We start from the raw sequence: 57,671 nt of genomic DNA on the forward strand, positions 1-57,671 counted from the left end.
CGATATATCCAATTTTTCCAGCGAAAGGTCAGGCGTAAAACGCCCGAGCATTTCATACACATCCTCCAACTCGCCTGCGGCAGGTTTCTTTTTATCCTTATCCGGAACATTCCCCGGCTTATAAGAAAAAAAAGGATCTGCCAATGAAATATCGCCGACAGCAAAATGCAGACTGTCCCATTTAATTTTACTGATACCTATATCTTTCAGTCCGGCTTTAAAGAAAGCCCCATCCTTATTGACGACCTCCAGATACGGCGACTTCAGATGAACGACTCCTGTTTCCAGGCTTTGGGCAAGTTTATCCGGTAAGCGGTTCATTCCGGAAACCGAAACTAAAGGGGCCTCAAACCTTATATGCGACTTCGAAGCCTTTTCCCATAACGAGTCCTGCGGGATCAACTTTACATCCTGTAAACGAAACAGGCCTTTCTGAGTGGAGAAATCACCTTTACCCACATACAAACGGTATTCTTTTCCCGGCAGGTAATTATCAAAGTCCTTTAGACTGAATCCAAAATTATCGCACTGGAAAAACAATCCGTTGCTCCGGTTCGTGCTGTCGTCTATCAGGAAATCGGTTGCATAGAAATTGAAATCTTTCAGTTTATAAACGACAGGATCAGGAACACTCCTATCGTTCAACGTGACAAAAGCATGATTCAGACGAATCTGTTTAATAGATAAATATTGGAGTAACGGATTCAATATACCTTCAATATCCGCCCGGGTATCGACCGGCATTTTCTGTTCTTTATTCACCTTATTATAAGAAGGTGCCTTATTGTACCGGAGGTTCGGACGGTCTATCTTAAACAGACCGGCACTGATCCCTTTATCATACAGTAAACCTTTTATAGCGATCGTATCGATACTGCCCGACATATAATCGTTGCGCGATCTAACGGAGATAGGTTTCAACCGGATATTCTCAATACTGAAATCGCCGGTCTCCGTGTTCAGTGCCATACGTTCCACATCCAGGCGATGGTTACGGGCCGTCATCATCCCGCTGATCCCTGTTGCTTCAAAAGCAAAACTGCGCGAATACCATAAACCATGCTTCACTTCGGAAACCGAATCTACCAGGAATTCATTCGCCTGAAAATTAAAATTATCCAATTTATAGACCTCGACAGAATCTTTCACTGCCTGCGAATAGGCTACTTTGGCCTCCCGGATACCGATGGACTGAATAGCAACACTATGTAATACCGGTGATATAATATCATAAAGAGACAAGGTCTGTACCAATGAATCGGCATTCATGGTTGCAGGTTTATCGACCGTTTTGTCTTTAGGAGCCGTATTAGTCGCCAGGTTAAACACCCGGATATCCGACGATGAGATATCAAAAGAACGGGCTGTCAAATAATTCAGAGCCTCTTCCCGTTTAAACTGTATGCCGTTTACTTCAATCGTCCGGACCAATGCATCCACATAGCTATCCGGTTTCTGGTTTTTCTCTACCCACAATTTCTCCTGTGGGATCAGGTTGATTTTCTCTATATAAATGATCGAATCCTGCGTACTCAGCTTGATACTGTCTGTTTTCAACACGAAATCGTTATTGGCGAGAAGTGTCTGAGGTTGGTTGGTTACAAACTCAAAATTATCGCAATAGAGCAACTTGCCGCTTCGGGAAGAATTTTCATCCAGCCTGAAATCGTATGCACGGAAACTGACATCGGTCAATGCATACAGGATCGGTGTCACCGGATTCTCAACTGTATAAGAGACACTCGCATCTTCCAGGTTCAGCGTCCGCACACTCAACACATTTATATACGGCGAAATAACCTCGTACAATGATTTGGAACTGACATTCCGGGCTTTCTTCTCCATGCGCCCGGAGTTATACGAATCGAATATTTCTATCTCCGGATCCTTAATCTCAAAAGAGTTAAAGTGTAGTTTCTTATAACTCCAACGCCATGTCAGGTTCACCCCTTTAAAATCGATCACGCCGATCTCCGCCTTCACATAAGTCTGCGGAAGACTGTCGATAGCCGCCCATTGCCGGAAAACTGTCGTATCGGGCATAAGCCTGACGCCTTTTATCTTCAACTCCCCTTTTATGAAACCGATAGACAGATCATCAAACGAAAGATTATAAAAGCCATCCGTAGCCTCTGCCGTCCGGCGGCTCAGTTCCTTCTTCAGATACCGTTCAAGCCGATGGTTCAGATACAGGTTCAGGGCAGTAAGCAACACAACCAGCAATCCGATTGCCGGGAAAATATATTTTGCTATTTTCTTTTTCTGCCCCATATCTTATTATAAACGTTATCCGGTAAAGCAAAGACTCTATAAATTAAAACAAGATAACTGTTATTATGTTTAGGGTTCTAAGGCAGCTGAATGTTTTGCCATACGGTTGGCAAGACTCTGCCACCCTATTGGCAGAACTCTGCCATCGTATTGGCAAGGCTCTGCCATCAGCATGGCAAAACATTGCGTTTTAAATGGCAAAACACTGCCAAGGGAATGAAAGACCCGGTCTTATTTATATAGAGAGACTATATACCAGTATGAAGGCGGGATATACTTCATAGTTCAAAGTATAGGACTTGGCATCCGGCGTCCGGGTTTCGTAGGCACGGATTTGTCCGGAGTTTGCATAAGTGAAAGGTTCGATATGCAAATGTTCGATAAAGTCGACATCCTGCTGCCGGATCATTTTAAATAAGGCTTCTTTAGCACACCAATAGATAAGTAAATGATTGACTTCATTAAAAGAAGAGACGGAGGCATCCTCTTCGGGAGACATAAAGCGGCTGCGTATCTTCAATATCCGCAGAGAATAATATTCGATATCTATACCGGCAGCGGGCTGTTGCTGCAATAGAACGGCGGCATAACCATTCGTATGGGAAATACTCAGATGATAAGCAGAGTCGGACAAATAGGGTGCACCGTCTTCATGATAGCGGATGATAAGTTCCGAACCGGCCAGTTCTTTCAGGAGGACACGGCTGGCCAACCATTCCTGGCGACGTTTCTCCGTTTTTATATGTTGAAGAAATGGTAAATAGTCCGGTTGGAGATCCAACATGGAGAGTAATTCATCCGAAGTCTCTTCAATCTTCCAGACACCCAGCAAAGGTGATGTATGTTTCAGGATGACAGGCATTATTTCTTCCAGCTAAAAGATTGTATCAACTCAATAATATCCTTCCGCAAATAATCAGTCAGGGGCGCCAGAGAGTCAGCGTTCGGCACACAATCGTAATACAAAGCCCCACGAAAGAAGTTTGAAGAACTGTCTGTCAGCATGAACTGCACAGGAGAAGCAGACTCGCCGTCGAGCAAGAACAAGGAGCCGTATACTTTTTCGTCCGGATTACTGTAAGCTTGTTCCTTCACGGCATTGGCTTGTTTGGCCTGCCGGGAAACCAACGAACGGGATTCCGTCTCAGCTGTCTGCAACGTTTTTCGTGTAACAGGCAGGTAACTGCAATACACCTTTACTCCCAAAGATGGATAAGACAGGTTGATCCATCCCTCCGGACTTCCCACCGGGGGGAGTTCTACGGTTACCAACTGGGATACATTAAACGCGTAAGGTAAACTGTCGAGAGGTAAAGGCTGATAACGGGCCTGTGGCGGTTCGATCCGAAAATAACCACGCGGTTTCGGCGTATATTCCGTACAGGAGATACACAACAGAAAAAACAGGAAAAACATACCCGACAGAATAGACTTCATCACTCCTCTCCTTTCTCTCCTGCCGGAATACGATTAAATTTCACCTTTAGTATCCGACGGTTATCCATTTCGAGAACCTGGAAACGATACTTGTCATAATCGAGAATCTCCCGGCGACGAGGGAAATCTCCTTTTATCTCCAACAAAAGACCGGCCAGTGTTTCCACATCTTCCGTCAACTTTCCGAACTCAGGCGGGTCGGCATTGATCACACGGAAAAAGTCTGTCAACAGTATCTTGGCTTCGAAGATCAGGCTACCGTCTGCCAGACGGATGAATTGTTTTTCATCTTCATCATATTCATCGGAAATCTCTCCGACTATTTCTTCCAGGATATCTTCCATCGTAACGATACCGGAAGTACCGCCGAACTCGTCTACCACAATCGCCATATGTATCTTGTTGGTCCGGAATTCTTCCAGCAGGTCGTCGATCTTCTTCGTCTCAGGAACAAAGTAAGCCGGACGGATCAGGCTCTGCCAACGGAATGTATCCGGTTTTTCGATATAGGGCAGCAAGTCCTTGATATAGAGAATGCCTTTGATATTATCCTCCGAGTCTGCATACACGGGGATACGCGAATAACCGGACTTAATAATGAAATCGATCACATTACGAAAGTTGGTCTTTATCTCGATATCTTCCATATCCAGGCGGGGAGTCATGATCTCATCTGCCGTCTTGTTATAGAACTTGATGATCTCGGCCAACATTTCTTTTTCTTCAGGAATTTCGGTAGAGGTCAGTTCGAGCGCTTTAGAGAGTTCATCGACAGAAAGGTCGTACTTCTTTTTAACGAGCGCCTTGTTAATTACAGAAGTAGAAGTCACCAACACCTTCGATAGCGGGCGACAGACACGTTCGACCATATTCAAAACAGAGGCTGAACGGCGAACAAAGCGAAGAGAGTTCTTCTGTGCGTAGATCTTGGGCATGATCTCGCCAAAAAGTAAAAGAAGAAAAGTAAGTATGATCGTTTCGAGCACAAAACCTAAAACAGGCACAGCCGAAAAATTGACCAAGGCATTGATACCATAGGTACAAAGCATAACGACAGCCACATTCACAAAGTTATTTGCAATCAGAATAGCTGCAAGCAAATATTCGGAACGGTCCAGAAGTTTTCTGATAAGTGGATCTGAAGGAGAATTCTCTTCCCGGATGTCGTTGATGTCACCCGGGGTAAGAGAAAAGAATGCCACTTCTGATGCCGACACGAAGCCGGACACTAACAGCAGTATACAAGCGAGGCTTAATGCTATAACAGGACCTGCTGTTAGCGCCTGCATAGTAACCTGATCGAATAAGCCCGATAAATAATAGTCTGAGTCCAAGGGGAACCGTATTAGTTAAACAATATCAGAACGGAAGATCATCCGCACTGTTTGAATCCGAAGAAATATCCGGTTGCTGTTGTGAAACCGGTTGCTGATAAGACGTTGCCTGCGGCTGTCCTCCCTGCTGTAAACCAGCTCCGGCAGTAGACGTTCCGTCAGCCGGCCTTGTACCTGTGTTATAAAATTCGATACGGTCTGCATGAATCTCCGTAACATAACGCTTCACACCACTTTGATCGTCATAACTACGGGTACGGATCTTTCCTTCCACATAAACCCCCGAACCTTTCTTCACCCATTTTTCAACAAAGGCTACCTGGTCGCGACGCACTACAATATTGTGCCATTCTGTCCTTTCGGGCACAACCGTACCATTTGCAAGTGTGTAACCTCTTTCCGAAGTTGCCAATGGGAAATTTGCAACAGCTGCACCGCTGTCGAAATAACGAACGTCGGGATCTTTGCCCACGTTACCGATCAAAATGACTTTATTCAATGACATAGTAATAATTCTTTTAATATCTTACAAAGAAACATAAATTCGATCATTCCGGCAAGTTTCCATTTAATTTCTCTAAATAAATATGTATAAGACGTGGAACGGCATAACGTTCGATATCTTCATACGGAACAGCCAGATACGAATTCAAAGCCTCGCTGATTTTTTCTATTTCTATCCGGTAAAAAGCCGTATGCAAGACCTGATGTGACAAGACATGTTTTATTTCCGGTATATCTACCGAGACATTCAGTCGGCCGGCTCCTTCGAACAACTGCTTGAAGGCTTCCGTTTTTTGTAAACCGGCAAAATCCACGGGCTGCTCCGTCTCGATAAGGGGAAATTCATAAAGCCCTTCCCATATATCCTTTTTACCCCGGCGCAAAAGCCAGGTCTGCCCTTTATATATAATGTATAGATAATGGAAATAACGGGGACGTGTTTTCGTTTTATTCTGCTTTACCGGAAAACTTTGTACACGGTTGGAAGCATATGCCATACAACGTTCTTTTAACGGGCAAACGTCGCAATCCGGATTTTGTGGCACACATTGTAAGGCGCCGAACTCCATGATTGCCTGATTGTGAAGTCCGGCCTTTTCCGGATTCATCACGATCCCCGCCAACTCGGTAAACTGTTTTTTTCCGCTTGTCGTATCGATAGGCGTATCGACCGCATATAAACGTGATAACACCCGGAAGACATTCCCATCGACAACCGGATAAGGTTTATTCCACACAAAAGACACGATGGCTGCCGCTGTATATTCCCCGATTCCTTTCAAAGACAATACATTTTTATATTCACTTGGAAAAACGCCCCCAAAGGTATCCATGATACTTTTGGCTGCCGCATGCAGATTCCGGGCACGGCTGTAATAGCCCAATCCCTGCCAATATTTCAATACCTCATCTTCTTCGGCAGAGGCCAGGGAAGCCACATCCGGGAAACGTCCGGTGAAACGATAAAAATAATCCATCCCCTGAGCGACACGGGTTTGTTGAAGAATTATTTCTGATATCCAGATTATATAGGGATCGGACGATTCCCTCCACGGTAAAGCCCTTTTATTCGTTTTGTACCAGTTTAGCAACATATTGCTGGTTTCCAGTTCATTTTTCAATTGCGGCATATTTGTCCTGTTTTCGTACTTTTAAAACTCTCAACTCGTTGATTAATGCAAACATACACAGATATAATGAATTGTAAGGAATCTTTTTTATTAAAAAATGGCAGGCAATTCTTTTTCCACTTAAATAAAAAGCTATATATTTGCATTCCAAAAAATTAATAGGTCCAAATCATTAATTAATTTATAGACATGACTAAAGCAGATATTGTTAGCGAAATTGCTAAAAGTACCGGTATCGATAAGCAGACGGTATTGAGTAGCGTAGAATCTTTTATGGATATTGTAAAAAGTTCATTATCTGAAGGAGAAAACGTTTACCTGAGGGGATTCGGAAGTTTCGTTATTAAGAAGAGAGCTCAGAAAACAGCTCGTAATATTTCCAAGAATACTACGATCATCATTCCGGAGCATAACATCCCTTCATTCAAGCCGGCTAAAACCTTCCTGAACGAAGTTAAGTAATTAGTAATTATAGTTTAATTTAAAATTTAGAAACAATGCCTAGCGGAAAGAAAAGAAAAAGACATAAAATGTCTACGCACAAGCGCAAAAAGAGACTGAAAAAGAATAGACATAAAAAGAAATAAGTCTATCTAACAAGAAAACTCTAAAGAACAAACTTAATAAGTGACCTTTTAAGTTTGTTCTTTGCGTATTTAGAAAGGTCTGAATTAAAACCCACTTTCAAGTGATAAGTGAATTAGTAGTTGATGTACAACCCAAAGAGGTATCTATTGCCGTATTGGAAGACAAAAACCTTGTGGAGCTACAAAAAGAGGCCCGCAATGTTTCGTTTGCCGTCGGCGATATCTATCTTGGCAAAGTAAAAAAACTGATGCCGGGGTTGAATGCTGCTTTCATTGATGTAGGGTATAAAAAGGACGCATTTCTTCACTATCTGGACTTAGGTCCGAACTTCAACACCCAACAGAAGTTCCTCAAACAGGCACTCAGCGATCAGAAAAAGATCCCTGCTATTTCAAAGGTTCAGATACTTCCCGAAATTGAAAAAGACGGAAGTATCAGTAATGTGCTTAAAGTCGGACAAGAGGTGTTGGTACAAATTGCCAAAGAGCCGATTTCAACAAAAGGTCCGCGATTGACTTCCGAACTCTCTTTTGCCGGAAGATATATCGTATTGATACCATTTGCCGATAAGGTATCAGTCTCCACAAAAATCAAGTCGAGTGAGGAACGTGCCCGTTTGCGGCAGTTAATCCAGAGCATCAAACCGAAAAACTTCAGTGTTATAGTACGTACTTCTTCAGAAGGTAAACGTGTTGCTGAACTCGACCATGAATTAAAGACATTAGTGAAACGGTGGGAAGAAAACATCGTCAAGGTTCCAAAGTTAAAAGTACCGTCGATCGTATACGAAGAAACGGCACGTACCGTGGCCTTGCTCCGTGATATATTCAACCCGTCTTTCCAGAATATTTACGTAAACGATGCGGATGTTTACCATAACATACGCGATTATGTCAGCCTGATCGCTCCCGGAAGGGAGGAGATCGTACAACGATATACCGGTGAACTGCCGATCTTCGACAATTTCAGTATCACCAAGCAAATCAAATCGTTGTTCGGACGTACGGTTACGTATAAAAGTGGAGCTTACCTGATCATCGAGCACACCGAAGCCATGCACGTGATAGACGTTAACAGCGGCAATCGTTCCAAAGGAAGCGACGCCCAGGAAAAAACAGCTATCGACGTAAACACAGCTGCCGCCGACGAAATAGCACGCCAGCTTCGTCTTCGCGATATGGGCGGTATTATTGTGGTCGACTTCATCGACATGGCTGAAGCAGCCAACCGACAGAAGCTGTTCGAACACATGTCTAAAGCGATGGTAAACGACCGGGCCAAACACAACATCCTGCCTTTAAGTAAGTTTGGTCTGATGCAGATTACCCGCCAAAGGGTTCGCCCGGCAATGGATGTAGATACAACGGAATCTTGCCCCACCTGTTTCGGCACAGGAACAATCAAACCTTCGATCTTATTCACCGATAATCTGGAGGGAAAGATCGACTGTTTGGTAAACAAACACAATGTGAAGAAATTCGCCCTGCACGTACATCCTTACGTAGCAGCATTCGTAAACAAGGGGCTTTATCCCCTTAGCATGAAATGGAAACTGAAATACTCCATGAGTATGAAAGTCATTCCTAACCAAAGTCTGGGTTTTCTGGAATACAAGTTTATTGATTCCGACAAGAACGAACTCGACATGATGGAGGAAAAGGAAATGAAATAAAAAAGAGGCCCCGAAGCGATAAACTCCGGGGCTTTTTTATTGCTTTCTTACGATCACCCTGGGAGGGTAAGCATAATCATTCCAAAGACGATTTGCTTCAGCTACCGTCATTTCTCCATCATAGGTACAGATACGATAACGAAGAGTATAGTCTTTGCCTGGCATTAGCTGCCAGTCTTTATATTTTGTTGGTGCGAAATTCACAAAAACATCCCCTCGGCCATCGTTTGCTTTTTCATCCCAAATCCGAAGGGGTTCTGGTGCATTATAATTATCCGGATGCCCTAAAAGCAGAAAACCGGACTGTTTATCACCGCCACAAGTCCCGGTAACATAAATCCAACGTGCTGTCGTGCCATCTATTTCGGAACGGCTCTTACCTTCAGAAGTAAGCATTATACAGTTATCCTTTGTCCACTCCTGTGTGCCACGCCACACGAAACCGCCATATCTGTAAGCTTTTATATTTATAGGTAAAGAAGTTACATCCTGCAATGTTGATTCAAAATCCCATAAAAATCGTTCCGGGATATTCCAGCTCTTTACCGTCCAGGATTCATTCATTACTATTTTCTCACCGGATGCCGAAAATATATAGTGATCCAAATTTGCAGAATAACCGGCACAAACACTACCTTGAAAAGTTTTTTCCACATTCCGGGCACGCACCGTTCCTTGCTTATCTCCTAAATTCCACAAATCATAGACGTTTCCTTCATATTCAACACGTGTCCAGGGATTCCAAACCCCAAAATGATGATAATGATCTTTGGGCTGTATGGTAGTCAGGATATTACCGGATGGAGCATATGCCGGATGAATAAAACCGCTACGTTGATAAACCGTATCCACACCCGAGGGAGGATTGGTGACAACATAATTATACTGAAGAATCTCACTCTCATTCTTTTTTAAAACTAAGGCTTTCCCTGTATCTTCTATTTTCATTACCGCAACCTCGTTGTTCCCCGTTATAGGCTCCACGACAAACTCACGCATTGTCCCGGCAGGAGTTTTCCCCGTTAGTACCCAATACAAATAAGGTTTACCGTCTTTTCCCTCCAGTAACTGACAGGCAACTTCTCTCCTTTCCTCCCCGACAGTTTCATACAAGGATACTCCCGGTCCCTTACTTAATTGATCGATAGATGAAATATCGGCAGCAACAATACAATTTATCCGGTCGTATAAACCAGCCTCCACCGTAATATGAACTTTATCTGTACCCCACAACGAAGAGAAAGCTCCCAAACAACATAAAATGATAAAGACCGATTGTCTTATATGAACTCCTGGCACACGCATGATATTTAGATGTTTTCTATTTACTTTTACTCTTTGCTATCTCTAACGCATGTGTTGTCACGTAATATTTGGCAATCATGTTCGGCACCTCCCAGTCCGGTAACTTTCCGTCCTGCAAATATTGAAGATAATTTTCCGTAACCTGGCCGAAATGAGCCTCATGTCCTACCCGGTATTTTTCTGGGATCTGAACCTGCCATATATTGTCTGCGATCTTGTTTAAGGCAACACCGGGATATTTATCCGCAACAGCTGGAATAGCCGTTTCCAGTTCTTTTTCATAAGCAGCCAGGTCGATATCGGGCAATGCCTCTATATATAACTCTGGTTTATAGCCCTGCTCTTTCCCCTGACGGATCACCAGATCGGCTTTACTACCTTTCATAACCGAGAAATGGGTGTCGCCACCACCTTTCGGGAAAGTATAATTCCAGATAACAGAGACTTTGGCCGTCACATCCTTTATCTTATATACGATATCACCATTACAATATACTTTCAACGTATCGTTTACGACATCCTTTTTCAAGAAATCAGGATAAGCATCAGTACCAGTCACTTGTTTAAACTCTTCCGGACTGATTGAAGTCGTCCAACGGTTTGCATCGACTAATTCAATATCTTTTTTATAGTCGATGATCTGTCCGGGAAAAGCCTCCCACTGAACGAGATCCACCAGATGAGTCGTTACATCAACAATACCTTCCCCCTGCTGAGTTACGTCAAAATACCACACCGGACGGGTCAATGGTTTATTATCCACCAGTTTAAATAAATGATGCACGCTTTCCTTGACAATAGCCGGCTCCTCCGGAGATCCTTTCAATTGTTCTCCATATACAGCCGGGATCATTGAAAGTTCACGTTGCAGTAGGGTTGTGATCTCATTCCTTTCCGTCATAATGTCATATAGCAGAATATTCTTTTGCCTGGCAATATCGAAACACTCTTCCAACAATTTAAAATTCTGACTATTGATCGCCATAGGCTTGTCTGAAAGCACATTAATACCGGCTTCAAGCGTCTTCTTTATATACTCGGTCTTCTTTCCGTTGTTACCGGCCTGGATCATTACATTCCCTTTCTTTTCAGAGAGCATCTTTTCCAGGTAATCGGAACCTGTATAAGCAACTTCATTCCATCCGGTCGGATTCTCTGCACGTGTATTGAATCCTTCAATACGTTTCAGGTGTTCATCCACATCAAAGCCACCGGGTGCGTACACATAAACATCTTTACAAACTTGTGGATAAGATACTTTCTGTACCAGGGCTGCATGAAAATGACCGGGATCGAGTGTTATGAGCTTGACTTCGCCCGGAGCACCGGTAAAACCTTCAGCCTGCTCTTTTTTAGAGGAGCAGGAAGTTCCCAATAAAAGTGTAGCCATGGTAAAAACTAGATAGTTTTTCATTTTATAAACGATTTAATTGATAATAGTCTTTTCTTTACATATAAATTATGCCATATTCCTTCTTATGCCACAAAGATAAAAATATATCGTTTTAACAACTGCCGTATTGTCATTATTTCTGACAGCAAAAACAATTCAGAAGCATTCATTGTTACTTTGGCATACGTTTTGTATAATAATTGGTGCAACTCGACAAGAGAAAAAGCAAAGACGAAAAATAATAACAATTAAAATATTATCGAATTATGGGAAAAATTATTGGAATCGACTTAGGAACAACCAACTCATGTGTTGCCGTATTGGAAGGTAACGAACCGGTTGTTATTGCTAACAGCGAAGGTAAAAGAACAACTCCTTCAATCGTTGCTTTTGTAGAAGGTGGCGAACGTAAGGTAGGTGATCCCGCAAAACGTCAGGCTATCACCAATCCTGAAAAAACAATATTCTCTATCAAACGTTTCATGGGTGAAACATACGACCAGGTTCAGAAAGAAATCAATCGCGTACCTTATAAAGTAGTACGCGGCGACAATAACACTCCGCGTGTGGATATCGAAGGTCGCCTGTACACTCCTCAGGAAATTTCAGCCATGGTTCTTCAGAAAATGAAGAAAACAGCTGAAGATTATTTAGGACAGGAAGTAACAGATGCTGTTATCACTGTTCCGGCTTACTTTAGCGATGCTCAGCGTCAGGCAACAAAAGAAGCCGGTGAAATTGCCGGTCTGAATGTTCGCCGTATCGTAAATGAACCTACTGCTGCATCATTAGCTTATGGTCTTGACAAGACAAACAAAGATATGAAGATCGCTGTATTCGACCTTGGTGGCGGTACATTCGATATCTCAATCCTTGAATTAGGTGACGGTGTATTCGAAGTAAAATCAACAAACGGTGATACTCATCTGGGTGGTGATGACTTCGACCACGTAATCATCGACTGGTTGGCAGAAGAATTCCTGCGTGAAGAAGGTGTCGACCTGCGTAAAGACCCGATGGCATTGCAACGTCTGAAAGAAGCTGCTGAAAAAGCGAAGATCGAATTGTCAAGTACTACAAGTACAGAAATCAATCTGCCGTATATTATGCCGGTGAACGGTATTCCAAAGCACCTCGTTAAAACATTGACACGTGCTAAATTCGAACAATTGGCAGACAGCCTGATCCAGGCTTGTATCGAACCTTGCCGTCAGTCATTGAAAGATGCAGGTTTGAGTACTTCCGATATCGACGAAGTAATCCTGGTAGGTGGTTCTACACGTATCCCTGCCGTACAGGCTATCGTTGAGAAATTCTTCGGCAAAGCTCCTTCTAAAGGTGTTAACCCGGACGAAGTCGTAGCTGTAGGTGCTGCTATCCAGGGTGGTGTATTGACTGGTGAAGTAAAAGACGTATTACTGTTGGATGTTACTCCGTTGTCTCTGGGTATCGAAACAATGGGTGGTGTGATGACTAAGCTGATCGAATCCAACACGACTATCCCTACCAAGAAATCGGAAACATTTACAACAGCTGTCGACAACCAGCCATCTGTAGAAATCCACATTCTGCAGGGTGAACGCTCTTTGGCTAAGGACAACAAATCGATCGGTCGCTTCCACCTGGATGGAATACCTGCAGCACAGCGTGGTGTACCTCAGATCGAAGTTACTTTCGATATCGATGCTAACGGTATCCTGAATGTATCTGCAAAAGATAAAGGAACCGGTAAAGTACAAAGTATCCGTATCGAAGCTTCCAGTGGTTTGAGCGACGACGAAGTAAAACGTATGAAAGACGAAGCTGCCGCCAATGCAGAAGCCGATAAGAAAGAAAAAGAACGTATCGACAAGCTGAATCAGGCTGACAGTATGATCTTCCAGACTGAAAAACAGTTGAAAGATCTGGGTGACAAACTTCCGGCTGACAAGAAAGCTCCTATCGAAACTGCTTTGAACAAGCTGAAAGAAGCTCACAAAGCTCAAGATGTTGCAGGTATCGATGCTGCTATGGCTGAACTGAATACCGTATTCCAGGCAGCAAGCCAGGAAATGTATAATGCTCAGAATACCCAGGGCGGTGCACAGCCGGGGCCTGATTTCGGTGGCCAACAGCAAGCTAACGGCAATGCCGGTGGTAGCAAAGATGGCGGCGTAACCGATGTAGACTTCGAAGAAGTGAAGTAAGATTACATTTTCCACATAAGATAAAAAAGCGATTGTCGGACGAAGGTCTGTCAGTCGCTTTTTTTATTGTATCCGGTCGTATTTGAGCGCTTCAACAAACCGGATGAATTTGCACAGGACACAGGCTTGGTACTTGCCATCCTGCCAGGTTATCATAAAACGTTTCGGAGGAGAGATCAGACTCCAATCTGAAAAAGAAAAAGGCAGTCGCTTTACAATAGCTCTGCCTTTATAGATAAATTTTCTAAAACCGAACAATTATTCTATCGAAAAAACATCCGCATCCTTCCATGCCGGGAATTTAGCACGTAACTCTTCCAGATCACTTTTCGACAAGGTGCAGGTACGGGTTATTTCTTCCCGTTTGCCGGCATCCGCCAACTTCTTCCCTTTTGGAGAAAAAAGCATGGAATCACCCCGATAAGTAAATCCTTTTCCATCAATACCCACGCGGTTTACACCACAGACATAAGCCATATTTTCAATGGCCCGGGCAGGAAGAAGCGACTTCCATACCTTTTTACGAGGTTCAGGCCAGTTTGCAACATAAATCAACAGGTCATATTCATTATTTATGTTACGGCTCCATATCGGGAAACGAAGGTCGTAACAAACCTGTAAACAAATATTCCAGTCCTTATACCTTACGATCGTCCGTTTATTTCCTGCCGTGAAATGCTTATCTTCCCCAGCCATACGAAACAGATGCCGCTTATCGTAATAAAATTCTTCTCCTTCAGGAGTGATGAAAAAAGCACGATTGAAATAATTCTCACTTTCCTTTGCAATAAAACTACCGACAACTGCCAGGTTATATTTTTTAGCCCAACCTTTTATTGTCGGTATAGTTGGCCCGTCCATCGTATCAGCCAATCTTTCCACATCCATGGAAAAACCGGTTGTAAATGTTTCCGGAAGAACGGCAATATCCGTCTTTCCGCTCACACGCCGGAGCAACTCCCCATAGTAACCAAGATTCTCGTCTCTATCCTCCCAAATAATATGGGATTGGATCATACTGATACGTAAACTGTCTGCCATAATAGTAAATTAAACTTTTACGAAATTCTCCGGATGACAAGCTGTCACATCCCGATAATATTCGCGAATTGTATGAATATCCTTTTCTGCATTCCCAGTCGGATAAAACAGCCCCTTAATTCCCGCCTCCTTCTTTGCATAATCGAAATAAGCGATCAATATAGGAACCTGTGCTTTCTCCGCTATATAATAAAAACCTTTTTTCCACTCTTCCGCTTTCTTCCGCGTTCCTTCCGGGGTAACGGCCAGTTGGAATATCTTACGTTTATTAAACACCTCAACCATCTGGTCGGTTACCGAAGTCCGTTGATGCCGGTCGACAGGTACCCCACCCAGCCACGAAAACAGCAGGTTGAATGGAAAAAAGAACCACTCCTTTTTGATAAGAAAACTGGCGTTACGCCCTGCCGCCGTATAAAATAACTTTCCGATAATAAAATCCCAGTTGCTGGTATGCGGGGCAACGCATATCACACACTTCGGCACATCTTCGCCCAGCGGTCCCATTTTCCATCCGGCCATACGAAGAAGTGCCTTACTGATTGCTTTCTTCATTCTTTACTTTTCTTTGCTTAGCGCTCCAAGTTCGTCTGCAATGGCGTTTACTTCTGTTTGCAAATCAATTCTGAGTTTACGATAATATTCTTTTACCAGCGTTTTATTCTCCTTTGCATCCGGAGTACCGGCACGACGGATAAATTCGTCCTGCATATCAAGTATTCTTGCCATCAGCACATCAGCCTTATCTTCTTCAATACCAGGAATGAAGAGTTTACATACCAATACTTCCGAAAACAACTCACCTGCTACGTAGCTGATTTCTTTCTTTAAAATTCTTCTTTTAGCCATAATTTTCATATTAAAATATCTACAAATCTACAAAATCCTTTATTAAATAACTCATACACGGGGAAAAAAGATAAAAATAATGTATCTTTGCAACTTCGAATTCTCTGATTATAAACAAAATCGTTTATGGATACAAAGATTACAACGCCAGATTATCTCTTTGAAAGCAGTTGGGAAGTCTGTAATAAGGTAGGAGGCATCTACACTGTTCTTTCAACAAAGGCGCATACACTGCAACAAATGTTTAACGATAAAGTGATTTTTATCGGACCTGATGTGTGGGGTAACACAAATGCCCCCGACTTTCTTGAAGACAACACGCTGTTTGCAGATTGGATACAACATGCAAAAACCATTGATAAACTAAAAATGAAGGTCGGCCGTTGGAATGTGCCGGGTACTCCACCTGTCGTACTGGTTGACTTCAAACCTTTTTTCAGTGAGAGGGATGCATTCTTTTATTCTATGTGGGAGAACTTCCGTGTAGATTCGATGCATGCTTACGGCGACTACGACGAATCCTGTATTTTTGCATATGCTGTAGGTAAAGTAATTGAAAGTTTTTACAACTTCTACAATCTTTCGGACAAGAAGGTCACAGCACTGTTCAACGAATGGATGCTCGGTATGGGAGCGCTTTATATAAAAAAGCAGATCCCTGCCATTGCCACTTTATTCACCACACATGCCACCTCCATAGGCCGTTCCATCGCAGGAAATAACAAAGCATTGTATGCTTATATGGATGGATACAACGGCGACCAGATGGCGAAGGAGTTGAACATGGAAGCCAAACACTCGCTGGAAAAACAGGCTGCCCATCATGTGGATTGTTTTACTACCGTTAGTGACATCACAGCCTGCGAATGTAAACAATTACTGGATAAAGCTCCGGATATTGTTACCCCGAATGGATTTGAACCGAATTTTGTTCCTGAAGGAAAAGAATATACAAAAAAACGTACGGAGGCCCGTCAGACATTGATAAATGTAGCTGAAAAGTTACTGGGCTGTTCCATCTCACCGGATGCATTGCTGGTGTCGACCAGCGGACGTTACGAATACCGGAATAAAGGTATCGATGTTTTTATCGAAGCAATGAACCGTGTCCGTAACTCCGGAGAATTGCAACGTGAAGTCGTGGCATTCATTATGGTTCCGGCTTGGGTTCGCGATGCTCGTGCAGACTTGAAGGAAGTTATTGAAAAGAATATCAAGACTACTTCTCCCCTGCAAATGCCCTTTATTACCCATTGGATGAACCTGATGGACCAGGATAAGGTTTTAAATTATATTTCGCACGCCGGATTTACCAATCAGGCTGTCGAAAAACTGAAAATAATATTTGTACCCTGCTACCTGGATGGACGCGACGGTATCTTCAACAAGCCATATTACGATCTATTGATCGGTATGGATGCTACCGTTTATCCGTCATACTACGAACCCTGGGGATACACTCCGCTGGAAAGTGTTGCTTTTGGCATACCGACAGTGACAACCAACCTGGCCGGATTCGGCCTTTGGGCGGAAAAAAGTGTCTCCGGCAAGAACATCAGCGACGGAGTGGCCGTTATCGACCGGACCGACTTCAATTATTTCGACGTTGCCGATGCTATCACTGCTTCAATACTTTCGCTTGTGAAGAAAAACGAAAAAGAGGTTGAAGAAATACGCAAACATTGTTTTGAACTGGCAAAGAAAGCGGAATGGAGCAAATTTATTGTTTATTATCAGACAGCCTTCAACGATGCGTTAAAGGCCGCCTCTAAAAGAAACAGTTAAATATTGCTCATTATTAACAAGATAATCCTATCTTTGCAGCGGTTTTTACATCATCATTTAATGAAACATTTTTAAATCTCACAATAATGAAAATCAAAGCGAATAACGCAAATAGTCCGATCTGGAAGGACGTTTATTCACATTCGATGCTCCCTGAAGCACTCCAGCCCTTACACGAAATAGCCACCAATCTTTGGTGGGTATGGAATCATGACGGAGCTAAATTATTTGGAAAAATCGACAAAAACCTGTGGGTTTCCACAGAAGGTAATCCTGTTCTTCTACTTCAAAGTTTATCATACAAACGCATTGAAGAGATTCAGGCAGACAAAGTTCTGATGGCTGAAATCCAGGAGGTTTATGCAAGCTTCAGAAAATATGTAGACGCTAAACCCGACACTACAAAACCTTCTGTAGCTTATTTCAGTATGGAATATGGTCTGACCAATATCCTGAAGATCTATTCAGGAGGTCTGGGTGTTCTGGCCGGCGACTATCTGAAAGAAGCCAGCGACAGTAATATCGACCTGACAGCAGTCGGTTTCCTGTATCGTTACGGATACTTCACCCAGTCTCTGTCAATGGACGGACAGCAGATTGCCAACTACGAACCGCAAAACTTCAACGCATTGCCTCTTACTCAGGTTATGCAGTCTAACGGCGAACCGATGGTACTGGAAGTTCCCTACCCCGGAAGAACCGTATATGCTCATATCTGGAAAGTAAGCGTAGGCCGCGTACCTTTATACCTGATGGATACAGACATTCCTCAGAACAGTGAATGGGATCGCTCGATCACTCACCAGCTATATGGTGGCGACTGGGAAAACCGTATGAAACAGGAATACTTGTTGGGTATCGGTGGTATCCTGATGCTGAACAAGCTGGGTATCAAGAAACAGGTTTACCATTGCAACGAAGGACATGCAGCTCTTATCAACGCACAGCGTCTGGTAGATTATATCCAGAACGACAAACTGACTTTCAATCAGGCATTGGAAGTCGTACGTGCTTCAGCCCTTTATACTGTACACACGCCGGTTCCTGCCGGACATGACTATTTCGACGAAGGCCTGTTCGGTCGCTACATGGGTGAGTTCCCCGGCAAGCTGGGTATCAGCTGGCAGGAATTTATCGATATGGGACGCGAAAACCCGGGTTCAAACGAAAAGTTCTCTATGAGTGTATTCGCTCTGAACACTTGCCAGGAAGCAAACGGCGTAAGCTGGTTGCACGGCAAAGTATCACAGAAGATGTTCGCGCCGGTATGGAAAGGTTACTTCCCCGACGAGTTGCATGTTAGCTGGGTCACCAACGGTGTACACATGCCAACATGGGCTTCTACCGAATGGAAACGCTTCTTCCACGAACGTTTCGACAAGAAGTTCTTCGTAGACCAGTCAAACAAGAAATACTGGGAAGCTATCCAGAACGTCAACGACGATGATATCTGGGATATCCGTAAGACATTAAAGAGGAAACTGATCGAATATATCAAAGTTCAATACAAACAGAACTGGCTGAAAAACCAGGGCGATCCATCAAAGGTTGTCTCCGTACTTGAAAAGATCAACCCGAATGCACTGCTGATCGGTTTCGGTCGCCGTTTCGCTACATACAAACGTGCTCACCTGTTGTTTACCGACCTTGACCGTCTGGCTAAGATCGTTAACAACGAAAAATATCCGATCCAGTTCGTATTTACCGGCAAAGCTCACCCGGCAGACGGTGGCGGTCAGGGATTGATCAAACATATCGTTGAAATCTCCCGTCGTCCGGAATTCCTGGGTAAGATCATCTTCCTCGAAAACTACGACATGCGTCTGGCACGTCACCTGATCGCAGGTGTCGATGTTTGGTTGAACACTCCGACCCGTCCGTTGGAAGCATCCGGTACATCCGGCGAAAAAGCTGAAATGAACGGTGTATTGAACTTCTCTGTTCTCGACGGATGGTGGTATGAAGGTTACAAAGAAGGTGCAGGTTGGGCATTGACCGACAAACGTACTTACGAAAACCAACAGTATCAGGATCAGCTGGATGCAGCAACAATCTATCATATCCTGGAAGAAGAGATCATCCCGACTTACTACGCGAAAAACAGTAAAGGATACTCTCCGGAATGGATTCAGTGCATCAAGAATTCGATGTCACAGATCGCTCCCGACTATACAATGAAACGTATGTTGGATGACTATATTGACCGTTTCTATAACAAACTGGCTACCCGTTCGGCCCATCTGCGCGAAAACAGTTTTGCCGAAGCTAAAGCTATCGCAGCATGGAAAGAAGAAGTTGCCCAGCATTGGGATAGCTTCCAGGTAGATTCATTTACCTGTAGCCAGGACCTGTCTGCCGACAGCCCTGTTGTTGGTAAGGAATATTCATTCAATCTGGTGATCGACCGTAAAGATCTTCAGGGAATGTTAGGTGCCGAAGTGGTTGTAACCAAAGAAAATTCAGAAAATCACCAGCTTGAATTACTTTACACAAAACAGTTTGAGTTGAAGAAAGAAGAAGGATCTAAACTATTCTTCGAATTGAAAACAACTCCGAGTGAAGCAGGTATTCACAAGATGGGCTTCCGTATTTACCCTGTAAATAAAGAATTGCCTCATCGTATGGACTTCGCATACATTCGCTGGATCCAGTTATAAGAAATAATTCTATAACAGATATAAAAAGGATGTTCCGAAAAAACGGAACATCCTTTTTTGTTTAAATCAATATCCCGGATTCTGTGTCAGGTTACCGTTCAATAATAAAATATTTTCCGGTATAGGAAAAACGGTCGTATATCCATTCCCTTCATCCGGCAATTGCGGACGACTACTATACGGACGGGTAAACAGGTCGAAACGGACCAGATCCTGCCGCCTCCATCCTTCCCAGGCAAACTCAAGCTGGCGTTCTGCCAGCACATTATCCAGAGTTGCCCGCCTGTCAGGCATTCCCACACGTGAACGGACCTGATTCAATTCTGCATCACCATTTTCTCCGTTACGTACTTTTGCTTCACTTTTCATCAACAAAACATCAGCATAACGAAACAAAACAATATCGTTATCCGACAGCTTACCATCCTTAGTGCCCGTTTTATCGATCGCATATTTCTTCATGCGGGCACCTGCTACCTTTTCGGAAGTTCTTCCAGACACATCGAGATCCACCTCCCAGGGTAAATAAACCAATACTACCCCATTATCCAGCCGGATGGTATCGCCATTCAGGTCAAACATGATACCGGCAAAATAACATTTATCGAAACGCGCATCTACCGAATCCGTATCATAGCCGAAAGTACGAAGTGCCTCTATAGTTGCGGAGGAACCGTTTTCACCCGATAGTCCATACGCTTTGGCATGGTTATAGTGGCGGGAACGAAACAGATATTGCATCTGGTTGGTGTAAAAATTCTTGTCCATCGGAATGGTAAATATATTCTCTACCGACGTTTCATTGAACACGGAAAAGTTATTTTCATAATCAGGGGAAAGCTGATAACCTTGTGCAGTAATGGAATCACAGTATGCCATAACTGTTTGCCAGGCATTCAAGCGTTGACCGCCCACCTCAAAAAACAGGCTCTTTCCATCCGGACGACTACCGCTTGTCCAGTTATTATTCGTATAAACCTCCGCATTCAACGCCAATTTTGCCAACAGGAAATAAGCCACCGGACGGGTCATACGACCGTAATAGTCGCCCAAGCGGTTACTCCGCTCCGTACTTAGAAACGGCAACGACTCCTGCAGTTCCTTCACAACAAATTCAAAGACTTCCGCACGGGCACTCTGCTTCACCTCCTTCATCGGGGTGGAAGAAGACAATACCAGCGGCACACGTCCGAACAGATCGACCAGATAATAGTAATACATCGCCCGGAAAGCCCTGACCTCGGCCATATAAGCCGGAATATATTTGTTGTTTGTCTGCTTGTAGAACTCATCCAAACGTTCAAGCGATTTGTTACTTAACACGATCACCTTATACAAATATTCCCAGGTCGCCCGTATCGCATCGCTGTTGACACCCCACTTATGCAAGAACAACCCTTGCCAGAAACCGCCGTCATACCAGTCACCGCCCCGGGTAGGCAGGATCGCTTCGTCGGTAGTAAAAGTATTCAGGTCGTAGATTCCCCGGTAAGTACCTTGCAATCCCTGGCTATCACTGAAACCTCCGACATAATTATAAAGAGTAGCCACCGTATTCAGATAAGCCGAGGTGGCATTATCATAAGCATCTTCCTCCGAGATCTGATCCCTCGGGTTCTCTTCCAGGAACTTACTGCATGACAAAAGCGTACAGACACCTAATATACCGGATAGTAAAACTAACTTTTTCATCATAATAAATCATTAAAATTGAAAACTCAGGCCAACGGTATAAGAACGGTAAACCGGATAATTCCGTTTATCGTCTATTCCCAGGGTGTTATTTACAATATAGCTGTTAATCATAGGCGTAAGGCCGGAGTATCCGGTAATTGTCGCCAAGTTGTTGATAGAACACGACAACCGGAGGTTCTGCACATATTTCTTCCATCTCCCCAATGGGACATTCCATCCGACAGTCAGGTAATCGAAGTTGATATAATCGCCTTTTTCCAACCAATAGTCTGTAGCCGTCTGATCCTGGATATTCTGTTCGGGTGCCCCCTTCATCACATTGTAATCGGGAAAACTATTCATATTCATATAGGTAAGAGCCGTACCATTATAAATCTTATGACCGAAAGCACCGTTTATCTGTAAAGAAATATCGAAGTATTTATACCGGAAACTGATATTCGACCCCAGCATTGTTTTCGGAGTAGCTTGTCCCGCTATATAACGGTCTTCTCCATCTTCAATATTCACACCACCACCATTCAGGTCGGCTATTTCGTATTTATAACCGCCATTTTCCATCTGTGTCAACCCGGTACAATGAGGGAGATAAAAAACGCCCAACGGTTGTCCTACCACCTGATAGACGATATGATTATATCCACCGTGGAAACCTGCCCCGTTCAAGTCGGAGATACTGGTATATTGGGGAGCCGACATTTGTTCTCCCTTATAAACTCCGCTCAGGGAGAGTAACTTGTTTTGCTGGAAAGTCACATTCACGTTCACACTCAGTTCCAGATCTTTTGTTTGTAAAGGAGTAACCCCAAACCCCAGTTCGACACCGCTATTGCGCATAGATCCCAGGTTGGCCAGCAATTTATTGTAGGCAAACGGCGGAACGCTTACATCATACAAGTAAAGCATATCACTCGTCTTCGAATTATAATAATCAAAAGTCATCAACAGTCGGTTACGAAAAAAGCCGACATCTATACCTGCGTTCACCGTACGCTTCACCTCCCACTTTAAATCAGGATTAGCGTTTCGTATTACTCCCATCGTCACGGTCGGAGTTCCTCCGACAGAGACAACCCCGTTAGGCTTAACCAATTGAAGAGAGTTGTAGGAGTCGATAGCATCCTGGTTACCGGACAGACCGTAACCGGCACGTATCTTCAGGTTATTCAGAAATGTAAACTGCTTCATAAACACCTCTTCACTCACCACCCAAGCAGCCGAAACGGAAGGAAAGAATCCCCATTTATTATTTTTCCCGACCTTCGACGAAGCATCCGCACGGGCGTTGACCGTCGCCACATAACGCCCGGCATAAACATAATTCACACGTCCCAGAAAAGAACTCAGACGCGGATCTTCATAATACGAATTGGTACCTTCCCACAAACGTACCGCACCTGCCTGCAAGTTATTATAACCGAATTTATCTGTCGAGAAATTCGTTACCGTCGTATAAAAGCCGGTCAGGATATTCTTCTGTGCCTCTGCCAGCCCAAGCGCATCCAGTTGATGCTTTCCCCAACTGTTGGAGTAGCTCAACATGATATTCCCCAATATATCTTCCATCTTCCTTTCTCCTTTATAGGCCTGCCCGTGTGCCCATACCGTAGTAGGCAGATATTGGGAATTGTCTATTACATTATAAGTATAGGAACCGAATGCTGAAAACTTAAGATATTTATTCAGGTTGACCGTAAACTTCAAATGCGTATTAAAATGAGCATTCGAATCGTCATCCTTCACCTCCAGCCAAGCTAGCGGATTGGTGATCTGGCTGGCATTGGTTACCCCGTACCATCCCCCGGTCTGTTCATCCCGGTGATCGGGATATGTCGGATTGAAAGCTGCCGCCGAATAAAACATCTTCTGAATATCATTCAGGTAACGATTCTTTTGCAGAGAGCCGAAAACGCCCATATCTATCTTCAACCTGTCGGTAAAAGCCTTTTGAGAGATATCCAGTTTAACAGTGAAGTTCTGGAAATCATTTGTCCGAACCACCCCGTCACGATCCATAACACCCAGGGATGCGCGGTAATTGGAAGTTTCCGAACCACCGCCTAAAGCAATATGATGATTCTGTATGATCCCGGTATGAGTGATCTCATCCGGGAAATTCGTATTATATCCCAGGTCAAGTATATCTATATGCCTTTCTGCCGCCACCGCGCGGAAATCATCCCCCGACAACATCCTCATATTCTTATAGACAGCCTCAATCCCGAAACTGCCGTCATAACTGATACTGAATGCACCGCCTTTTCCCTTCTTCGTCGCCACTTCGATCACCCCCGAAGCGCCACGCGAACCATACTGCGCTGTTTCGGAAGCATCTTTCAGGATAGTAAAACTTTCGATATCCGCCGGGTAAATGGCACTGAGTGTATTCAGGTCGGAAGAAATGCCGTCGATAATGACCAGCGGATCGTTACCACCCGTCAGGGAAGTTGTTCCTCTCACCCGAACGGAACTCAAAGCTGCCACCCTGTTCGCCCCCGTGGAAATACTGACCCCCGCCGCCTGTCCGCTCAGAGCATTCAGTGAACTGGATACAAAGCCCTTGTTCATACGTTTCTCTGAAACCTTATCGACAGAACCGGAAATAGTCCGCTGGCTACCAGTAGCATACCCGACAGCGATCTCGTCGTCCGTTATCACACTATCGGGTACAATAATCCGGAACGTATCCGGCAATAACGGAACGATCTGCGCCTGAGCCATAAACCGGCAACAAAGAAACAATAGGATAATGAAGGTAATTACCCTCTTTAAACAGGTATTAAATGGATTAGTCATATTATAACTGATTTAAGATTAAAAGACCCCTTATGATAAAAACGTTTGAACAGCAATGATTGTTCATTCATATCCACAATTTGTTCGTTCTCCTTCTACCGTCGACACAACATTCTATTTTAAAGGAAAACCTTTTGCCACCGCATAGGCAAAGCTTTGCCATCGAATCCGCACTGTTTTGCCACCGTATTGGCACAGTTGTGCCATTTAAAACGCAAAGTATTGCCATTCAAGGCGCAATACTTTTGACTAAAGATAGAAAAGAGAAGGAATAGCGATTGAGATTTAGTGATAATTAATAATAGGAGCCGATAAATTATTTACGGAAATATTTCTTTATTCGCCAATACATTGTACCTTTGTCCACGTTAAAAACAGGAAGTATTTTTATAAGTAATAACATATAAAACTTATTATTATGTCTAAAGTAACAGTTGTTGGCGCCGGTAATGTAGGTGCTACTTGCGCAAATGTTCTTGCCTTCAATGAAGTGGCAGACGAAGTTGTAATGCTTGATGTTAAGGAAGGTGTTTCCGAAGGTAAAGCAATGGATATGATGCAGACAGCTCAGCTGCTGGGTTTCGATACAACAGTCGTAGGTTGCACTAACGACTATGCTCAAACTGCAAATTCTGATGTTGTTGTTATCACTTCAGGTATTCCCCGTAAACCGGGTATGACTCGTGAAGAGTTGATCGGTGTTAACGCTGGTATCGTTAAGAGTGTAGCAGAAAATCTCCTGAAATATTCTCCGAATGCAATTATCGTAGTTATCTCTAACCCGATGGATACAATGACTTATCTGGCATTGAAGGCTCTGGGTGTTCCTAAAAACCGTATCATCGGTATGGGTGGCGCATTGGATAGCTCACGTTTCAAATATTTCTTGTCTCAGGCTCTGGGATGCAATGCTAACGAAGTAGAAGGTATGGTAATCGGTGGTCACGGCGATACAACCATGATCCCTCTGGCTCGCTTGGCTACTTACAAAGGTATCCCTGTCAGCAAACTGTTGAGTGCTGAAAAACTGCAGGAAGTAGTTGCTTCTACTATGGTTGGTGGTGCTACACTGACTAAACTATTGGGAACTTCTGCATGGTATGCACCGGGTGCTGCCGGAGCATTCGTTGTTGAATCTATCATCCACAACCAGTGTAAAATGGTTCCTTGTTCAGTTTATCTGGAAGGAGAATACGGTGAATCAGACCTTTGCATCGGTGTTCCTGTTATCCTGGGAAAGAACGGTATCGAAAAGATCGTTGAACTGGAATTGACAGCAGAAGAAAAAGAATTGTTCGCTAAGAGCGCTGCCGCTGTTAAGGGAACAAACGCTGCTCTGAAAGAAGTAGGTGCATTATAATCAGTAAACATACTCATTGATTATATAGGAAAAAGGATGGCTCTACGGAGTCATCCTCTTTTTATTTTTACCGTTAGTCAGGAGATAAATACTTATTGATACATCTACGGTCCCAATTGATCCCCCGCTTTACAATTTTTGCAGGAATACCAGCAATGATCACATTCGATTCATTAAATTCTTTTGTTACTACACTTCCCCAGCCGACAATACTATTATCCAATATTTTTACATTCTTGCCTATCTTTGTGTCTTTTCCTATCCATACATGCTTGCCTATTTCTATACTTTCAGCAAAATTTATCGGCTCTCCTTCCAAATTCATTATCGTATGTGCATCGGTACACCAAAGATCGATGCCCCAGCTTAACTGACTGTCATCTCCAATACTAACGTGCGAATCATCTTCCTGCAAATACAATGTAACCCCATTGATTACCACACGGTTTCCAATATCTACCCGGCAGTTGTTAGCCACCCTCGAAACGCCTGCACCCAGTCCCGGCAGTTGCCCGATGATAAGCTTCAAGCCCGTCATGCCCAATATGGTAGAATAACGCAAGATTATCGTTCCTATATTAACGACATTGTTATCCCCTTTTACAATCAGAAGAAACCCATCACAAAGAAGCAATTCTTCCGCACTAGCTTCAGAATCAAAACACATGGAGATGCGATTGTTGTTACCTATGATTGTAATATTGGCTTGATTAATGATCTTATTGAATTTTGCATTCCGGGAAGAAATACAATCAATTTTATCATGAGGGAAAATTAATGTAAACTCATTAGACTGTCCGTCAATACGTTCCATATCATTTAGAATATTATAGTTTGTACTCGTCCCCTTCTTATAAGAGATTTTATTTCACTTCTTCAAATATACGAAAAGGAACTGACTAATATTCATTATACTAGTCCTTATTCTTCAGGAAATAATTTTATTCCTATCTTTACACGCTCAAGACAAGATAGTACTATTTATGCCTGAAAAATCAATACATTGTGAGACGATAAAGAGACTTCGTGAAGGGTCGTATGAGGCTTTTGATACATTATATAATGTATATGCCGACTCCTTATACGGATTTGCTCTGTTGCATACCAAATCAATTGTACAAGCAGAAGATATTGTTCAGGACACTTTCCTTAAACTGTGGAATATGAGGGAGTCTTTATCGGTGGAAGGTTCTTTCAAATCCATGCTGTTCACTATCGCTAAAAACCATGTAATAGATATTTTCCGCCAACAGGTTAACCGGGCTGACTTTGAAGATTACATCGCTTTTTGTGAAGATGAAAACCTACTGGACAACACATCCGTCGAGAAAGTATATTACGACGATTTTCTGGAAAAGTTAGCAATTGCCAAACAAAAACTAACACCCGCTCAACGTAATATTTTTGAAATGAGCCGTGAGGAAGGAATGAGCAATACCGAAATAGCCGCCGCCTCGAACCTGTCAGAACAAACCGTAAAGAACCATTTATCCGCTGCTTTAAAAGTATTACGCACCGAACTTCGCAAATACAACTTCATCTTTGCTCTCTTTATTTAAGCACTCATAAAATATGTTTTAGAACATATCAAAATGGCTGGTACTATTTTGGTACCATTTCGTGTAACTATAAACGATCAAGAAATTATGACTGATTTATTCAACAAATTATATTCTCAATTCTTAAATGGAAATACCGACAAGGAACGATTCAGAGATTTCAAAGAATCTTTGAATCGACTCCCGGATACCGAATTAACGAAAAGCATGGAAAACTTCTGGCAAGAGAACGATAGTTATCCGGCAATGGATGCACAACGCAAACAGGATATACATCAAAAACTTCACGAACAAATAGTACCTCAACAGAAAAGATCGTTTACACAGTGGTACCGAATTGCTGCAGCTATCGCAGTGATTACCCTGATCGCTGTTACAGGTTGGAATATATCTGTTATCCAGAAACAGCAATCCCATGCCCCCTTCCTCGCAGAAGTTCCGTCCGGGAACAAAGTACAGTTAACATTGCCGGATAAGAGTTCCGTTAAATTAAACTCAGAAAGCTCTTTATCATATACCTATCTGGATGGTAAACGAATCGTCAAACTGGCGGGGGAAGCCTATTTTCATGTATCAAAAGACAAGCAACATCCTTTCGTCGTGCAAGTAGGAGATTTGAATATCGAGGTACTAGGCACCAGTTTCAACGTCCGTTCCTGCGAAGAGAATAATTCGATCGAAACATCCCTGATAGAAGGATCTATCCGTCTTTATGATTCGAAATATCCGTCTGAAACGTTTATATTAAAGCCCAATCAGAAAGCAATCTATTCCAACAATCATAAAATCGACCTTTACAACACAGACAATCTAAAAGAAACAGCCTGGACACGCAACCATCTTGTGTTCAACTCAGAGAAATTAAGTACCGTATTCCATAAAATAGAGCGATGGTACGGTGTAAATATTGAATTGAAATGTCCGGAAATAGCCAACGACCGTATTTCCGGTTCCTTCAAAAACGAACAACTGCCTTATGTAATGGAGGCTTTGAAAATTCAATACGGATTCAATTATGAAATAACAGGAAACAATGTAGTAATCAATAAGTCTAATAAATTAAAAAAATAAGTAAGCCTATGAAATGAAGTATTTATCTATCAAACAGAGTATGTATTAATATTAAATATCAACTTAAATCTAATTTAAAGTAATCATGAAGCAAGTGTTTTGGAGTATTGTACTCCTATTCTTCTGTTCTACAATGTATGCGCAGGACATTTCGCAAAAAATATCGATGAATCTGCAGAATGTCACGCTAAAAGAGTTCTTTAATAAAATAGAAGCTCAATCTTCTTTATCCGTTGTTTACCGGGATATTATCCTGAGTGAAAATCCGGATATCGTAGTTTCAGTAACAGACCGTCCTCTACAGGAGGTCCTGAATCTAGTACTGGAAAAACACGGTCTTTCTTACAAAATTAGTAACAAGACAATCGTAATCGTCAAAGCTCCGGCTAAAGCTTCCGGCAAACAAGTGGAAAAAACAATCACAGGAGTTGTGCTGGACGAAACAGGTACGCCCGTCATTGGTGCCAACGTTGTTGTGAAAGGCACTACCAATGGAACAATAACCGATATCGACGGTAATTTTACCCTTAATACAGCCTCCGGAGAATCATTACTGATCTCTTACATCGGTTACCTTCCCGTAGAAGTTAAGGTATCGAACGCCAGTAAAATAGATGTTTTGCTGAAAGAGGATGCACAGGGACTGGATGAAGTGGTTGTTGTCGGTTATGGTACCGTTAAGAAAAGAGACCTGACCGGAGCAGTCGCCTCTGTCAATGCTGCCAAGATCACGGCTGTTCCGACTACCACTGCTGCCGAAGCGCTGCAAGGACGTATCCCGGGCGTGGTAGTATCCAACTCAAACTGGTCGCCGGGGGCAACTCCTAGTGTAATGATCCGTGGTAAACGTTCTATTAAAGCCAGCAACGACCCATTGTATGTAATTGACGGTGTGCCCGTTACCGGCGGTATGGGAGAGATCAGCCCCTCGGATATCGAGTCTATGGAAGTATTGAAAGATGCCTCCGCTACCGCCATCTATGGTGCCCGTGGTGCTAACGGTGTTATTCTGATTAGTACCAAACAAGGCAAATCCGGCAAAACCCAAATTGACTACAACGGTTATGTGGGCGCACAAACCATCTTAAACCAGTTGGAATTATGGGATGGCGGAGAATATGCGGAATACACTCGTGAAGCTTATCGCAACACAGCAAACTCTGCGATACGATACAATTCGGATATAGCATCCAGAGACCAGGACCTGGTTTGTCCGGGATTCACACGTGACCCGTCGATCATGGAATCTGTCATGATGGGTTGGGGAGACAATGGCGTTTATGATCCGTCCCGGGTACGTACCACACATTATATGGATAATGTGACCCGTACCGGTATGGTGACCGACCATCAACTGAGTATCCGCGGTGGCGGCGAACGGACCAACTTCCTGGCTTCTGCTACTTACAATAAGAATAACGGTATTTTCAAAGATGAAGATTATGAACGTTACTCTATTCGTTTGAACCTGAATCATGAGATCAACAAGTATGTAAAGATCGGAGCACAGACACAATATTCACACGCTACTCAACAGCGCGGTTCCGGACTTGCCAGTGGTTGGCGTTTAAGCCCCCTGGCCCTGTTGTGGGATGATAAGGGAGAATTTATCCCGTTACCAGGTTCTTACAATGTATATAACACGATGATGGACCTTGTTCCGGGAGCAGTAGACCGTCCGTTGAAAACGACCCGTTATCTGGGTAGCTATTTCCTGGATATCAAATTACCGGTCGACGGTTTGAAATTCCGCTCTAACTTAGGTATCGACTCTCGCACCGTACAAGATTACGAGTTCAGATCGGCGAAAACAAGTAGCCGAGGTATGGGTACTTCCTACGCTAAAAATGCCGTAGACAAGTATACGATGTTTACATTGGAAAATATGCTTTTTTATGATAAGACCTTTAACGATAAACACACATTGGGTGTAACCTTGTTACAATCGATCCAGGAAGATAAAAAGGAAAATGTCAATGTCGCTATGGAAAACCTGCCGTCGGATAATCTTAAATATTACGATTTAGGATCAGGACTGGTGACCAACACGATCGGTAGCTCGATGGTTAAATGGAATATGGCATCGTTCATGGGACGTATCAATTATAACTATTTAGGACGGTATCTGTTAACTGTATCTGCCCGTTACGACGGTTCTTCCCGTTTGGCAGACGGACACAAATGGGTTCTTTTCCCTTCCGCCGCCCTGGCATGGCGTATTAACGAGGAATCTTTCATGGCTAATACATCCGGTTGGCTGGATAACCTGAAACTGCGACTCGGCTTTGGTAAGACCGGTAACTCGGCTGTAGATCCTTACCAGACAAAAGGCCGTTTGACATTGATCCGATATCCGTTTGACAACGGTGCTTCGGGAACAATCGGTTATGCCCCCAATATCATGGCAAACAGTTTGCTGACATGGGAAACGACCGACCAATGGAACCTCGGTTTGGATTTCGGAATTTTAAAAGGACGTGTCAACGGTACGATCGATTTATATATGCAGAACACACACGATCTGTTGCTGGAACGCCAGTTGCCGGTTGTTTCCGGTTTCCCTAACGTGCTGTCAAATGTAGGCAAGACCCGTAATAAAGGTATAGAAGTCTCTATTAATACAATGAATATCAATACGAAAGACTTCCAGTGGAGCACGGATTTGATGTTGTCCTCAAACAAAGAAGAAATCGTTGAATTATACAACGGTAAAAATGATGATATAGGAAGTAAATGGTTCATCGGCCAGCCGGTCAATGTACATTATGATTACAAAAAAGTTGGAATCTGGCAGAACACCGAAGCCGACCTGGCTGAAATGGCAAAATTTGCAGCCAACGGTACCGACTTTGTTCCGGGAGATATCAAAATCGAGGATGTGAACGGTGACCATAAGATTACGGATGCCGATAAGCAGATACTTGGAAATCCGCGTCCGAAACTGATTGCCAGTATGGTAAATACCTTTAATTATAAGAATTTCGACCTGTCGGTCTTTTTATATGCCAGTATGGGAGCCATGCTGTATAACGATATTTATGCAGTGGAACATTGCGGACGTAACGGTGGCGTAAAAGTAGATTATTGGACACCGAATAATCCGACGAACGCTTATCCTCGTCCCAGCATCGATGAAGAACGTCCGATCTATATTACATCCACTTATTATGAAAAGGCCGATTACCTGCGTGTAAAAACAATGACACTGGGATATACATTGCCCAAAAACCTTACCAAGAAGTTCATGGTAGAAAAGCTGCGTGTATACTTTACCGCCCAGAATCCGTTTATTTTTACCAATTACACAGGTATCGATCCGGAAGCAGCCAAGGTGGACGACTCCGGCAATCCTAAAACAGACGGTAGCGGCTTCGGTACTCCGAGTGTAAGTTCGTGGGTATTTGGTATAAACATGACTTTGTAATTTTAACCTTATAAATAAAGAATGAAAATGAAATCTATATATTACTACATGCTGGCAGGCTTGACACTCTCTACGTCAGGTTGCAGCAGTTGGTTAAGCGAAGATGATGCACCGGTAATGTCGTACGACTATTACGAAACGGAAGCCGGAGTAAATGCAGCCATTACGGCCGCGTACGGCTTTCTCCGCTGGGGAGTCGGAGGTGAACGTTTTGATGTCCTGACCGAACATGGTACGGACCTGTTCACGGAAGGGGAAGACGGTAGTCACCGCGAATCATATAACAAGTATGCGACACAGTTGAATCCGGATGACGGTATTTTATATGAGATGTGGGAGAACCACTATAAAGGGATCAGTGATGCCAATATCGCCATGCAGAAAATTCTGGATTCACAGGATTTGCTTGAAAACGTAAAATCGCAGAGCTACGCAGAAATGCAGTTCATCCGTGCTTACCTTTATTTCGACCTGGTACAACAGTTCGGACGCATACCGCTGGTGACTGAAGGTAGTTTCGATATCCGTACGAATTTTAAACGTGCCCCGATAGCCGACATATATAATTTAATTATAAGCGATTTACGCAATGCCGCAGAAAACCTGCCGGTAAAAGTTGCGACCAAAGGACGTGCCACCTGCTATTCTGCCGCACATTTATTGTCGAAAGTTTATCTGACCAGGGGCAGTGCCGTCAACGACCAGCGCGGCCAGCAAACGACAGACATGGACAGTACGTTATATTATGCTGAAAAAGTGATCAATAGCGGAGCCTTTACTCTTCAGGAAAACTTCTCTTCCCTGTGGGATATCAGTAACCAGGGAAATTCGGAAGTCGTATTTGCCGTACAGTTCACGACAGAACCGATGTTTAATGGCGATGGAAACAAACAGCATCTATTCTGGTTGTCCTGGTATGAAGATCAGCCGGGCATGTTGCGTGATATTGCAAACGGCCGTCCGTATCGTCGCCATGTAGCAACGAAGAAAACGATGGACGACTTGTTCGACCGTCTGCACGATTCACGTTTTTACAAAAGTTTTAAATGGGTATATTATGCCAATAACGTAAACACGCTGCCCGTATGGGAACCGCTGTCGTATGATGGTACTGTTTATTTCAACCCGGACCCATCCAAAGGACAAATCGACGGCAAACAGAAGTTCCAGCATGGTGATACGGCCATCTATTACACAATGGAAAAGACCGGATTCGAATCCAACAGCGATAACATGCGTAAACTCCGTGCCAACTATACTTATTCTTACTTCCCCCGTGAAATGCATTCGATCCGTTATTTCCCGTCATTGGTCAAATATCTGGACCCGAACCGTCCTTCCGTTTCGGAAGAAAAGGGTTCACGCGAATGGGTTCGCATGCGTCTGGCTGAAACATATCTATTGGCAGCCGAAGCAGCAGGTCGCAAAGGTGAGTTCGATAAAGCTGCCGAATATATCAATGTGATCCGTAAACGTGCCGCATGGGCTGAAGGAGAACAGAAAGAACAACAAATCTGGCTCTTCGAAGGAGGTGCAAACGATACTAAAAGTACCTATGAGGATCTGAAAGTTAAGGCGACAGACCTGAAAGATGATTTTATTACATTCATCCTCAACGAACGGGGACGCGAATTGCTGGGAGAAACAAATCGTTGGGAAGACCTGGTTCGTTGCGAATTATTGTATGACTGGGTGAAGAAATATAATCCGGAAGCTATTCATATAAAACCATATCACAAACTTCGTCCGATCCCGCAGAAACATATCGACCGCCTGAACCCGGCCGGAGAGATCAGTGAAGAGCAAAATGAAGGTTACTATTAATCTGTTGTGGTCTTAATATAGAAGGCGAGGCAAAAAAAAGCCTCGTCTTCCAGCTAAATAAAAGCCAAAAGTATGATCTCTAAAAAATAAAAGATACTTTTGCATATCATAATACCATCAGTCTATTAATATTAAATCTGTTATGAACAACGAATCAATCAACAGAAGAGATTTCCTGAAAAGAATCGGAGCGATAGAGGGAGGCTTATTACTACTTTCCAGCCCCTGGTTCTCCGCTTTTGCCGATGTAGAACACACGACGGGTAACAAAGCCCGGATAGGATTCATAGGACCGGGATCACGCGGATGTTTCTTATTAGGATTCCTTGCAAAAAATCCGAAAGCGGATATCGTCGCAGTATGCGACATTTACCAACCTTCAATCGATAATGCATTGAAGATAGTACCGAAAGCAAAAGTCTATAAAGACTACAAAGCTTTATTAGAGAATAAAGAAATCGATGCAGTCGTCATCGCTGTCCCTTTGTATCTGCATAAAGAGATCGCTATCGCCGCATTCGAAGCCGGCAAACATGTCTTCTGCGAAAAAGCATTGTCCATGACTGTAAAAGATTGCTGGGAGATGTATATGAAGCATAAGGAGACAGGCAAAGTCTTTTTCACCGGCCAGCAGCGCCTGTTCGATCCCCGCTATATCAAAACGATGGAAATGGTTCATTCCGGCATGTTCGGAGAGATCGAAGGTATCCATACATTCTGGTACAGAAACGGCGACTGGCGCCGCGAAGTTCCCTCCCCGGATATGGAACGGTTCATCAACTGGCGTCTCTATAAAGAATATTCCCGCGGCCTGATGACAGAACTGGGCTGCCACCAATTGCAGATAGGAAGCTGGGCCATGCGCTCCATCCCCAACAAGGTGATGGGACACGGTGCTATCACCTACTGGAAAGACGGACGGGAAGTAGACGACAACGTCAGTTGCATTTATGTGTTCGATAACGGCGTGAAATTGACGTTCGATTCCATCATTTCCAACAAATTTTACGGACTGGAAGAACAGATCATGGGGCATCTGGGAACTGTCGAACCCGAAGCAGGAAAATACTACTTCGAGACACCCGCTCCGGCTCCCGGATTCCTTCAACTCCTCAACCAGATGGAGAACAGCTTGTTCGATTCCGTTGCATTTGCCGGAACCAGTTGGGAACCGGAAACGGCCAAAAGCAACAGTGGCCAATTCATTCTCGGTAAACGTCCCGAAGGCGACGGCACCTCCCTCCTGCTCGAAGCGTATGTGGAAGCTGTCATTACAGGTAAACAACCGGAACATATTGCCGAAGAAGGATATTATGCCAGTGCAATGACACTTCTGGGTTATCAGGCGATCGAAGAAGGACAGATCCTCACCTTCCCCGACGAATACAAACTGGATTATTTGAACCATAAAAGCCCGAAGTCATGAAAGATACCATCATTACAGCAAAGAGAAAGCGGAGCGAGTTGCTGGCATTCGTAGTTTGTTTTATCATTGCCAATCTCGTAAACATATATTCTATATATACATTCAAAACATCGTGGGCGGAACTTTTCACATCCATCGGATTCGTTACGATCTGTTCCGTCGTACTTTATATCATTTGGGCCATTATCCGCCTGGTATTCTTCTCTGTCAAACGAATATCGAAACGATAAGTCAACAAAATAACGATTAAACTTACAAGTAAATTATCATGAAAAAAGGATTCATCTATTTAGCTCTGATGAGTTGCACTTTAGCTCCTATCAGTGCTTTTGCACAAGCAGATAACGTATTGACCAGCCAGGAAAAGAATGAAGGCTGGGAACTTCTCTGGGACGGAAAAACAACCAACGGCTGGCGCGGTGCCAAATTGCAGGAATTTCCTAAAAAGGGATGGACGATCATCGGCGACGAACTGGTGGTAGAGAAAGCCAAAGGAGAAGAGTCGGGCAACGGAGGCGATATCGTCACCATCAAAACATACAAAAACTTTGAACTGGTTGCCGACTTCAAGATCACGGAAGGGGCCAACAGCGGTATCAAGTATTTCGTCGACCCGGAACTGAATAAAGGAAAAGGATCGGCTATCGGTTGCGAGTTCCAGATCCTGGACGACGACAAGCACCCGGATGCCAAACTGGGAAGAAAAGGGAACCGGACAGTCGGTTCATTATACGACCTGATCCCGGCCTGCCAGGAGAAACCATTCAAGAAGAATGAGTTCAACACCGCACGTATTGTAGTGAAAGGCAATCATATCGAACACTGGCTAAACGGCATGTTGGTAGTAGAATACAACCGTAACGACCAAATGTGGAGAGCGCTCGTAGCCGGAAGTAAATATGCCGATTGGCCAAACTTCGGAGAAGCGGAAGAAGGTCATATCCTTTTGCAAGATCATGGCGATGAAGTACACTTCAAGAATGTCAAGATCAAAGAACTGAAATAATCCGTCATTTTCACAGAATGCCTGATATATTCCGACAACTGAATGCCGATAACGGCGTACTATACACATGGTATGAGGCCATGCACACACGCATCGACCTCATACTGTGTGATCGGTCGGAAAACCATTGTCAGGAGACCGCCCATCAGATCAAACAGGAAATAGCCCGGCAGGAAAAGATAGCCGACCGCTTCAACCCTGACAGCGAACTATACCTCCTCAACCGGACAGCCTGCCTCCATCCGGTTGTCGTAAGTGAAGAACTTTTCCATATTTTATCCGATTGTTTTGATTTATACGAACGAACCTGCCAGTGCTTCGACATCACAGTCCAGTCGACAATACAACAGGAAGACAGGGTCGGTTGCGTCATCATGGATCAGGACCAGCAAACCGTTTACTTCAGCAAGCAGGGTATCACTCTCGATCTGTGCGGATATATCAAAGGATATACACTGGATAAGATCCGGACGATACTGAAAGAACAATCCATACAAGACGCATTAATCAGCCTCGGAACCAGTTCTGTTCTTGCTATCGGTAATCATCCGGCAGGAAAAGGCTGGATGGTCAATGAGGTACTGCTTACCGATGAAGTATTGACCACCTCAGGCAATAACCGTACCGACCGGCAACACATCCGCAACCCCCGCAACGGAGAATTTATAACAGGACAGAAAGAAATATCCGTCATTACCCCGACCGGAGCCGAAGGCGAAGCCCTGTCTACCGCATTATTTGCCGCCACCCCGGCAGAACAATCATGCATATTAGCGAACTTTTCAAAAAAGTACGTAACTACCTGCAATCTTTGTACGAACAACCATTATAAACACACCCTTCCTTTGTAATCTCCATTAACCCATTATTGACAATAACTAAAACACTGATTACAGGAAAGATTAAATTAATTAACGACAGACAATACTTTCCATACATAGTATCAGGATAGAATGATGTACAGATATACATTTGTTTCCGGATTGGAGTTATTTATTAGATATCAGCCTATTACAGTCTCCTCGTAATTCAATAACATGGAAACTCCAGTTTCCTAACAATTCCCCTCGTAAGGAAACTCCGGTTTCCTCCGCAGAAAACTGTAATTTCCCGGGCAGGGAACATGGATTTCCTGCGCAGGAAATTACAGTTTCCTTACGAGGAAATTAACGCCCCCCTGCATCAGCATTTCATTACATGCCGAATAATACAATAAGAGAAATGAGACATTCATTTATTCAGCTACTTTATCATTCCCCATCCACCTTAAAAGATATTCCCCATTACAAAAATGGTGGGTATATACTATCCTGTACGGAATAAACTACGCAAGCCATTTGTATCTCCAACATTCCTTCATCCCAGGCATGTTGCGTATACTTGTCTTTCGTGTCTCCTCACCTTGTTGAACAGTAACAAATCTTATCCACGCATCCGCATCAAAAAAGGAATCGAAAAAACTATTTCCCGACGATCCTCTCCATCTACCGAATAAAAAAACGGAACCTTCATAATTGAAGATTCCGCTTTTCATATATTAAACCGAGTATTTATCTTCCGATAATTCCCAGCTTCGAAGCATTGATAAAATCAATAATATGTTCTATCTCTGCACTCATTGGCACCTGGTCCTTTATCATTAACAGAGCATCAAAAAGACTTGTGTTACCCTGGTAAATGATACGGTAAGCATGGCTGATATGCTTAATGATCTTTTCGCTTACTCCCTGATGTGACAGGATAACGGAGTTAACGCCATAATAAGTAGTCGGTTCCTGAGCTGCCACGATATAAGGAGGAACATCCTTACGGAAACGGCAACCGGTCTGTGTCATCGACCAAGTACCGATACGGCTTCCCTGGCTTGCCAATACATTGCCGCCGAAGATGGCGAAATCTTCAAAGAAACAGTTTCCCGAAATCTTGCTGCCATATCCCAACACACAATGATTACCGATATGGGTGTCGTGCGAAATATGAACGCCTTCGTGCAGGAAGTTACCGTTACCGATAAATGTCTGCCCGTCCGGCGTAGTGGCACGATTGATCACAACGTTTTCACGGATCACATTACCATCACCGATAACTGCCAGCGTAGTGTCACCCTTATATTTGAAATCCTGAGGTTCTGCTGCAATCACAGCCCCGTTGAACACGCGATTGTTCTTACCTAAACGTGCACCACTCATGATGCTGGCATGGGGCATGATCTCGCAACCATCACCGATCTCTACATTCTTATCGATGTAGGCAAAAGGATGAACAGTAACATTCGTTCCCAGTTTGGCGCCGGCATCTACATAAGCTAACGGACTAATCATAATAATCTAAAGTTTTAATGGTTATTACTCTCTTCCTCCACCGACAGCGCTATACAGATTGATAACAGCCTGCATACGCTGAACATTGTCGGATACTTCTGTCAATTGTGCACTGAGCAGGCTCTGCTGTGCTGATAAGATCTCCAGATAAGTAGACTGGGCTGACTGGAACAGGGCTTTCGTATATTCTACCGCCTTCTCCAATTGCTCGATCTGCTCCTTATCCTGAACCAGCATCTTGTTAGTGGCATCATACAGATGCAGTGCATCGCTAACCTCCTTACCTGCCTGAAGAATAGATTGCTGATAATTCATCTGTGCAATCTTCTCTTCTGCTTTCGATACTTTCAGGTTAGCCATCAGCTTACCGTTGTTAAAGATAGGCTGTGCCAGAGATGCCAACGCCTGGAACATGAATTGTCCCGGATTGGATACTGTGATACCCGAACCATTTGTCCAACCGGCTGTTGCCGTAATGTTCAGTCCCGGATAGAAAGCAGCACGCGCTTTGTTTGTCGTATAATAAGCACTTGCAAGCGACATTTCTGCGATCTTCACGTCCGGACGGTTTTCCAGCAACTGCAAAGGAACACCGGCCATCAGTTCATCCGGAATATATTGATCTTCCAGTCTGCCACGCTCGATCTGCTGAGGTGCTTTTGCCAACAGGACCGACAATGAGTTTTCTACTTCACGAACCTGACGTTTCAGGTTAATCAGCGATGAAGAAACCTGGTGGTATACAGCTTTCATCTGTACAACAGCTGCTTCGGTGGTCATACCTGCCTCCTTCATAGCCTCCATCGCACGTACATTTTCTTTATAGATATCGACAGTTTCAGTAGTGATTTCTACCTGACGGTCGAGCATCAGCAAGGTAAAATAAGTATTGGCAATACCGCCGATAAGCTGCGAACGCACTGCCTGCTGCGAATACTGGCTTTGCAGATAGATTGTTTTCTGATCGCGACTCGCATTGAGCAACTTACCGAACAAGTCTACCTCCCAACTTGCAGCCGCCGGTAAAGTGTATGCCTTGGCATAGCTTGAATTCCCCATAGTTGTGGTAGATCCTTGCGGTGCCAGGTTCAGCGACGGAAGGAAAGAGAGACGGGCAGAAGTAAGCAATGCCTTCGCTTCCTCCACACGGAGAACCGCAGCCTGCATATCTACATTATTTGTCAAGCCTTCTTCAATCAGCGCCTGCAATTTAGGATCGCGGAAAATATCTCTCCAGGGAATGTTTCCCATATTCGTAGTATCCGCAGCCAGTGTGTCTGTTTCAGATACCGGGTCACGATAAATACCGTCAGTCGTGATCGTATCGGGACGGTCGTATGCCTTATAGATGTGGCAACTGCTCAACAGAGCGGTTGCACACATCATATATATAATTTGTTTCTTCTTCATTGTCTTCTCACTTATTTTTAGCGTACTGTTCTATTTCCGTATTCAAATCGCTGTTGTCCAGATCTTCCCACTCGATCGGTTTAACCTTTTCCTGCAGGTACTGGAATACTACGAACAGAGCCGGAACGATCAGGATCTGGAAAATCATACCGACGAACATACCACCGATAGCAGCAGTACCCAACGTACGGTTACCGTGGGCACCTACTCCGAAGGCAAACATCATCGGCAACAAACCGACTACCATCGCCAGGGAGGTCATCAGGATAGGACGCAGACGGGCTGCGGCACCTAATACGGCAGCCCAGGTGATGCTCATACCCATACGGCGACGGTCGAGGGCGAACTCTACGATCAAAATAGCATTCTTCGCCAACAGCCCCATCAACATGATCAATGCGATCTGCATATAAATGTTATTGGACATCGTTCCCAATATCATCTTCAAAGCCGGGATACTACCTAATGCGGCCCACCCCTGTACGAACAGGAAGCTACCCATCAAACCGAACGGGATGGAAAGCAATACGGCCAATGGCAATACATAACTTTCATACTGCGCACTCAGCAACAGATAAACGAATACGAAACAGAGTACGAAGATCAAACCGGTTGTACTACCGCTGGTCTCAGCCTCTTCACGCGCCATACCTCCCAGCTCGTAACCGAAACCGGCAGGAAGCGTTGTGCTCGCCACTTCTTCAAGAGCTTTCAGTGCCTGACCGCTGGTGAACCCATCGGCAGGAGCAACCATCACCTTCAAAGAGGTGTACATATTGAAACGGCTGATAATATCCGGACCATATACTTTTTCTATCGTAATAAACTGGGAGATCGGTGCCATTTCGTTCCCATTTCTTACTTTGACATTCTTCAATGATTCCATATTGGCTCTCAAAGCCGGGTCGGCCTGTACCATTACACGGTACATCTTACCGAAACGGTTGAAATTGGAGGCATACAGACCACCATAATAACCTTGCAGCGTCAGAAGGATATCACTCGGACTGATACCTACTTTCTTACAAGCTGCCGCATCGATATCGATCATATATTGCGGGAAGTTCGGGTTGAAAGTAGTCTGGGCCGACTTGATCTCCGGACGGGCTGTCAGAGCTGCCATATAATCTTTGGAAACCGAGAAGAATCTCTCCAGGCTACCACCGGTCTTATCCTGCATATTCAATTCGATATCACTGGAAGCGGAATAACCCGGAATCATAGGCGGAGTAAAAAATAATACCTGGGCATCCTTCACTACTTTCTGTGCACGCATGAACAAGCTACCGTAAACGACTTCGGCACTCTGCGTCATCGAACGTTCATCCCAATCCTTCAACTTGATGATAAATGAACCGTAAGAAGGTCCCTGGCCACCGATGAAACTGAAACCGGTAATGGCCGTACGTGATTTCACAGCCGGGTCGGAAGCGATCAGGCTATCCACACGCTCCATGATTTCGAGCGTACGTTCCTGGGATGCTCCGGGAGGTAATGTCACAGCTCCCATGATAGTACCCATATCTTCATTCGGCACCATACCGGTAGGCGTTACCTGCATAAAGAATACCAATAAAGCGATAGAAGCTATAACGGTACCGAATGTCAACCATTTCTTTTGGATAAAGAATAAAACACGTTTTTTGTAACTCTTCAATAATGAATCGTATGCCACATTGAAAGAGGTATGGAAACGGGATACGAGAGTTGTCTTCTTCTCTCCGTGTTCAGTATCATGAGGTTTCAGGAAGATAGCACAAAGTGCCGGACTCAATGTCAACGCATTCAACGCAGACAGACCGATAGCAATGGCCATAGTCACACCGAACTGGCGATAGAATACCCCGGCTGTACCTCCCATGAAACTTACAGGGATAAACACAGACATCATCACCAATGTAATAGAAACGATTGCACCGCCAAGTTCACTCATCGCATCGATAGATGCTTGTTTCGACGATTTATATCCCTGGTCCAACTTGGCATGGACCCCCTCGACGACGACTATCGCATCATCGACCACAATCGCAATGGCCAATACCATCGCACAAAGTGTCAACAGGTTGATACTAAATCCGATCAATGACAACAGGAAGAAAGTTCCGACCAAAGCAACCGGAATAGCAATAGCGGGAATTAAAGTCGAACGCAAATCCTGCAGGAACACATACACCACGATAAACACGAGGATAAAGGCTTCCAGCAAAGTTTTGATTACCTCGTGGATAGAGGCATACAGGAAGTCGTTGGCATTCATAGATACTTCCACCTTCATACCCGGCGGCATAGTGCTCTCTGATTTTACCAACAGATCCTGGATGTTGTTGATTGTTTCAGTTGCATTCGTTCCCGGCATCTGATATACGATACATGCTACCGCATTATGGCCGTTTACTTTATTGACATAGTTATAAGTCAAACGTCCCAATTCGATATCGGCAATGTCTTTCAGACGAAGCACTTCACCGTCGGGTAATGCTTTAACTACAATATTATCAAATTCTTCGGCAGTCTGCAAACGTCCTTTATAACGGATCGTATACTGGAATGACTGGTTTCCCTGTTCACCGAAAGAACCCGGAGCCGCCTCCACGTTCTGTTCAGCCAAAACATTCGACACATCGTTAGGAACCAGCTTGTATTGAGCCATCACATCCGGTTTCAGCCAGATACGCATGGAATAGTCGGTACCCAATACGTTGGCATCACCAACACCCGGCACACGCTGTACTTCCGGGATCAGGTTGATCTTTGCATAGTTCTCAAGGAACTTCTGGTCGTAACGGTCTTCCGCATCATAAACGGCAAAAACAACCAGCATGGAGTTCTGACGTTTCTGAGTGGTCACACCGACTTTTGTTACCTCGGCCGGCAGCAAACCTTGTGCCATAGACACACGGTTCTGAACGTTTACCGCCGCCATATCCGGGTCGGTTCCTTGTTTAAAATATATGGAAATATCGGCAGAACCATTGTTAGATGCATTTGATGTCATATACATCATATTCTCAACCCCGTTGATCTGGTCTTCCAGCGGCGCAATAACACTATTCAATACGGTTTGCGCATTGGCTCCCGTATAAGTGGCCCTTACCGAAACAGTAGGAGGCGCAATGTCCGGATATTGGGTAATAGGCAATGTGAACAAACCTAATATACCCAGGATGACAATTACGATGGAGATCACCGTAGAAAGCACCGGACGGTTAATAAATCTATCTAATTTCATATGTTACTTTTTTATAGACGAACAGCATAGGTCATACCCCAGCTTATTCTATACCTCTAATTAATTGAAAGCAGTTTTTAAATTTCCTTCGTTCTGGTCTTTCATCGCCTGCTGGAACTTGGCAGCTTGCTCAGCCTGTGTGATCGGCTTAATTTCCTGACCGTCTCTTAAACTCTGAACACCTTCGACAACGACTTTGTCACCGGATTTCAACCCTTTAGTTACCAGATAACTATGACCATCATCCAAAGAAGAAATCTGTATTTCAACATTTTTAATTGTATTATCAGGCTGTAGTACATAGACGAATTTCTTATCCTGAATTTCAACAGTTGCAGACTGGGGGATCATAATGATGTTATCCATTGTATAAGGGAATACAACACTACCTGTACCGCCACTTCTCATAATTCTCTTATCGTTTGGAAATACAGCGCGCATACTTACCGAACCTGTCGACTGGTCGATAACACCGCTGACAGCATCTATTTTACCTGTTTCTGCCAACATCGTTCCATCTGCTAATTGCAGTTGAACTTCCGGCATTTTATCCAATTGCTCTTTCAGTGTTCCACCCGCTTTTGTCAGTTGCAACAATTCTTTTTCTGTCATAGAGAAATAAACATATACTTCTCCGATCTCAGAAACAGTTGTCAACGGACTGGAAATCGAAGGGCTTACCAAACTTCCGATACGGTACGGGAAAGTTCCGACAACCCCATTTGACGGACTGGTTACCGTACAAAAAGATAAATTCTGACTAGCACTCACCAAAGAGGCCTCCGACTGAGCCAAAGTGGCTTCTGCCGATAAAAGCTGATTTACTGCCGTCTGGTATTCAAAAGAACTGATAATAGCTTTATCGAACAATTCTTTCTTGTTCTTCACCGTTAATTTTAGCGTATTAACATTCGCCTTAGCCATAGCCACAGCAGCTTTAGCCTGGTTTACAGACGCTTTATACTGCGTAGGATCGATCTCAAACAAGGGCTGACCTTTGCGGACAGTAGCCCCTTCATCTACACACAACTTAACAATAAACCCTGACACCTGGGGACGCACTTCAATATCCTGCGTACCTCTGATAGTTGCCGGATAAGATGTCGTCTGATTGCTTGAAGAAGAGTTGACTGTAAGAACAGCATATTCGCTGTCGCCTAATTTCATACCACTCTGGCTGTTTCCACAGGCGGTTAATAAAGACACTCCCACTGCAAATAATGCAATTTGCCTAAATTGGGTAATAGTAGTTTTCAACATTTGTCTATTCATATTCATTATTTAATATATTTTCTGCCTAACGATGATTTATACATATCACTCGAAGTCTTGTTCTATCAGGCTCGATTGTTGAAGGTCTCATATCTAAAAAACGTACAAATTTAAAATCTTTTTATTGTACTTTTCCCGTTTATACAATCTTTTATACTAAAAATTCACTTATTTAGGTGTCTGGATCAAACAGATAGCTTATTTTTTGACCGTTCGAAAGTAAATTAGTCTGAATTACTATACAAAGTACGGACATTATTTGTTTATTCGATAATTTACCTTAAATTTACAGCTATCTTTAAACTTAATAATCTACAATCTGATGGGACCTAAATTTTCAATTTCCGAAGTGTGCAGTACTTCATGGCAACGGACAAAAGCTCAGATCTGGGTTTTAGCCGGACTGATAATAGGTATGAGTATCATTTCTTTTACACTGGGGGCATTTGCAATGCCTATACAGAAATCGATAACGGGAACGATAATTATTAATCTGATTAGTTGTATTATTTCTGCAATCTTTGCTTTAGGATATATGAAGAACATATTCCAGGCTTTGGACGGAGAAGAGCCGCAATTCTCGGCATACGGACAGCAGGCTCGTAAAATCATTACTTACCTTGTAGCCAATATACTCATGGGAATCATTGTCCTTCTCGGAATCTGTTTATTCATTATCCCGGGAATCTATCTGGCCCTCAGATTACAATTTTATGCGGCTCTGATCGTTGAAGATGATGCAGGTATAATCGAATCGCTCCAGCGTAGCTGGGAAATAACCCGCGGACAGGGAATGTCTCTTTTTATGCTGATGCTGGCTATGATAGGGATCTGTATCTTAGGATTTATCCTGTTGGGTATAGGTATTTTTGTGGCAATGCCACTTGTATATATGATGTACGCCTATGCATTCCGTAAATTGAATGCTCCTTTACAAATTATAGAAGATATATAACATAATAGTAATACGAAACAGCCCGCGTTTTTTTATTACTGCGGGTTATTTATAATAAAAAGCCCTATGGGGAAGACTTACAGAATAAAAGATATTGCAGAGTTATCCGGTGTTTCTACCGGAACAGTCGACCGTATCCTGCACAATCGTGGCAAAGTTTCTGAAGAAGCTCAGAAAAAGGTCGAAAAAGTACTAAAAGAAATAGACTATCATCCGAACCTGATAGCGCGTTCATTAGCTTTGAAGAAGAAATATCGCTTCATTACGCTGACTCCCTCTTTTGCAGAAGGAGAATACTGGGCCAAACTATCGGAAGGTATTGATAAAGCCGAGCAGGAGTTGTTTAGTTATAATGTCGAAATCGAACATCTGTGTTTCAACCAGTATGACAGAAATAGTTTCGACAACCTGATACCGGTGATTGAAAAATCAGATTGCCAGGGCGTAATCATTGCTACCTTGTTTAAGGAAAGTGTCTTGCAGCTTACCCAGCAACTCGATAAACTGGAAATACCCTACGTACTGATAGATGCATTTATCGAAAAGACGAATTGCATCGCCTATTATGGTACTAACTCATATGATTCAGGATATATCGCCGGCCGCTTGTTATTCGAACAAATCCAGCCCGAAGACAATATTGCGATTTTCCGCTTTATCAGGAAAGGCGACATGCATTCGACCCAGGTCATGAAACGTGAAGAAGGTTTCCGAGATTATCTGTATGGACATGATTTTCTGGGTAAGATATTTCCGGTACATATCCATGCAGACGAATCGAACGAGAACAAGGATATTCTCGATTCATTCTTTGCCACACACGAAGAAATACAAGCCGGAATCATCTTTAATTCGAGGGCACATGTATTAGGCGATTATTTCCAACAACAGGATACCGACAAACATTTCAAACTGATAGGTTATGATGTGATCGACTCTAATCTGAACTATCTGAATAGCGGACACATCACCCACCTGATCGCCCAACGACCGGAAGTGCAGGGATTCAATTGCGTAAAAGCCTTATTCCGTCATCTTGTATTGAAGGAGAAAGTCGAACAAATCAATTACATGCCTATTGATATACTTATAAAAGAGAATATTAAGTATTACAATAATTATATTTAATGACATAAACGGTCATTTTTATCCTCTATTTTTTTTGTTTGACAAATAAATAGTATACATTTGCACCCAACGTGTGCTCGCGCACAGATTGTGCATACAAATGAAAATATCACAATAAAAACATATAGAAAATGGCTAATTTATTTTGTATTAAAGACAGAGTTGTCATTATTACCGGAGGAGCCGGTATTTTAGGTAGCGGAATCGCAGGTCACCTGGCTGAAGAAGGAGCTAAAGTTGTCATCCTTGACCGTGCCGCAGAAACCGGTGAAAAAATCGTTGCAGACATCAAAGCAAAAGGCGGAGAAGCTTGCTTTTTTCTGACAGACGTCCTGAATAGAGAGATCCTTGAACAGAATAAAAAAGATATCCTCGCTAAATATGGCCGTATCGATGCATTATTGAATGCTGCCGGAGGAAACATGGCAGGCGCAACGATCGGACCCGACAGTAATATTTTCGATTTACAGATCGATGCATTCAAAAAAGTAGTCGATCTGAACTTGTTCGGAACAGTTCTCCCCACTATGGTATTTGCGGAAGTTATGGCTCAGCAGAAAGAAGGTGCAATCGTCAACTTCTCTTCTGAATCAGCTCTGCGCCCGTTGACACGTGTGGTAGGATACGGTGCTGCCAAAGCTGCTATATCCAACCTGACAAAATATATGGCCGGTGAATTGGCTATCAAATTCGGTGAAGGTTTGCGTGTAAACGCGATTGCTCCGGGATTTTTCCTGACAGAACAGAACAGAACATTAATGACTAACCCGGACGGCTCTTATACTGACCGTGCTAAATCAGTTATCGCTCATACTCCGTTCAGACGTCTGGGTGCACCGGAGGAATTGTTTGGTACCATTCAATATTTAATAAGCGACGCATCTAAATTCGTTACGGGCACAATTGCTATCGTAGACGGTGGTTTCGATGCTTTCTCAATCTAAAAACACGATAAACACGACACATAATATGTATTTATGCGAACAAACATGGCGTTGGTATGGTCCGAATGACCCTGTCAGCCTTTGGGATATCAAACAAGCCGGTGCAACCGGTATTGTAAATGCTTTACATCATATTCCTAACGGGGAAGTATGGACGGTAGAGGAGATCATGAAACGTAAAAAACTGATCGAAGAGGTCGGATTAACCTGGTCTGTCGTAGAAAGCGTGCCTGTTCATGAGCACATTAAAACGCAAACCGGAGAGTTCCAGAAATATATCGACAACTATAAGGAAAGTCTGCGTAACTTGGGTAAATGCGGTGTGAATGTCGTAACGTACAATTTTATGCCGGTACTCGATTGGACACGTACCGATCTGGCCTATACCATGCCGGACGGCTCAAAGGCTCTTCGCTTCGAACGGGCTGCTTTCGTTGCATTCGACCTTTTCATTCTGAAACGTCCGGGAGCAGAGAACGATTATTCGTCAGAAGAAAAAGCAAAAGCAAAAGCCCGCTTCGACTCGATGAGCGAAGAAGACCGCCATTTGCTTACTCGTAACATGATTGCCGGCTTGCCGGGATCAGAAGAAAGTTTTACGATAGAACAATTCCAGGAGGCATTAGACCGCTATAAAAATATCGATGCAGAAAAATTGCGTGCCAACCTGATCTACTTTTTGCAGGAAATTGCCCCGGTGGCCGATGAAGCCGATGTAAAACTGGTTATTCACCCGGATGACCCTCCTTACTCTATTCTCGGATTACCGCGTATCCTGAGTACGGAAGAAGATTTCAAGAAGTTAATTGAAGCGGTACCTAATAAGAGTAACGGACTTTGCTTATGCACCGGTTCATTCGGAGTACGCAGTGACAACGATCTGGCAGGAATCATGGAACGTTACGGCGATCGTATCGATTTCGTTCATTTCCGTAGCACACAACGTGATGAGGAAGGAAATTTCTACGAAGCAAACCACCTGGAAGGAGATGTGGATATGTATGGCGTAATGAAAGCCTTATTGGAGTTACAGCAAAGACGCGGCTGTTCTATTGCTATGCGTCCGGACCACGGTCATCAGATGATAGACGATCTGAAAAAGAAAACAAATCCGGGTTATTCCTGTATCGGCCGCCTGAGAGGTTTAGCCGAACTTCGTGGTCTCGAAATGGGTATAGCCAAATCATTATTTAAGAAATAAACAACGTATACATTTCATTTCTTATCGATTTATAGAAGAAAGGCGCTAAACTTCGGTTGGCGCCTTTTTGTATTATGGCCTTCGAAAATCGTCCTACAATTCTCAGAAAAGCATAAAGAAATGAAAAAGAACTATAAAGTATTCCCATTTAAGACTTTAGACTGGATAGTTTTTTCTATTTTTGCTCGTCAAAAAGAATTTTTATAATGTCTAATATCCATAGTTATATATTATCATTCATTACAATACTGACACTAAGTACCTGTTCCACAGTACAAACGTTGCCTCCTACTCTTGAACCGGAAGCAGTTATAGTACCTCCTTCAACAGATATTCCTCTACCTGCAGTAGAATATATATTTCTTCAACCGACACCGGAATTAGAAAAAACGGAATATGCCCGTAAAAATATAACAGAGAACTTCTCTTCCCGGGAAAAAGCAGATATAGCCGTTCCCGATCCTAAATTATTGGCAAACGAAAACTCACTGATCATAGACCTGGCATTAATATCTAAAGAAGATTACGCATTTCCTCTACCGGGTGCAAAAGTAATATCTCCTTATGCCGGTCGTAGAAGACATCATTCGGGAGTCGATCTGAAAACATGTGCCAACGATACGATCGTTGCCGCTTTCGATGGAATCGTTCGTATGTCCAAATCGTATGCTGCTTATGGAAATGTTGTCGTTATACGCCATTATAACGGGCTGGAAACAGTCTACAGCCATAACTCCAAAAATCTGGTAAAGGTAGGTGATCGTGTAAAAGCCGGAGAACCCGTAGGATTGACCGGACGTACAGGAAGAGCCACTACTGAACACTTGCATTTTGAAGTTCGTATTAACGGCCAGCATTTCAACCCTGAGAAAGTTTTCGATCTGGAAAACAGAAAGCTACATAATACATGCTTGGTAGCAACTAAGACAGGAAAAAACATAGCTGTAAAATCAGTGAATATACTTCCTCACCAAAGTGCTGGTGATTACCAATACTCCTATACAGGCATTACTCAGCCGGAGAACAACAAACGAATAGGTTTATAATCATATAATAACAAAAAAGGCTCGCAAATAAAATTGCGAGCCTTTTTTGTTGTGGAGATGGAGAGAAACTCTATTCCAACATCAAACTACTGATCTTCAGTACTTATTTAAATGTATATTGTGTATATTACATCTGTAACTGTATATTATGTTACAATATTTTTTTGATATACATATACTATTTATCTTTCATTTATATAATGAAACACTAAACAAGAATGACTACTTATTAAAATAAATTTATTCCGCCAGATCAAAATTGACAATCAGTATAATCTGAGAATTCCTGAAAGTCCATTAATTTATTTTTCGATACAGGCTTGAAAAATTCGAATCTGTTACTAAATTCACCTCGCAGATTCAGACTATCTACAAAATGTTCAATACATTCGATTACTGTTTTCCCTGAATACTCAGGCAACGTCTGTATATCATTCATGTTCAAAATGTATGCAGGATATTTACCGTCAATAGGAAAATCTTCATCGAAATCAAATACATAATTGCTATTATTAAGACATTCAGCCAGTATAATTTGATTTATTATTGCTTGTCCATCAGAATATACTACAACCTGCACATTAAAGCACAAATCATTTTTATTGACTGTCCCGTATATTATTGACATAATATTACGATAAGTAAAAGTATAGTACCTTTCCCTTGGATTTCTTTGAATCATACGATCCGTATCTATCTGTACAATATACGTGTTGGATGGATTCAGTACAGCATCAATTTGTAAATCATAGATCTCACAGTTTGTTTTAGCCCCTCTTTCTTTTCTAATTAAGCCTGTTACTTTCATTTTAGTATATTTTACTTTTTCATTAAAATCTGTATTAGCCTCTCTTTCTCAGATATTACATTATCCTTTTCTGTCAAGAGCATTTTTAGATTTTCGATTTCTCTTTCCTGGGATTCCAACATAACATTGACATGCCCCTGTTGAACTTTATTCCCATCTCCAGAAATACTTCCTATGTTATTTTGTTCAGTTACCTCTTCATCAAAAAAACAAATGATTGGAATATTTAATGCTTTAGCAATTATCTTCAACAAGCCAGTATCAATATCCTCCTTTTCAAATATAGCATACATATAGCCTCTACTTTTATTTATCTTTTTAGCAAAGTCACTCACTGAAATTTTTGACTTTTCCAGTTCTATTGATATTTTGTTCCCTATATGCATACATTAAATACTAATTAAAGTTAATACAGGCAAATTATGTCATTCATTCAATGACAGTGTCATTTATTTAAGTACATTTGCGTTATAAAGTTAATACAAATGCGACACAAATGCAATACGTAATTATGATGACAAAAGATGAAAAAAATGAACTCAAAAAGAAATTACCAACAAAATGGGTAACAGATTTAGCTGTTAGTACTGGATTTTCTAAGGTATATATCCGGAAAGTTATGTCTGGAAGAGCCTCTCATGTCAAAATAGAAAAGCAAGCATTAGAACTTGCTCTAAAATATCAGAAGGAAGTTAATGAGGTTGAACATTTAAAGGATTCTATATTATGAATAGCTTACCTAAACTACCTTCTGGTATTTCCGGACAAGGTATAGAGGTCTTCCGCGACAACGAAGGTCGAGTTTTCTTTTTGCAAAATGGGAATAAATTACCTTATCGCATGATGGCTCCTGAATACAGAGAATATTTCCAAGCAGAGTTGGCAGCAGATAAAACAGCATTGGCCATAATAAAAAAAGAATTTGGTTTAATAACCGCTGATGAACAAGAGGAGATGTTTGCTGGTTGTCGCTATGGGAACCTAGATTACAGAGCTGATTTGCTTGATGGTAAACTCACTCCCGATGCACCAAGATGTTCCTTGATTTCTACATGTCCAGGATTCAACGTTGTTTGTAGGATCCCTACTCCACCTAACGGCTCCCTTACCAGATCAGAATACCGGATAATTATTCTAATCTGTCAAGGCAAACAAACAAAAGAGATATCCGGTATACTGGGGATAACTGAGGCTACAGTTCGTACGCACATTCAACGTATTCACATAAAACTCGGAGTAAATAACAACATCGAAGTTGCCTCATGGGCACACAACAAAAGAATAATCTAACATGGGATACAACACAAAAACATTTGAAGAAGCAGCAAAGTCTTTTGGATACGTAATCGAAAGAATCAAGAAAAATAGCCTGAATACAGTAGACTCTATGTTTGGGGCTATTGTTGAAGGAACCTTGGTTAAACAAGTGAGATGGGATTCCTCCGGTCACTGTTTCTCATATAAAGGGAAAAGATTGCCTAAGTACGATTTACATCTAAGTGCAATCCATATGACTAAAAAAATATGAAACGAATAGAGCAGATAACTAACAAGTTAGAACAACTAGAGAAAAGTAGAGAAAAAGCCGTAAATGTTGTTGCCCGTTATGATCTGAAAATAATGGAACAAAAAGAAAAGATAGCGGCACATTATCGCAAATTAGGAATTAACATCTAAAAAAGTCTGAACATTTGCTCGCCTTATTTATGAGGTGAGCAAATGCGTAAGGATTGATAAATAGAGTTTAACTGACAATTAAAAATAAGTGATGGTATGAAACTCACAAAAGAAGAAGATCAAGTTGTTTGCAAGTTCTTAAAGAATATTGTAGACGAAGGTGGAGAACAGTTATTAAAACTGACTCAGTTCATGCTGCTTAGATGGTCTGAAGAAGCCATTCGAATAAATGCGGCCGAGGTCGCATTAGCTCAGGTGATCGATCATGAAGGGGAACGATATAATACTCGTATGGCTATCCAATACTCAAAGGTTAAAGAAAAATCATTGGAAGAACGAGCTTATGAAGTTGCAGACCGAATGATCTCTTCCGGATCAGCAAATTGTGATATCCGGGAGGAGTTGAAGAAGGCCATATTAGCAGGGTACAATTTGCATCAGGAGGATTTCGACGATGAATGACCTAAAACAATTCAAATATTGGCTCCGGATAAACGGGTTCCGTCCGGAGCAGTTCGGAACCGGTACGAGAAAGAACCCTATTAGGCTTAGTTTTTAAAATAAATGTAAGTGAAGTATGAAAACACAGTTTGTAAAAGAGACCGATCCAAGCGGTAAGACATACATTATCGAAGGCACTATCCTACCTGGTAATGTATTCTCAATAAAGAGATTTATTTGTGAGGTACAAGAACAGGAAACCGATCAGGAAACGCAAGAGCTAGCAGATATGCTTTTGAATAAACTGAATAACTAAAAAATAACGAACATGAAAACAGAGAACGTAGTTAAGAAAAAAACATTGAATATTATGGAAAGAAAAGATTTTTTCACTCAGACATTTTATGAAAATCCAGAAATAACATTGGATATATTCAATCAGTTGATTCAGCAAAAACAAGTTGCTGATATAGAAATGTATGATAGTGGAACATTCTTGTATATGTGCGTTCATGATAATGATAAAACAAAACAACTGTTGTCTCAGGTTATTTCTGACATTGAAACATATAAAACGTATAATAACGACTGTTTTGTTTGTAAATGTTCTGAATATCTAATAGTGTTATGCGCTTTACATGAAGAACATACTCGTTTCTTCCGTAACCATGAAGGATATAAGGAGATAAAATGGAATAAAGAAACAGGCACGTTTCTATTTGAAGAAGATATGCCATCCCTATTTGAATAAGGCTCAACTCTAAAAAGAAATGAATCAAATGGGAAAAGTACATGCTTCTCTATTTTCCGGCTTCGGCGCTGCCGATCTTGCTGCTACCTGGATGGGATGGGATAACGCCTTTTGGTGTGAGATAGACGACTTCCCCCGAGCCGTACTAAGCTACTGGTTACCTAAATCAAAAGGATATGGAAATATCAAAGAAACAGATTTTACAGAATGGCGAGGGAAAGTCGATGTGCTCACAGGAGGCTTTCCTTGCCAGCCCTTCAGCGTGGCCGGACGACGAAAAGGAAAGGAAGATGACCGTTATCTCTGGCCGGAAATGCTTCGCGCAATACGAGAGATACGACCCACTTGGATTATTGGTGAAAACGTTGGTGGAATCATCAGCATGGTACAACCCGGTAGTGAAATTACAGTGGAAAGTCAAACCTCTTTGTTTGAAACGGCTGACAAGGAAACGATACTCGAACAGGAATATGTCGTTGAAACCATCTGCCGAGATATTGAGCGTGAAGGATATTCTGTCCAGCCGGTTGTTATTCCAGCTTGCGCCGTCGGTGCACCGCACAGAAGGGACAGAATTTGGTTCATCGCTTCTAAAAACGCCGAGCGCTTTCGACGCAACGATAAGGAGTGCGAAGAAAAATCCGGTGCCTGGGGATTCGGGAAGTTTAGCGCAAGAGATAATGAGTGGTTATGTCGAGAAGAGAAAATTGTTGTCCATCGTTCAGACGCAGGGGGTGAAAGTGTGCAACGAGAAAGGAAAGACGGAGTTTATCAATCTGAAATTACTTCCGACACCAATGGTATCAGACAACAAGTCGGGATATGCTCCAGGGGCAATGGTGAGATCGGACGGGAAACCCCGGACAGATATGTTACGCAGCATACCCTCGATTTTAGGGGAACACTGTTCACAGCGTCCTGGGATAAGTTCCCAACTCAACCCCCTGTTTGTAGCCGAAATGATGGGATTCCCTTCGATGTGGAGCATCTTACCATTCCTTTCACAAAATGGCGACAAGAGTCAATCAAAGGGTACGGAAACGCAATAGTACCGCAGGTGATATATGAGATTTTTAAAGCAATAGAAACAATTCAAGATTAACAATAACTGAGTTATGGAAAGAGTGAAATTATACGAAGAGCTTGAATTTGTGAGAAGCCAGATACAAATATTTAAAGAAAGATCTGATTCCATAGACGAGGGAAACTGGCGAAAGAATGTTAGCAACGATTTCGACAAAGGAGCTATCTGGTCAAGCTATCAAAGAATACTATCTGAATTAAGAGCTTTATTAAAACATAGCTATGATGCAGAATGAATATACAGTAGGCCAGCTATTTTCAATCAAAAACATAGTGGTAGAAGTATGCGCAGTAGGGGTAGCAGGACAATGTTCGAATTGCGCTGGCTTTAATAAAAAAGCATTATGCAATAAACTTCCTGATTGCGGTAATAAATTTTATTTTAGAAAATTGAACTGTTTTGATCTGCGTAAGGCAAAAAGAGAGAATAAGGTTATCAAAAACATTGACTAACAACTAAAAATAACATCATGGATAAATCATATTTTGAAACAAGAAAGGCGGAAATTCAATCCGAGATTGATAGCTGGAAACAAGAGATGAGAGACTTAGAGGATGAATACATATCCTCTAATCAGAAGTTCCCTATCGGGAGTAAGGTTTGCATAACTACTCCTGCCCATACAGGATGGCTTTTGCATAATCGTGAAACAGTAACGTTTCCAGAAGAAAAGAGATTCTCTTATATAACTGGATATAAGATACAATGCAATGAGGTCGTACCCATTCTGATGAAAGCAAAGAAAGATGGCACAATATCAAAATTACGGGACTATATATCATTTGAAAGAATGATAGTGGAATTGGCGTAAATTTAAATAATAACGAGTATATGGACAACAACAGAGGAGCCAAAGTATTGGCCGCCATAAAAAAAATGGCAGAAGATAATAATCAGGGATTACGTATGACAACTACGCTGATTAATGTCAGTGAAGAATCACGCGGCAGTATAGTTGGTTTTGGAACAGAGAAAACGATGGGAGATGATGCAAAACTTCAGATTCAAACAGGTTTACCTGGTGAATACTTAGCATGCGCATTTTTCATCAAGCGGAGCGAATTAGAAAAATACATTCAATAGTAAATAGAAATGAAACAGACGATAGAAAAAGAAGCAGAAGAATATGTGGAAAAAATGTCCGCTTTTGAAAGGGGTAAAGCTGGTTTTGACAACATAGATATGGGCTCCGCCAGATATGTTGCTTTTAAAGCTGGTGCAGAATGGCAGGCAAAACAAAACCCGTGGCGCAATTTCAAAGAGGAGCGTCCAAAACCAAACTCCCACATTCTTCGCAAAATGATACACCCTAGCTATCAATCGTATGGCAAGGTTATTTATTATGCTGATTTTTGGGGCGAAGATAGACCGGATAAATGGGAGCAAGACAATGACAAAGTTGTATACGAGTGGCAATATATTAACGAATAACTAAAAAAACTGAACTATAATGAGTGATTTTGGATGGTTCTGTTTAATCCCTATATCGGTGGTCGTGATGTACGGATTAGTTCATATGGTCAGAGACATATGCAACAGAGATAAAAATAACGACAATTGCCTGAAATAAAACAGCAAAGCCGCCCGGCGGCAACCGAACGGCTTTGTAAACTCTCACCTGCTTTATGCAGATAGGCTATCAACCGCTACAAATGTAGTGTAATTTTCTGATATAAAACAAGAAATATCATGTGTGCACGTCAGTTAGAATTTTCTCAATATAGTAATGTACAATTACAGAGTGATTATTATCGCAATCTGCCAACACAGAATTTCATTCAGTTTGGTGTTGTATTTATCAATCTTAAGAAAAAAGGGAAACACTTTGGTTTATATAAAAATTTGCTTGAACATTTCCTGAATTATCAAGATCATATCAAGCGAACCTTTACCACAAAAGATATAGGCAAAGAGGAAATAGATGGCTTTGTTCAGTATTTGCATATCGAAAAAGAGCTTAAGATTTCAACAATAAAGGGTATGATAACTAAACTGAAGTATCTTCTTGAAAAAGCTTACCTGAACGGATGGGCCGTTGATGATTCTTATTCAGACGCAAAGGTTAGACTTAATGAGTCTACATTTGTCTATCTCTCAGAAAAGGAAATAGCACGTATTTACTTCTATAATGGCCTAACTAAAAAACAAGAAGAAATCCGTGATTTATTTATTGTAGGATGCATGACCGGCCAGCGGTATTCTGATTATTCCCGTCTCACAGTCGATAATATAGTAGGTGACAACATTCATGTACTTCAGCAGAAAACCAAGAACAAGGCCGTTGTCCCCGTTACGGATTATGTCAAAGAAATCTTTGCAAAATATGGCGGAAAGCTTCCGGATGCCCGCTGCATCCAATATTTCAATAAAGCAATAAAAGCCATATGTAAAAAAGTAGGATTGACAGATCTAGTCATATACGAAGAAGAGCGAGCCGACCAGGTCGTTATGGTCAAAAAACCAAAGTTCGAAATGATCTGCTCACATACCGCAAGGCGAACCTTCGTTACCAATATGATAAAAAATAATGTGGAAAGGAATCGAATAATGAAATGTACCGGACACAAGTCTTCTGCCAGTTTTGATGGATATGATCGGATGACTCTTGTAGATAACGCCAGAGCCCTGGCTGGTAATGGATATTTAGCATCATAAAATACAACATATTATGTACGTAGAAAAAGACAAAGACGGTAAAATCATCATCCAGGACATATCTCCTGAAGATGCTAGTTATCTCGATGATTGTATCTGTTCCTATTTATCGGGTAAACCATTAAATAGTCGCACAGATGCCGAACGGAGATTGGTATTTCTTAAGGTTGAACTTGAAAAGATGTATTAACATGGACCTGAAACAGTATCGTTTGAACGACTGGGAATGGTACAATCGGTATAAAGACAAATACGGTTTGGAATCATTCAATAAATATAAGGATAAAATATTCGAAATGCTGGCAAACTTAAAATCCGGTCGATTATATGATTTATCAAATGTAGAAACCAGTGGTTCTAAGATATTTGTCATAACATATAAGATTGATGGTGTCGAAAAAAAAGAATCCAATCCGGATCTGTTCATTAAGCTATG

The 57,671-nt window shown here is 42.6% G+C and carries 54 protein-coding genes and 1 pseudogene (2 of these 55 cut by a window edge); 35 read left to right on the forward strand and 20 right to left on the reverse strand.

The window, feature by feature from the left end; genetic code table 11:
- The 6 genes from M1P97_RS19595 to mutY all read right to left on the reverse strand — a co-directional run.
- Positions 1-2,271 carry the 5' portion of a DUF748 domain-containing protein gene (locus tag M1P97_RS19595; RefSeq protein ID WP_249389959.1) on the reverse strand. It extends 1,224 nt beyond the left edge of the window, so 2,271 of the gene's 3,495 nt are visible here — the first part of the coding sequence; the start codon lies at positions 2,269-2,271; its stop codon lies off the left edge, out of view.
- A gap of 235 nt (positions 2,272-2,506) precedes the next feature.
- The gene (locus M1P97_RS19600; RefSeq protein WP_249389960.1) at positions 2,507-3,133 is read right to left on the reverse strand and encodes a 4'-phosphopantetheinyl transferase family protein; all 627 of its coding nucleotides are present in this window, start codon (positions 3,131-3,133) and stop codon (positions 2,507-2,509) included.
- The gene (gldD, locus tag M1P97_RS19605; protein ID WP_195374390.1) at positions 3,133-3,708 is read right to left on the reverse strand and encodes a gliding motility lipoprotein GldD; all 576 of its coding nucleotides are present in this window, start codon (positions 3,706-3,708) and stop codon (positions 3,133-3,135) included. The genes M1P97_RS19600 and gldD overlap by 1 nt, the downstream gene beginning before the upstream one ends.
- Positions 3,708-5,042 carry a gliding motility-associated protein GldE gene (gene gldE / locus M1P97_RS19610; RefSeq protein ID WP_249389961.1) on the reverse strand — a complete coding sequence of 445 codons (1,335 nt, stop codon included), beginning with the start codon at positions 5,040-5,042 and terminating at the stop codon, positions 3,708-3,710. Before gldE ends, gldD begins: the two co-directional genes overlap by 1 nt.
- A 25-nt stretch (positions 5,043-5,067) precedes the next feature.
- Positions 5,068-5,547 carry a single-stranded DNA-binding protein gene (locus M1P97_RS19615; RefSeq protein ID WP_195374388.1) on the reverse strand — a complete coding sequence of 160 codons (480 nt, stop codon included), beginning with the start codon at positions 5,545-5,547 and terminating at the stop codon, positions 5,068-5,070.
- Positions 5,548-5,590: 43 nt separating this feature from the next.
- Entirely contained in the window at positions 5,591-6,676 is a 1,086-nt protein-coding gene (mutY, locus tag M1P97_RS19620) for an A/G-specific adenine glycosylase (RefSeq protein ID WP_249389962.1), read from the reverse strand.
- 189 nt (positions 6,677-6,865) lie between these two features.
- Between mutY and M1P97_RS19625 the strand changes: the two genes are divergently transcribed.
- Complete coding sequence (locus tag M1P97_RS19625; protein ID WP_075558580.1) at positions 6,866-7,138, forward strand: HU family DNA-binding protein; 273 nt, start codon at positions 6,866-6,868, stop codon at positions 7,136-7,138.
- A gap of 226 nt (positions 7,139-7,364) precedes the next feature.
- Entirely contained in the window at positions 7,365-8,936 is a 1,572-nt protein-coding gene (locus M1P97_RS19630) for an Rne/Rng family ribonuclease (protein WP_195374386.1), read from the forward strand.
- Positions 8,937-8,972: 36 nt separating this feature from the next.
- On the opposite strand, the gene M1P97_RS19635 is transcribed toward M1P97_RS19630, so the two are convergent.
- Both M1P97_RS19635 and M1P97_RS19640 read right to left on the reverse strand, forming a co-directional pair.
- The gene (locus M1P97_RS19635; protein WP_249389963.1) at positions 8,973-10,241 is read right to left on the reverse strand and encodes a DUF6807 domain-containing protein; all 1,269 of its coding nucleotides are present in this window, start codon (positions 10,239-10,241) and stop codon (positions 8,973-8,975) included.
- A 16-nt stretch (positions 10,242-10,257) separates the two neighbouring features.
- Complete coding sequence (locus M1P97_RS19640; protein WP_249389964.1) at positions 10,258-11,655, reverse strand: putative oxidoreductase C-terminal domain-containing protein; 1,398 nt, start codon at positions 11,653-11,655, stop codon at positions 10,258-10,260.
- Between the two features lie 245 nt (positions 11,656-11,900).
- Between M1P97_RS19640 and dnaK the strand changes: the two genes are divergently transcribed.
- Positions 11,901-13,820: a molecular chaperone DnaK gene (gene dnaK, locus M1P97_RS19645; protein ID WP_249389965.1), complete on the forward strand. Its 1,920-nt coding sequence runs from the start codon at positions 11,901-11,903 to the stop codon at positions 13,818-13,820.
- Positions 13,821-14,078: 258 nt separating this feature from the next.
- Here the strand turns inward: dnaK and M1P97_RS19650 are convergent, their stop codons facing one another.
- The 3 genes from M1P97_RS19650 to M1P97_RS19660 are packed head-to-tail and all read right to left on the reverse strand — an operon-like array spanning position 14,079 to position 15,710.
- Positions 14,079-14,861: an amidohydrolase gene (locus tag M1P97_RS19650; RefSeq protein ID WP_195374943.1), complete on the reverse strand. Its 783-nt coding sequence runs from the start codon at positions 14,859-14,861 to the stop codon at positions 14,079-14,081.
- Positions 14,862-14,870: 9 nt separating this feature from the next.
- Positions 14,871-15,416 carry a lysophospholipid acyltransferase family protein gene (locus tag M1P97_RS19655; RefSeq protein WP_195374944.1) on the reverse strand — a complete coding sequence of 182 codons (546 nt, stop codon included), beginning with the start codon at positions 15,414-15,416 and terminating at the stop codon, positions 14,871-14,873.
- Between the two features lie 3 nt (positions 15,417-15,419).
- On the reverse strand, positions 15,420-15,710 hold the full coding sequence (locus M1P97_RS19660; RefSeq protein WP_195374945.1) for a hypothetical protein: 291 nt from the start codon (positions 15,708-15,710) through the stop codon (positions 15,420-15,422).
- Positions 15,711-15,836: 126 nt separating this feature from the next.
- On the opposite strand from M1P97_RS19660, the gene M1P97_RS19665 reads away from it, so the two are divergent.
- Complete coding sequence (locus M1P97_RS19665) at positions 15,837-17,495, forward strand: glycosyltransferase (RefSeq protein ID WP_195374946.1); 1,659 nt, start codon at positions 15,837-15,839, stop codon at positions 17,493-17,495.
- Positions 17,496-17,581: 86 nt separating this feature from the next.
- A complete protein-coding gene (gene glgP / locus M1P97_RS19670) occupies positions 17,582-20,152 on the forward strand; it encodes an alpha-glucan family phosphorylase (protein ID WP_195374947.1) in 2,571 nt (856 codons plus the stop codon).
- A 66-nt stretch (positions 20,153-20,218) separates the two neighbouring features.
- Here glgP and M1P97_RS19675 read toward each other — a convergent pair whose 3' ends face one another.
- The gene (locus M1P97_RS19675) at positions 20,219-21,844 is read right to left on the reverse strand and encodes a RagB/SusD family nutrient uptake outer membrane protein (RefSeq protein ID WP_249390018.1); all 1,626 of its coding nucleotides are present in this window, start codon (positions 21,842-21,844) and stop codon (positions 20,219-20,221) included.
- 12 nt (positions 21,845-21,856) lie between these two features.
- On the reverse strand, positions 21,857-24,568 hold the full coding sequence (locus tag M1P97_RS19680; protein ID WP_249390019.1) for a SusC/RagA family TonB-linked outer membrane protein: 2,712 nt from the start codon (positions 24,566-24,568) through the stop codon (positions 21,857-21,859).
- Positions 24,569-25,061: 493 nt separating this feature from the next.
- On the opposite strand from M1P97_RS19680, the gene mdh reads away from it, so the two are divergent.
- Positions 25,062-26,003, forward strand: coding sequence for a malate dehydrogenase (gene mdh, locus M1P97_RS19685; protein WP_195374949.1), 942 nt, complete (start codon positions 25,062-25,064; stop codon positions 26,001-26,003).
- Between the two features lie 73 nt (positions 26,004-26,076).
- Here mdh and M1P97_RS19690 read toward each other — a convergent pair whose 3' ends face one another.
- A complete protein-coding gene (locus tag M1P97_RS19690; protein WP_195374950.1) occupies positions 26,077-26,817 on the reverse strand; it encodes an acyltransferase in 741 nt (246 codons plus the stop codon).
- Positions 26,818-26,986: 169 nt separating this feature from the next.
- Between M1P97_RS19690 and M1P97_RS19695 the strand changes: the two genes are divergently transcribed.
- The 8 genes and pseudogenes from M1P97_RS19695 (at position 26,987) to M1P97_RS19730 (ending at position 37,164) form a co-directional block, all read left to right on the forward strand.
- The gene (locus M1P97_RS19695; RefSeq protein WP_195374951.1) at positions 26,987-27,562 is read left to right on the forward strand and encodes an RNA polymerase sigma factor; all 576 of its coding nucleotides are present in this window, start codon (positions 26,987-26,989) and stop codon (positions 27,560-27,562) included.
- Positions 27,563-27,649: 87 nt separating this feature from the next.
- Entirely contained in the window at positions 27,650-28,633 is a 984-nt protein-coding gene (locus M1P97_RS19700; protein ID WP_249389966.1) for a FecR family protein, read from the forward strand.
- Positions 28,634-28,718: 85 nt separating this feature from the next.
- Positions 28,719-32,057 carry a TonB-dependent receptor gene (locus M1P97_RS19705; protein WP_195374953.1) on the forward strand — a complete coding sequence of 1,113 codons (3,339 nt, stop codon included), beginning with the start codon at positions 28,719-28,721 and terminating at the stop codon, positions 32,055-32,057.
- Between the two features lie 21 nt (positions 32,058-32,078).
- Entirely contained in the window at positions 32,079-33,881 is a 1,803-nt protein-coding gene (locus M1P97_RS19710) for a RagB/SusD family nutrient uptake outer membrane protein (RefSeq protein ID WP_195374954.1), read from the forward strand.
- Positions 33,882-34,023: 142 nt separating this feature from the next.
- Positions 34,024-35,307 (forward strand): Gfo/Idh/MocA family protein, encoded by a 1,284-nt coding sequence (locus tag M1P97_RS19715; protein ID WP_195374955.1) that lies wholly within the window; start codon positions 34,024-34,026, stop codon positions 35,305-35,307.
- Positions 35,304-35,537 carry a hypothetical protein gene (locus M1P97_RS19720; RefSeq protein WP_195374956.1) on the forward strand — a complete coding sequence of 78 codons (234 nt, stop codon included), beginning with the start codon at positions 35,304-35,306 and terminating at the stop codon, positions 35,535-35,537. The genes M1P97_RS19715 and M1P97_RS19720 overlap by 4 nt, the downstream gene beginning before the upstream one ends.
- A gap of 131 nt (positions 35,538-35,668) precedes the next feature.
- A pseudogene (locus tag M1P97_RS19725) lies at positions 35,669-36,313 on the forward strand (3-keto-disaccharide hydrolase); the annotation flags it as partial.
- Between the two features lie 17 nt (positions 36,314-36,330).
- The gene (locus M1P97_RS19730; RefSeq protein ID WP_249389968.1) at positions 36,331-37,164 is read left to right on the forward strand and encodes an FAD:protein FMN transferase; all 834 of its coding nucleotides are present in this window, start codon (positions 36,331-36,333) and stop codon (positions 37,162-37,164) included.
- 699 nt (positions 37,165-37,863) lie between these two features.
- On the opposite strand, the gene lpxA is transcribed toward M1P97_RS19730, so the two are convergent.
- From lpxA to M1P97_RS19750, 4 genes are read right to left on the reverse strand one after another with little or no spacing between them, the layout of a single operon-like run.
- A complete protein-coding gene (gene lpxA / locus M1P97_RS19735; protein ID WP_195374959.1) occupies positions 37,864-38,634 on the reverse strand; it encodes an acyl-ACP--UDP-N-acetylglucosamine O-acyltransferase in 771 nt (256 codons plus the stop codon).
- A gap of 24 nt (positions 38,635-38,658) precedes the next feature.
- The gene (locus M1P97_RS19740; RefSeq protein ID WP_195374960.1) at positions 38,659-40,044 is read right to left on the reverse strand and encodes an efflux transporter outer membrane subunit; all 1,386 of its coding nucleotides are present in this window, start codon (positions 40,042-40,044) and stop codon (positions 38,659-38,661) included.
- A gap of 7 nt (positions 40,045-40,051) precedes the next feature.
- Positions 40,052-43,273: an efflux RND transporter permease subunit gene (locus M1P97_RS19745; RefSeq protein ID WP_195374961.1), complete on the reverse strand. Its 3,222-nt coding sequence runs from the start codon at positions 43,271-43,273 to the stop codon at positions 40,052-40,054.
- A gap of 60 nt (positions 43,274-43,333) precedes the next feature.
- Complete coding sequence (locus M1P97_RS19750; protein WP_195374962.1) at positions 43,334-44,545, reverse strand: efflux RND transporter periplasmic adaptor subunit; 1,212 nt, start codon at positions 44,543-44,545, stop codon at positions 43,334-43,336.
- A gap of 322 nt (positions 44,546-44,867) precedes the next feature.
- On the opposite strand from M1P97_RS19750, the gene M1P97_RS19755 reads away from it, so the two are divergent.
- The 5 genes from M1P97_RS19755 to M1P97_RS19775 all read left to right on the forward strand — a co-directional run bounded on the left by M1P97_RS19755 (position 44,868) and on the right by M1P97_RS19775 (position 49,819).
- Complete coding sequence (locus M1P97_RS19755) at positions 44,868-45,500, forward strand: hypothetical protein (protein ID WP_195374963.1); 633 nt, start codon at positions 44,868-44,870, stop codon at positions 45,498-45,500.
- Positions 45,501-45,566: 66 nt separating this feature from the next.
- Positions 45,567-46,628, forward strand: coding sequence for a LacI family DNA-binding transcriptional regulator (locus tag M1P97_RS19760; protein WP_195374964.1), 1,062 nt, complete (start codon positions 45,567-45,569; stop codon positions 46,626-46,628).
- A 131-nt stretch (positions 46,629-46,759) separates the two neighbouring features.
- On the forward strand, positions 46,760-47,572 hold the full coding sequence (locus M1P97_RS19765) for an SDR family oxidoreductase (protein ID WP_195374965.1): 813 nt from the start codon (positions 46,760-46,762) through the stop codon (positions 47,570-47,572).
- 25 nt (positions 47,573-47,597) lie between these two features.
- Positions 47,598-48,773, forward strand: coding sequence for a mannonate dehydratase (uxuA, locus tag M1P97_RS19770; protein WP_249389969.1), 1,176 nt, complete (start codon positions 47,598-47,600; stop codon positions 48,771-48,773).
- 206 nt (positions 48,774-48,979) lie between these two features.
- The gene (locus tag M1P97_RS19775; RefSeq protein WP_195374967.1) at positions 48,980-49,819 is read left to right on the forward strand and encodes a M23 family metallopeptidase; all 840 of its coding nucleotides are present in this window, start codon (positions 48,980-48,982) and stop codon (positions 49,817-49,819) included.
- A 253-nt stretch (positions 49,820-50,072) separates the two neighbouring features.
- Here M1P97_RS19775 and M1P97_RS19780 read toward each other — a convergent pair whose 3' ends face one another.
- A complete protein-coding gene (locus tag M1P97_RS19780; protein ID WP_249389970.1) occupies positions 50,073-50,627 on the reverse strand; it encodes a hypothetical protein in 555 nt (184 codons plus the stop codon).
- An 11-nt stretch (positions 50,628-50,638) separates the two neighbouring features.
- Positions 50,639-51,013 (reverse strand): helix-turn-helix domain-containing protein, encoded by a 375-nt coding sequence (locus M1P97_RS19785; protein ID WP_249389971.1) that lies wholly within the window; start codon positions 51,011-51,013, stop codon positions 50,639-50,641.
- A gap of 125 nt (positions 51,014-51,138) precedes the next feature.
- Between M1P97_RS19785 and M1P97_RS19790 the strand changes: the two genes are divergently transcribed.
- From M1P97_RS19790 to M1P97_RS19865, 16 genes are all read left to right on the forward strand, one after another.
- On the forward strand, positions 51,139-51,357 hold the full coding sequence (locus M1P97_RS19790) for a hypothetical protein (RefSeq protein WP_249389972.1): 219 nt from the start codon (positions 51,139-51,141) through the stop codon (positions 51,355-51,357).
- Positions 51,354-51,917, forward strand: a complete 564-nt coding sequence (locus M1P97_RS19795; RefSeq protein ID WP_249389973.1) for a helix-turn-helix transcriptional regulator — start codon at positions 51,354-51,356, stop codon at positions 51,915-51,917. Before M1P97_RS19790 ends, M1P97_RS19795 begins: the two co-directional genes overlap by 4 nt.
- Before the next feature lies 1 nt (position 51,918).
- A complete protein-coding gene (locus M1P97_RS19800) occupies positions 51,919-52,155 on the forward strand; it encodes a hypothetical protein (protein WP_249389974.1) in 237 nt (78 codons plus the stop codon).
- On the forward strand, positions 52,152-52,304 hold the full coding sequence (locus tag M1P97_RS19805) for a hypothetical protein (RefSeq protein ID WP_249389975.1): 153 nt from the start codon (positions 52,152-52,154) through the stop codon (positions 52,302-52,304). The genes M1P97_RS19800 and M1P97_RS19805 overlap by 4 nt, the downstream gene beginning before the upstream one ends.
- 96 nt (positions 52,305-52,400) lie before the next feature.
- Entirely contained in the window at positions 52,401-52,766 is a 366-nt protein-coding gene (locus M1P97_RS19810; protein WP_195372959.1) for a hypothetical protein, read from the forward strand.
- Positions 52,767-52,881: 115 nt separating this feature from the next.
- A complete protein-coding gene (locus M1P97_RS19815; protein ID WP_195372960.1) occupies positions 52,882-53,061 on the forward strand; it encodes a hypothetical protein in 180 nt (59 codons plus the stop codon).
- 12 nt (positions 53,062-53,073) lie between these two features.
- Complete coding sequence (locus M1P97_RS19820; protein WP_249389976.1) at positions 53,074-53,496, forward strand: hypothetical protein; 423 nt, start codon at positions 53,074-53,076, stop codon at positions 53,494-53,496.
- 28 nt (positions 53,497-53,524) lie between these two features.
- Positions 53,525-54,598, forward strand: coding sequence for a DNA cytosine methyltransferase (locus M1P97_RS19825; RefSeq protein ID WP_249389977.1), 1,074 nt, complete (start codon positions 53,525-53,527; stop codon positions 54,596-54,598).
- Positions 54,599-54,611: 13 nt separating this feature from the next.
- Positions 54,612-54,815: a hypothetical protein gene (locus M1P97_RS19830; RefSeq protein WP_249389978.1), complete on the forward strand. Its 204-nt coding sequence runs from the start codon at positions 54,612-54,614 to the stop codon at positions 54,813-54,815.
- Positions 54,802-55,032, forward strand: a complete 231-nt coding sequence (locus M1P97_RS19835) for a hypothetical protein (RefSeq protein ID WP_249389979.1) — start codon at positions 54,802-54,804, stop codon at positions 55,030-55,032. Before M1P97_RS19830 ends, M1P97_RS19835 begins: the two co-directional genes overlap by 14 nt.
- A 17-nt stretch (positions 55,033-55,049) precedes the next feature.
- Positions 55,050-55,391 (forward strand): hypothetical protein, encoded by a 342-nt coding sequence (locus tag M1P97_RS19840; protein WP_249389980.1) that lies wholly within the window; start codon positions 55,050-55,052, stop codon positions 55,389-55,391.
- 20 nt (positions 55,392-55,411) lie between these two features.
- Positions 55,412-55,663, forward strand: coding sequence for a hypothetical protein (locus M1P97_RS19845; protein ID WP_249389981.1), 252 nt, complete (start codon positions 55,412-55,414; stop codon positions 55,661-55,663).
- A 9-nt stretch (positions 55,664-55,672) separates the two neighbouring features.
- Positions 55,673-56,011: a hypothetical protein gene (locus M1P97_RS19850; RefSeq protein ID WP_249389982.1), complete on the forward strand. Its 339-nt coding sequence runs from the start codon at positions 55,673-55,675 to the stop codon at positions 56,009-56,011.
- 258 nt (positions 56,012-56,269) lie between these two features.
- Positions 56,270-57,235, forward strand: coding sequence for a tyrosine-type recombinase/integrase (locus M1P97_RS19855; RefSeq protein WP_249389983.1), 966 nt, complete (start codon positions 56,270-56,272; stop codon positions 57,233-57,235).
- Between the two features lie 13 nt (positions 57,236-57,248).
- Positions 57,249-57,425: a hypothetical protein gene (locus M1P97_RS19860; protein WP_249389984.1), complete on the forward strand. Its 177-nt coding sequence runs from the start codon at positions 57,249-57,251 to the stop codon at positions 57,423-57,425.
- A gap of 1 nt (position 57,426) precedes the next feature.
- Positions 57,427-57,671, forward strand: the 5' portion of a protein-coding gene (locus M1P97_RS19865; RefSeq protein WP_249389985.1) for a hypothetical protein. Its footprint extends 70 nt past the window's final position; only the first 245 of its 315 coding nucleotides appear in the window; its start codon is at positions 57,427-57,429; the stop codon falls past the right edge of the window.

Origin of the sequence: Parabacteroides leei (assembly GCF_023369805.1) — a bacterium.
GTDB classification, from domain to species: Bacteria; Bacteroidota; Bacteroidia; order Bacteroidales; family Tannerellaceae; genus Parabacteroides; species Parabacteroides leei.

Coding starts and splice junctions, on each gene's coding strand:
- M1P97_RS19835 (WP_249389979.1), top strand. CDS start 54,802: ATGATGCAGAATGAATATACAGTAGGCCAGCTATTTTCAATCAAAAAC.
- M1P97_RS19755 (WP_195374963.1), top strand. CDS start 44,868: ATGGGACCTAAATTTTCAATTTCCGAAGTGTGCAGTACTTCATGGCAA.
- M1P97_RS19790 (WP_249389972.1), top strand. CDS start 51,139: ATGATGACAAAAGATGAAAAAAATGAACTCAAAAAGAAATTACCAACA.
- M1P97_RS19730 (WP_249389968.1), top strand. CDS start 36,331: ATGCCTGATATATTCCGACAACTGAATGCCGATAACGGCGTACTATAC.
- M1P97_RS19850 (WP_249389982.1), top strand. CDS start 55,673: ATGAAACAGACGATAGAAAAAGAAGCAGAAGAATATGTGGAAAAAATG.
- dnaK (WP_249389965.1), top strand. CDS start 11,901: ATGGGAAAAATTATTGGAATCGACTTAGGAACAACCAACTCATGTGTT.
- glgP (WP_195374947.1), top strand. CDS start 17,582: ATGAAAATCAAAGCGAATAACGCAAATAGTCCGATCTGGAAGGACGTT.
- M1P97_RS19810 (WP_195372959.1), top strand. CDS start 52,401: ATGAAACTCACAAAAGAAGAAGATCAAGTTGTTTGCAAGTTCTTAAAG.
- M1P97_RS19750 (WP_195374962.1), bottom strand. CDS start 44,545: ATGAATAGACAAATGTTGAAAACTACTATTACCCAATTTAGGCAAATT.
- M1P97_RS19705 (WP_195374953.1), top strand. CDS start 28,719: ATGAAGCAAGTGTTTTGGAGTATTGTACTCCTATTCTTCTGTTCTACA.
- M1P97_RS19830 (WP_249389978.1), top strand. CDS start 54,612: ATGGAAAGAGTGAAATTATACGAAGAGCTTGAATTTGTGAGAAGCCAG.
- M1P97_RS19675 (WP_249390018.1), bottom strand. CDS start 21,844: ATGAAAAAGTTAGTTTTACTATCCGGTATATTAGGTGTCTGTACGCTT.
- M1P97_RS19690 (WP_195374950.1), bottom strand. CDS start 26,817: ATGGAACGTATTGACGGACAGTCTAATGAGTTTACATTAATTTTCCCT.
- M1P97_RS19720 (WP_195374956.1), top strand. CDS start 35,304: ATGAAAGATACCATCATTACAGCAAAGAGAAAGCGGAGCGAGTTGCTG.
- M1P97_RS19805 (WP_249389975.1), top strand. CDS start 52,152: ATGAAACGAATAGAGCAGATAACTAACAAGTTAGAACAACTAGAGAAA.
- M1P97_RS19820 (WP_249389976.1), top strand. CDS start 53,074: ATGAAAACAGAGAACGTAGTTAAGAAAAAAACATTGAATATTATGGAA.
- M1P97_RS19625 (WP_075558580.1), top strand. CDS start 6,866: ATGACTAAAGCAGATATTGTTAGCGAAATTGCTAAAAGTACCGGTATC.
- uxuA (WP_249389969.1), top strand. CDS start 47,598: ATGTATTTATGCGAACAAACATGGCGTTGGTATGGTCCGAATGACCCT.
- gldD (WP_195374390.1), bottom strand. CDS start 3,708: ATGAAGTCTATTCTGTCGGGTATGTTTTTCCTGTTTTTTCTGTTGTGT.
- M1P97_RS19715 (WP_195374955.1), top strand. CDS start 34,024: ATGAACAACGAATCAATCAACAGAAGAGATTTCCTGAAAAGAATCGGA.
- M1P97_RS19840 (WP_249389980.1), top strand. CDS start 55,050: ATGGATAAATCATATTTTGAAACAAGAAAGGCGGAAATTCAATCCGAG.
- M1P97_RS19795 (WP_249389973.1), top strand. CDS start 51,354: ATGAATAGCTTACCTAAACTACCTTCTGGTATTTCCGGACAAGGTATA.
- M1P97_RS19785 (WP_249389971.1), bottom strand. CDS start 51,013: ATGCATATAGGGAACAAAATATCAATAGAACTGGAAAAGTCAAAAATT.
- mdh (WP_195374949.1), top strand. CDS start 25,062: ATGTCTAAAGTAACAGTTGTTGGCGCCGGTAATGTAGGTGCTACTTGC.
- M1P97_RS19650 (WP_195374943.1), bottom strand. CDS start 14,861: ATGGCAGACAGTTTACGTATCAGTATGATCCAATCCCATATTATTTGG.
- M1P97_RS19800 (WP_249389974.1), top strand. CDS start 51,919: ATGGGATACAACACAAAAACATTTGAAGAAGCAGCAAAGTCTTTTGGA.
- M1P97_RS19635 (WP_249389963.1), bottom strand. CDS start 10,241: ATGCGTGTGCCAGGAGTTCATATAAGACAATCGGTCTTTATCATTTTA.
- M1P97_RS19665 (WP_195374946.1), top strand. CDS start 15,837: ATGGATACAAAGATTACAACGCCAGATTATCTCTTTGAAAGCAGTTGG.
- M1P97_RS19845 (WP_249389981.1), top strand. CDS start 55,412: ATGGACAACAACAGAGGAGCCAAAGTATTGGCCGCCATAAAAAAAATG.
- M1P97_RS19700 (WP_249389966.1), top strand. CDS start 27,650: ATGACTGATTTATTCAACAAATTATATTCTCAATTCTTAAATGGAAAT.
- M1P97_RS19765 (WP_195374965.1), top strand. CDS start 46,760: ATGGCTAATTTATTTTGTATTAAAGACAGAGTTGTCATTATTACCGGA.
- M1P97_RS19825 (WP_249389977.1), top strand. CDS start 53,525: ATGGGAAAAGTACATGCTTCTCTATTTTCCGGCTTCGGCGCTGCCGAT.
- M1P97_RS19680 (WP_249390019.1), bottom strand. CDS start 24,568: ATGGCTCAGGCGCAGATCGTTCCGTTATTGCCGGATACGTTCCGGATT.
- mutY (WP_249389962.1), bottom strand. CDS start 6,676: ATGCCGCAATTGAAAAATGAACTGGAAACCAGCAATATGTTGCTAAAC.
- M1P97_RS19860 (WP_249389984.1), top strand. CDS start 57,249: ATGTACGTAGAAAAAGACAAAGACGGTAAAATCATCATCCAGGACATA.
- M1P97_RS19710 (WP_195374954.1), top strand. CDS start 32,079: ATGAAAATGAAATCTATATATTACTACATGCTGGCAGGCTTGACACTC.
- M1P97_RS19855 (WP_249389983.1), top strand. CDS start 56,270: ATGTGTGCACGTCAGTTAGAATTTTCTCAATATAGTAATGTACAATTA.
- M1P97_RS19780 (WP_249389970.1), bottom strand. CDS start 50,627: ATGAAAGTAACAGGCTTAATTAGAAAAGAAAGAGGGGCTAAAACAAAC.
- lpxA (WP_195374959.1), bottom strand. CDS start 38,634: ATGATTAGTCCGTTAGCTTATGTAGATGCCGGCGCCAAACTGGGAACG.
- M1P97_RS19760 (WP_195374964.1), top strand. CDS start 45,567: ATGGGGAAGACTTACAGAATAAAAGATATTGCAGAGTTATCCGGTGTT.
- M1P97_RS19745 (WP_195374961.1), bottom strand. CDS start 43,273: ATGAAATTAGATAGATTTATTAACCGTCCGGTGCTTTCTACGGTGATC.
- M1P97_RS19815 (WP_195372960.1), top strand. CDS start 52,882: ATGAAAACACAGTTTGTAAAAGAGACCGATCCAAGCGGTAAGACATAC.
- M1P97_RS19640 (WP_249389964.1), bottom strand. CDS start 11,655: ATGAAAAACTATCTAGTTTTTACCATGGCTACACTTTTATTGGGAACT.
- M1P97_RS19775 (WP_195374967.1), top strand. CDS start 48,980: ATGTCTAATATCCATAGTTATATATTATCATTCATTACAATACTGACA.
- M1P97_RS19695 (WP_195374951.1), top strand. CDS start 26,987: ATGCCTGAAAAATCAATACATTGTGAGACGATAAAGAGACTTCGTGAA.
- M1P97_RS19655 (WP_195374944.1), bottom strand. CDS start 15,416: ATGAAGAAAGCAATCAGTAAGGCACTTCTTCGTATGGCCGGATGGAAA.
- M1P97_RS19660 (WP_195374945.1), bottom strand. CDS start 15,710: ATGGCTAAAAGAAGAATTTTAAAGAAAGAAATCAGCTACGTAGCAGGT.
- M1P97_RS19740 (WP_195374960.1), bottom strand. CDS start 40,044: ATGAAGAAGAAACAAATTATATATATGATGTGTGCAACCGCTCTGTTG.
- M1P97_RS19615 (WP_195374388.1), bottom strand. CDS start 5,547: ATGTCATTGAATAAAGTCATTTTGATCGGTAACGTGGGCAAAGATCCC.
- M1P97_RS19600 (WP_249389960.1), bottom strand. CDS start 3,133: ATGCCTGTCATCCTGAAACATACATCACCTTTGCTGGGTGTCTGGAAG.